Below are 52,910 nucleotides of genomic sequence, written 5' to 3'. Positions count from 1 at the left end.
GGAACGGCGCGACGACATCCACGAAGCTTTCCTTGGCCTCGCCACCTGTCTCATCACCCACCGCCACGTCCAACGCCTTTGTTAGGACCTCTAAGCGCCCCCCTGCTGGCCCTGGTGACCGGTGTCGCCTTCGGCCCCGTAGGACTCGACGTCATCGGCCTGCCCACCGTGGTGGACGGGCACAAGGAGCTGCACGAGGCCTGCCGCCTGCTCCTGGCCGTCTCAGTGATGGCCGTGGCCCTGCGTTACCGGTTCCGCGATGTGCGGGCACGAGCGAAACCCGTGGCACTCCTGCTGATCGTCGCGATGGCCGGGATGGCGCTGGTGACCACAGCGGTGTCGGCCGCCGCTCTTGGGGCCGGGCTGGGCGCGGCGGCGTTGTTGGGCGCGGCCCTGTGTCCCACGGATCCGGTACTGGCCTCCAGCGTCGTCACCGGAGGGCCCGCAGAAAAGACCATCACGGCGCGCACCCGGCAACTGCTCTCCCTGGAGTCGGGCGCCAACGACGGCCTCGCCCTGCCCCTGGTGCTTGCCGCGATCGCGATCGCCGGACCTCTGAGCGGTGGCGAGGCAGTGCTGGAGTCCCTCTGGCAGGTCGCAGGCGCCACGCTGCTGGGAGCGGCGACCGGCTGGCTGGGCGGCACAGTGCTGCGGGGCGCCGAAAAGCACCGCACCATGCAGCCGGGCCCGCTGCTCCTCTACACCCTGATGCTCGCCCTGCTGACGCTGGGCCTGTCAGGGCTGCTGCATGTCGACGGTGTGCTGGCCGTCTTCGTCGCCGGTCTGGTCTTCAACGCGACCAGCTCGATCGACGAACGAACGGCCGAGAACAAGATCGATGAGGCGATCAACCGGTTCGCCGTCCTGCCGCTGTTCGTGGTGTTCGGCGCCATGATCCCGTGGCGGGAGTGGGGCGACCTGGGATGGTGGCGCGGTCTGCTGCTGGTGCTGGGCGCGCTGCTGCTGCGCCGTATGCCGGTCGTGCTCGCCCTGAAGCGCCCGCTGTCCCTGACGTGGCGTGACGCGCTCTTCCTGGGCTGGTTCGGGCCCATCGGAGTCTCAGCCCTGTTCTACCTGACGATGGAGGCCCACCGGCTCGGCGCCGGTCCGCAGGTACTGGCCGCCGGGACACTGGTCATCGCCGCCAGCACCGTGGTACACGGCGTCACCACCACACCAGGACTGAAGGCCTACCGTACAGCGGACCAGCGGACGAAGGCCTCCGAAAGCGGCGCAGGGTGAGTTTGCCGCTGATGGTTCCAGGCCGCGTCCGGCCGGACACGACGGCGGTATGGCCGTATGCAGCCCGGCAGGATGTGCCGATACGCGCGAGCAGGGGCGCCGTGCGTACCACCGGGGACAGGGGATTCATCGACCCGCTCCTCGGACTCCTCTTCGGCGTAGCCCTGCCGCTGCTGGTGCACGGGCTGCCTTCCAGGGCCTCGAGCGCGTACTGCTCTACGGGAGACACCGGACCTCGAAGGCACAGACGCGGCTTGAGCTCCGCGTCCGTTTCCGGCCTGGACCGGCTTGGATCCTCGTCGGCATGCCTGAGCGTCACAGCCACTCGCCTGCCCGGACATGCTTGTATGCCGTACGGCCCCGTGGCTCTTACGCGTTGGGATCGGCCGCGCTGATGTTACCCAGCGCGGAGTCGGGGTCGCGTTCCTCGGCGAGGTCATCCAAGGCGATGATGCCGACCGGCTGCCCATTGTCGACGACCGGGAGCCTGTGCAGCGCTTCGGAACGCATCAGCTGCACCGCTCGGTCGATGTCGTCGTCGGGAGCTACGGTGACCAGTTCACTGCTGCACGCCTCACCCACGGTCCGGCCCGTCACGTCGCCGCCGTCGGCGAGGATGCGCATGGTCAGGTCCCGGTCGGTGCCCAGACCCCGCAGTCGGCCGTTGTCGATCACCAGTGCGGCACCGATGCTCTCATCCCGCATCACAGCGGCTACCTGCTGCACCCCAGTGCCGGGGCCCACTGCCAGGGGGCGGATGGTCATGACGTCACGCGCCTGCTGAGCCACCGCTTCTCCTTCTCCTGCAGTGCATCAGGAACGGGGCCTGGCCGGGCCCCGTTCTCACCGCATACCACCAGGTATGCGCAGCCTGCGCACATCGCGGGATTCTTCGCTCGCCCGGTCGCGTGCTGCCTGACCCGGCGCATCACATGACCATGCAAGGGAAAGCCGTCTTTCGTATTATTTGTACTTGTTTCACCCGTGCAGCGGGTGGGACGTGCACTGCGGCAAACAAGGTTCCGTCTCACCGGCAAGGCCGGTGCCTCCCTCTGCCAGGGCTGCGAGCGCTCTCCCGTTCACGCCTGCACTCCGGCGCCGCGTTATAGGGGGATCTGCCCGGTGATATCACCGTCAGGGCCGTCCAGGAGAGCGATGCGGGCGGTGATGCGTTTGCCGACCGGCTCCCGCTGGGCCTCGAATCCCTGAGCGACGGCCATCACGATCTCCAGCCCGTGCTGCCCCACCCGTCCGGCATCGGCCGCCCGCGCCACCGGCAGTACTGGATCGGAGTCCCACACCACCACCTCGACCAGGCCGCCGGCGCCGGTGATGCGCAAGTCCAGCAGCACCGGGCCGGGCGCGTACTTGCGGGCATTGGTGACCAGCTCACTGACCACCAGCTGGGTCAGGTCCATGGCTCGCTGAGAGACCGGCAGGCCGTGCTCGGCCTGTACACGGGTGAGGAAGCCCGCAGCCAGGTGGCGGGCCTGGGCGATGTCCGTGCCGTCACCGTCCAAAGCCACCGTGGTCTGTATGTCCTGCGCCTCCGGCGTGGTGCCGTCCTCATCCAAAGGCACTGATTCCATCCCCGCCACCTTCACTGCCCCGTTCACCCCCCCCGGCGCATACCCGCACCCCCGCGGTACACGCCCACACTCCTGCGCCGGTTCCGCACCAACGCACGAGCATCACCCGCATCGTGCAGGGCAGCACTCCCGGGTGAAGGTTTTGATGTGCAAGTATCACTCATATGTCTGAAGGGCAGAAGCAAATGACAGACGCCGGACAAGCCGAACAGTCGGGCTGGCTGTCAGTCGTGGCCGCCGCCACGGACGGTATCCGTGTGCTGACCCTGGCCGGGGAGCTCGACCACCACACCGGGGACCAGCTCAGGCAGGCCCTGGACGTCACCGGTACCGCCCGGCCCCGCATCGTGATCGATCTGGGTCAAGTCACCTTCATGGACTCCAGCGGCATCAACGTCCTCATAGCCGCCTACCAGAACGTCACACAGGCGGGCGGCTGGCTGCGTCTGGCCGCACCCACCGACTCCGTACTGCGGGTCCTGCAGCTCGTCGGCGTCGATGACCTCGTCGAGTGCCACCCCACCCTCCGCCAGGCCCTCACCCCCTGACCACTCGCGTTCCCTCGCTTCGCCCCAGACGGGGCAAGGCTGCCTGCACCATGCCGGCCTTTCCGGCCACTCGGGTCAGCGCGGTGGAGAGAGGCGCAGGCCTGCGGTGACGAGCTTGCGGACGGCGATCACGGTGGCGGCCGTCACGATGGCGTCCCAGCTCGGCTCACCCGCCAGCCGCAGCAGCCCTGCGGCGATGAGGAAGTCCAGCAGAACGGCCAAGCCGATCATCAGCCGTCTCGCCGCCACGAGCACCACCGCAGAGGCGACGAGCCCGAAGGCGGTGGCGGCGAGGGCGGCCAGGTGCAGAAGGGCGGTCACGCCGGCCCCGCCGGAGGACTGAAGTCGTCTGCCTCCTTGCGGCGCTCGCGCTCGATCTCGGCACGCTCATTGGCGATCTCCCGGCTGAGGAAGTAGTTCAGGGCCGTCCGGATCGCGGCGATCGCGGCGAGCTGTCCGATCTCGGTGAAACTCGGCGCGATAGCGGTGCGCAGCACATCCCCGGCCAGCTGGAACTCCAGGCCCAGTGCCAGGAACCGGCCCAGGGAGAGCCGGATCTTGTTGAACTCGCGGCCCACGCCGCCGCCGCGGATCCCTGCCAGGAGGAAGCGGCCGAACGCCCAGACGGCTCCCAGGAAGATGATCAGGGCCCCGGCCGCCTCCACCAGTCTCACCAGCAGGTCCACCACATCACGGAGCATGGACTCGGGCAGTACTTCCACCGACAGGGAAACGTTCATGGTCGGCCGGGTACCCCACCTGATCTAGCCGGCACGGCGGGCGGAATCGCCGAAGGCAATCGGCCACATCACCCCACAACCAAAAGGGCCTGAAGAGGAGCGGCGTCCTGCGCAGAGCGCCGGCGTATCTGACCGCAGCCACATACCACAGAGTTGCTGTGTAAATCCGCCTCCCTCCGAACGGGTAGGAACAGCGGGTCCACATCACAAAAACACCCGGCATCGAGAACCGGGAGTACACCAGCGTGCTCTTCTTCGGAAGGGAACGGATCCGTCCGGGGACGGCGCGAGTCGGTGTGGTTGGGCCACTCCGGAGAACCTGCGGTGCATGGCTCACGGACCGCGTGAACGCAGGTCCGTCGGCTGCTGCCACCATGCCTGTCCTGGGCAGCCGGATGGACGAAAAGCCGCGGCTCTTGAAAGCTTCCGCAGGCCACCGATCGGCGGCAGAGAAGTCGGAACGGTTCAGTGCTGAATAATAAAATGATCGTGTCGCTGCTTAAACCGTACCCAGTGGGCCAGGACACTGGTCACGCATGGCGGTCCGAACCCAGCCCCTCGTGCAGGTCGGACCGCGCCTCTCATCCGGCAAATCCGCCGGTACACCGGTGGCCCTGGGACGTCACGGCTCGATAGGGACCAGGGCCGCCGTTGTGTCCTACGGCTGGATGTTGAAGGTGACTGGCCCCGCCTTCTCGAATTCCATGGTGAACTTCACGAAGTCGCCGTCCCTGATCAGCTGGCGCACGTCCCGCAGCACCATGCGGGCCTTGCCCGGCTCGCGCTCCAGAGCTTGTTCGTCGGCAGGTCCACCCCGTCGGAAAGTACCTTGCCGCCGGAGTCGACGATGTTCACCGGGGCCGCGTTCGGCGCGCTGGCACCCACGAGCCTGTCGGCGTCGCCGCCCTTGTCGTGGAGCCACACGTAGGCGGGGACGTTGTCTCCTGGCTGCCATGGCTCGCCTCGCGGCTCAGCCACATGCGCGTACCGGATCATGGTGCCGCCGATGCGAGCGATGTTCCACCGAGGGCATGGCCTCGCGATGGGCCGCGCCGTAGGAGCGGAGCCTGCCGGCGACGATCACCCGCGGCACCGCACCGATCTTCTCCATCAACCTGCGGAAGAAGTGCCTGGCCGCGGCCCTGTCCCGGCAGTTCTGCACCAGGATGTCCAGCACGCAGCCGTTCTGGTCAACGGCTCGCCGCAGGCACCGTTGCTCACCGTTGATCTTGACGAAGGCCCTCTCCAGATGCCGCTTGTCACCAGGGCGGAGCTGCCGACGGCGCAGCGCGCTTGCGTACCGCTGCCCGAACGTGGCACACCAGCGGCGCACCGTCTCGTGGGAGACGACGATCCCACGCTCGAGCATCAGCTCCTCCACCTCGCGGAACGACAGCGGGAGGCGGAAGCACAGCCACACGCAAGGGGAGATGGCCTCGACCAGGTACCGGTGCCCTTGTACGACAGCGACGCGCTCCCCACGAACGATCCCTCCCGGCCCGGTCGACCAAAGATCATTCCACCGGCCGGCCAACGTGACAGCGCCTCTCCGGGCGTTCCCGGCGATGAACGGCTCACCCAGTGCCAAGGCCCGCCACCGCAGGCGCCGAGACGAGCACGGAGACTGGCACGCAGCCGCCCAAAGGAACCTGTTCGACCGCATGACCGGCCAGCTCTACCAGTGCCTCCAGCACCGCGCGCTTTTCGACGAGCACACGGCCTTCCCTCCACAAGTCGCCATGGTCGCTTGACGAGTCAAAGCCGTGAGATGTCCACCGCGAACTCAAGCACGGCCTGGGCCTGGACCACTTCGAGGCCGGTCCTGGCCCGGCCGGCACCACCACGTCACCCTCGTGACCGCCGCCCACGCGTTTCTCACCGAACAGCGTCTGGCCCCAGAAGCACCTGGACCGCACCCACCCCCTACCAGATCCTCGGCGCCCTCCAGAACATCTTGAGGTGCCGGACCGGCATCTGCGCCACCTGCGACCAGCCCCTGCCCAGCAGACCGCACACGACATCAAGACAAACCTGACGGAGTCCCATTAGGCTCCCGTGCCCATGGGGACGGGGGAGTCGGACAACGGTCGGCGGCCGCGGCGCGAGCGGCTGGGCAGGCGTCGTGGAGCCGTGGGGTTGCTGGCCGGAGCGGTGGGCCTGGTGGTTCTGGGAACCGTGTTCGTCGTTCTGCCGGGCGTCGTGGTCGACCACGATCTCGCCGGGGCGAGCGTCGCCCCGCAGGACCGATTGAAGGCGGTGAACGATGTCCGGACGGCTCTTCTGCAGGTGATCGGCGGCTTGGTGGTGCTCGTCGGCGCGTACGCCACCTGGCGGCAGCTGCGGATCAGCCAGGACAACCTGCGCCTCACCCAGGAGGGGTACATCACCGACCGGTTCAGCCGGGCGGTCGACCAGCTCGGCAGCGACAAGCTGGATGTGCGCATCGGCGGGTTCCACGCACTGTGGCGGATCGCGGAGCAGTCGGCCCGCGACCGCGAAGCCGTCATCTCCATCCAGGCCGCGTACCTGCGCACGCACCTGCCCTGGCCGCCCCGCGGGCCGGAGCAGCCGGCGGAGGACATGCCCATCAACGACATCGCGCCGCTGGAGGCCCGTGCCCCCGATGCCCAGGTGGCGCTGACCGGCCTCGGTGTGCTGTGCCAGCACCGCGAGCAGCGCTGGGTCAACCTCAGCGCCACCGACCTGCGTCGGGCCGACTGCGACGGGCTGTGGCTACCCGAGGTCAACCTCGACCGCGTCTGCATGGAGGCGGCAGGCCTCTACCACGCCAATCTGACCCAGACCTCCCTCGTCTCGGCCAACCTGCGGCACGCCGACCTGACGACCGCAATCCTGCGCCGGGGCCGCTGCGTCCTGACCGACCTGCGGGGTGCTCGACTCGTCGAAACCGACCTACGGAACGCTGACTTCACCGACGCCGACCTGCGCGAGGCGAACCTGCGCAAGGCCGACGCCGAGGGCACCGTCTTCCGCCGCGCCGACCTGCGCCTGGCCGACCTGCGCGGCACCGACCTGAGCACGGCCGACCTCGACCAGGCACAGCTGACCGGCGCCCTGGCCAGTCAACTCACCCGCTGGCCCGTCAGCTTCGACCACGCGGCTGCGGGAGTCGTCGTCACCGAGGACCCCGGCCCGGAGGTCCCGCCCCTGCTCCAGCCACCGGGGATAACGACACAGCACCCGCCCTTGCGGTCCATGCCGTGATCAGGGCGGTTCGGTGAGGACCCCGCTGTCTTCGAGAAACGGATCCTGGCCCGAGTTCTGCGGGGCGGCCACGCTGGGCACGCCAAGGACACGAGGAACGGGCCGTCTTTGAGCGTGCTCAGTTGAACTACACCGGTCGCCACTGCACTTGGCGGGTGTGATGGTCCCGTCGGTCGACGATTCCGGGCCTGCGGTGCTTGTCCGTGCGCGTACGCGGTCGTGTGTTCCCACGGCCTGCACCGGCTGCGGGATGCTGAGCGGGCGGTGCCACAGCCGTTACGTCAGAGGACTCGCCCATGCGTCGTCGGGTGACCGTCCGGTGTTGATCGAGCTGAGCGCGCGCCGTCTGTTCTGCGAGAACACCGCGTGCGTGAAGGCGACGTCCGCCGAGCGGGTGCCGGGGCTGACGGCGCACTCCCAGCGGCGCGCCCCTGCTCCGGCGGGTGGTCGAAGCTGTGGGGGCTGGTGGCGGGCCGGGGATGCCGCAGATCCTGAACGTCGCGTTCTCGCGGTGCACCGTCCCCTCGCAGCTGATGCGGATACCGCTGCCTGCCCCTCGTAGACCCCGGGCGCTGGGAGTGGACGGCTTCGCCCTCTGCGGCGACATCTACGGAGCCCTGTTGGCCGACGCCGCTACCCGGCCCCTGTTCACGCCGTGGGAGGGGCGGGACGCCGAACAGCTCAGCCGCTGGCTCTGTGAGCATCCCGGTGTCGGGCTCGTCTGCCGCGACGGCTCGCTGGCCCACCGGCAGGGAATCACCGACGGAGTCCCTGTGGCCGTGCAGGTCAGTGACCGCTTCCACCAGGGGTAGGGTCTGTCCCGCCGGGTCCGGGACATCGCCACCACCCACCGGGCATGGGTCTGACAGCCACCTCCCGACGAGTCGGCGATGGTGGGCGAGGACTGCGGCGAAGCCGGGGATGTGCTCAGGCCTTTGCCCGTGACACCGGGGCGCACGGCGGCAGCCCGACCACCGGGAGACAGCCCTCTCGATCACCCACCGGTATCGACCATGCTGGTGTGAGACCAAAGTGGCTCACCTGTGTCGTTGCAGGCTGAGCATTGTCGTCGAAGGCCGGCGGCCAGTAGGTTCATGCCACCGAGTCTGAGCGGAGGGCTGCTGGATGCTCACCTTGACGGCGGTCGCCGAGGACCCCCTTGTCCTGACCCGGCACTTGAGTCTGGACGACGGTTCGGAGGTCGTCTTCCGCCCGCTCACGTCCGCTGACGCGGCTCATCTGGCAGCCTTCTTGGAAGGGTTGTCCGCCGAATCGAGGCGGCTGAGTACGTTCGACGGATACGACCTCGGGGCTGCCCGGGAGCTGTGTGACGCGATCGCCCGTTACGACAAGCTCAGGCTGGTGCTCGAGGAGGTGCCGTCCGGCAGGGTCGTCGGCCTCCTGGAACTCAGCCTCGATCTCCACCCGTCGGACATCGCCCGCTACCGAAGAGCAGGCATCCAGCTGACGGCGACGGACTGTCGATTCGGCCCGACTCTCGCTGACGACTATCAGGGCAGGGGAGTGGGGACACAGGTCTTCCCCCTCGTCGCGGACGTCGCACGACGTTTCGGCAAAAAGAGAATCATCCTGTGGGGTGGTGTTCTCACCGACAACCCACGCGCCATTCGATACTACGAGAAACAGGCATTCCGAACCGTCGGCTCCTTCACCGGCGCGGACGGCACACAGGCACTCGACATGATCCTCGACCTCCATCCGCCACAGGGGCGGCATCAGTAGGACTCCGCCAGGTCTTTCCGCCGGTCTCGTCCGGGGCATGGCGGATGTGCGGACACGCACGAAGTGAACCGCGTACGGGCGAAGTCGGCGTTGTACGTGGCTGATGTGTCCGCATCGGCGCCGCGCAGGACCGGCGGGCTGAGGACGACCGCTCCCTGCGGGTACTGATGCTGGACTGCCGCCGCGAGCCGGTCCAGGCCATGGCTTCACGATTACCGGACGGCAACGAACAGAACCTGCGGCAGCTCGTGAACCGGTCCGCCCGGGGTCCCGTGCCGGTGCGGCGGTGGATCTGCGAGCGCATGCTGCCGCTCCTCGCTCCGACGGCCTGGCGGGATCGACGACGTGTCGGTGCCCGAGGAAGGGAGAGCGCCAGCCGCCGGGGTCCGCAGTACTGCGGAGCCCCGGGCGAACGCGCCAACTACCAGCTCGCGGTCAGCGTCCGTAACCGGCCGTTCGGCCGTCCGCGACGCCTACGGCCGCAGCAGGGTGACCAGCCGCCGACGGCCAGCCTTGCGAATCTGGGCCGGTGACCCGAACCGTTCCCGCAAAGCCGACACCGCCGGGTGCTGCAACCGCGGTCCAGAACCCGTTCCGGTGACGAGCGGATCGGGATGAGCAGGCCGTGAAGCCGACGCTCAAGCCCTTCATCACCGGGTCCGTCGATGATTCCGGGCCTGGTGGCACCCCCTCCGGATCATGAACAACAAGGGAGAAGCCATGCCGCACCCGAAGACCGGAGGATCCGTTGCGGAGCCACGAAGAAGGCAATGGGGGAGGGCCGCAACCGATTCAGTGGATGGGCAGGAAGTAACGCCGCTTCTCCTTCGCTTGAGCGCCCAGCCGGTCGTAGAACCTGATCGCGTCCTTGTTCCAAGGGGGAGTCTGCCACTGCACTTGGTCAAGTCCGAGTGCACGTGCTTCGTCCAGCACGGCATCCACCAGCATCCGGCCGACCCCCAGGCCCCGGTAGTGCTCCCGCAGGAAGAGGCAGTCCATGTGGAGGTACTCCGCACCGTCCCAAGTGGACACCTCAGGCGCGCACGAGGCGTACCCGATGATCTCGCCGTCGCCCAGCTCCGCGACGAAGCAGCGCAGCCGCCCAGCCGCGGAACCGAAGAGCAGCGCATCCAGCCGCCGGGACAGATCGGCAGGCGGCTGCCCCGCGTTCTCGTACGCCGCATGCTCAGCAGCCAGCAGGGCGATGTGCGAGAGATCGACGGGCCGTGCGTGCCGCACCCGCGGCATCCCGACAGCCGTCATCGAACCTCGCCTTCGAGTACGTCACCGCGCCACACGTCCAGCCGCTCCTCAAGCGCGCCGTCTCCGTCCAGCACGTGCCGGCTGAACGCGTCCCGCTCGTGAGCCAGTACCGCCGCTTCCCAGACGCACGGAGCAAGACCCGACCGGCCAGGCCGCAGCCGGCTGACATCACCCACCGGCCCGGTGAAGACAGCAAGGTCGGACATGTAACCCTCGATCCACGTGTGCACCAGAACGTAATCACCGTCACCACCGGCGTGCACCAGCAGCACAGCCAACCCGAGCGAGCCCCGCAGGTACGCCGACGACAGGTGATCGGCCGCGATCCGCACCGCTGCTTGTGCATCCTGGTCCGTCACGGTCCGGCCGGGCGCCTCGATCGCGTAAGACTTCACCGCGTGCCTGGCAACCTCGGAGCAACCCAGGGCGCGCACAGTCCGGGCATGGTGGCCATCGGCCAGCGCGCGCAACGCGTCGGTGCTGCCAGGTGCCGGAGACCGTCCAGATCGGACTTCAGTAAGATCCGTCATACGGTCATGATGCATGCTCGCCCACAGCAGCCACCATGGGCGGACGATCCGCACTGCCGCCTGGCCCGCGACTGCGAGACCCGCTGCCACCACTCGAAGTCCATGACTCAAGTCACGGTGGTCAATCCCATGGGCCGCGGACTCAGCCGCTGATCCACCCGGAACGGAAGAAGCGGCCTCCCCTCGGCATGTCAACGGGAATCGGCCTGCCGGTGACTGAGGATGATCCTTTGGTGTGGAAACCCTGACGATGGATCTTGATGGTTCAGGGAGGGATGCCCAGGTGGAAGGCAAGCCTCCGTATCCGGAGGGGTTCAGGAAGGAGGCCGTCGCGCTCTGCCGCGCTGCGGCCGGCAAGCGGACGTACGCGGCGGTGGCCGCGGACCTCGGCATCACCGCGGAGTCGCCGCGGACGTGGGTTCGCAAGGACGACTCACAGGCCGTGCCCGGAGGCCGCGACGACGGCTGCGATCTCTCGGTTTCGTGACAGTGGGGTTTGTGTGTTGGTGCTGGTCAGTGGCTGTTTCGGTGGGTGGGGTCACTGTCTTGAGGTGAGAGATCAGAGATGTCTTCACTGTCACTGAGCGGTAAATGTCCAGGTCGTGTACTGACACGAGGGCGGGAGATCGCGGTTGAGCTCACGCCTCGAACGAACAGGCGGCGGCTGTCGTACGGTGACCACTCCGGCGCGCACCGTGCATCCAGGCCGTTCCAGTGACAGCTCGTGCGAACGGGTGTACGTGGCTGTCACCGTAGGACGCCTCCAGCAGATTCTTGCTGCCGTGGCGGCGGGAGGCCGGGCTGGCTGCTGCGTTGCGGCGGTGTTGTGCTCCCCGCAGGTCGCTTCGCTCTTCAGCGGTGGAGACGGCGTGGCCGACAGGAGAGGACCGGGCTTGCAGGCTCTGGCATCGTCCCGGCCGGGTCCCGGAATCGGATGTGCGACCAGGGGCCATCCCTTGCTGCCGATCGGTGCATGCCGCCGTGGAGGGGGTACTTGCGGGATGATTGAGGGAAAAAGGGCAAAGGGCACAGACGTGGTCGTGAGGCCGCGAAGCGGCGCGCCGTTCAGGGCCTTGTATGTCCGCCCGGCGAGGGGATCCAGGACCGTGACGGAGAGTAGTGCGGTGTCGCTGGTGCGGTTGATGCAGGCCAGTCATACGATCACGCTCGAGCAGCTTCCGCAGTTGGTCGCCGACCATGCCGCCTCGGCGGGCATGCACGACACGGCTGTTTTCCTGGTGGACGTCCAGGAGACGGTACTGCGCGAACTCACCGGTTGGGGGCTGGACGCAGGGGAGGGCGGGCAGGAGTTCACCGTGTCGGGCAGCCTGCCCGGCCAGGCCTACCAGCGTGTGGAAGTGATCCCCGAGTCCACACGGGCCCGGGTGGGTGACGGTGCGCGGCGGCGGTGGTGGGTGGCCATCACCGACGGTGTGGAGCGTCTGGGGGTGCTGCGGGCTGACACCGACACCGACACGGAACCCGTCCGCCAGGCCTTGAAGGACCTGGCGTCGATGGTGGCCCTGCTGCTGCTGAGCAAACGGTCCTTCAGCGACTCCTACGCCCGCCTGGTGCGCACCGAGCCGATGAACGTGGCCGCGGAGATGCAGTGGAACCTGACCCCGCCGCCCGCCTACGCCGGGCACGCCACCACCGTCGGCGCGGTGATGGAACCCGCCTACCAGGTCGGCGGGGACGCCTTCGACTACGCCGTGGCCGGCCACACCCTCCATCTGGGCGTCTTCGATGCCATGGGCCACGACACCACCGCCGGCATCACCGCCAACGTCGCCGTGGCCGCCTGCCGAAACGCCCGCCGACAGGGCGCCACGCTCGCGGAGACCAGCCAGGCAGTGGAGCGCGCCCTGATCGAGCAGTTCAACGCCCACCGCTACGTCACTGCGATCCTGGCAGACCTGGACATGGAAAGCGGCAGACTGACGTGGATCAACCGCGGTCACCATCTGCCGATCCTGATCCGCGACAGCCGCTGGACCAGCGAACTCGCCTGCCCCCCGGCCGGGCCCATGGGTACCGGCCTGGGCCTGCCCATCATCATGGCCACCGAGCAGCTGGAACCCGGGGACCGCCTGCTGCTGTACACCGACGGAATCGTCGAGGCCCGCGACGCCCGCGGAGTCGAGTTCGGCCGGGACCGCTTCGTCGACTTCATCCGCCGCCACCACTCCGGCCGGCACACCCTGCACGAAACCCTGCGTCGGCTGATGACCGCCGTCATGGAACACCACGACGGCAAGCTCGACGACGACGCCGCCGTCCTGCTCACCGAGTGGCGCGGCGGCCACCAGCAGGAGCTGATCCCATGACCCGCCCCCACGCGCGCAAAGACACGGCGACAAGCACCAACCAGCCGCCCACCCTGGACGATCAGCAGCACGTCCCGCACGTTGACGTCCGCCGGACAAGCACCGACCGCCACCTGGTCACGGTCCGAGGCGCCCTCGACCTGCACACCGCCCACCGACTCGCCGACACCCTGCAGCCACTGCTGCTCACCGACGGCCACAGCGTTCTCCTGGACCTGTCCGGGGTCACGTTCCTGGACTCCACCGGCCTGACCTGCCTGATCACGGCCTACCGCACCGCCAGAACCAACGGCGTCCGCCTTGCGTTGATCGCACCCAGCGAACGCGTACGCCACATGCTGGCCGTGACCGGCGTGGACCAGGTACTGCGCAGCTATCCCACCGCCGACTCGGTGCCCGACTGACCGGCCAAGAACCCCGACAGACGGCCGCAGCGCGCCCGCGGCCGACAGGCTGTAACGTGCCGCGGCCCGATGGGCCGACGAGGCGGTCAGCTTCCCGGCCAGCGGTGGACCGGAGCACCGTGGTCGCCGGCTGTGGCATGCACGGAAGCGCGGGGCGGTGCTGGGCAGGCTCGTCTCCAGTGCGGCTGGCCTGCTTGAGCGGAGCCGAGTCCACTGCCCGGCCATGAGGTCCTCCAGCATCGGATCAGCGAGCTGAAGGAACAGATCCGTCAGCTGCATGAGGCCCTGACCGCGCATGCGGTGGTCGATCAGGCGATCGGTGCGGTCATCGCTTGGGCGGACTGGATCCGGACCAAGGGCTGCGCGCTGTTGTGGAGGTCTTCCAGCGCACCAACATCAAGTTGCGGCGGGTGGCCGAGCACATCGTCGTCTGGGCCCGCACACGGGACCTGCCCTGTGCCATCCGTCAATCCCTGGACACCGCGCTCGCTGAACACCACGGTTGCTGTAACGGGGTGGGGAGCCCTGCAGCCTGCCGGGCTGAACGGATGGACCGTGATGACGAGCAGCTGCCACGCCGCCGGGTCCACGGAGCCGACCACGACCACCCCGGCCCGCGAGCCGACCGGCGCTACGCCGAACTGATCGGCGGCCCAGTGGACGGCCTGCTGCTCGACATCACCGGATTCACGCCCGACGAGGTCGACACCGGCGTCGCGCTGGCCACCGGGCTGGGGCGTTCGGCGCCGGCGGCCGGGCCCTGTACGACCCGCGCCCCGGCGACCCGGACCGCTGGGAGCGGATCAGCGACACGCCCGGACTATCAGCCCGACCACAGCCATCCCACCGGAGCTCCTTCCAACCCCGACCACATCACCAACCAGACCCGACCTCGCCGGCCGCCTCAACCTCCTGCACAAGTACATCAACCAAGGCCGTGCGGCCGCCGGCGGAGTATCAGGCCTCGGGGTCCAGCATCGCCGCCGCGGTGGCCAGGTCGGTATCGGCGCCGGTGGTCAGCGCGTACAGGGCGTACCCGATCGGGGAGGCGTCCCACAGGTGCTTCGTCTGGGCTGCCAGGCCGGGGTGGACGCGCCCGCCCGCCTGCTCGTACGCGGTGAGGGTGGCCTGCAGCATCTCTTCGCCCGCGGCGCCGTACTGGGCGGACAGGTCACGGGCGGGGTCGTCCACGCGGGCGGTGGTCCAGTCCAGGACCCCGGTGATCGTGCCCTCCTCGTCGAACAGCACGTGCGCGGGGTAGATCTCGCCGTGGGTCATCACGGTCTGCTCGGGCCAGCAGGTGTCGTCCTCGAGCCAGGCCTGCCAGGCTTCGGTCAGGGCGGGGAGGACGGTGAAGGCCTCGCTCACGCGGGCGATGTCGTCCTGCCACGCCTGACGCACCTGGGCCGGGGTGCGGACCTCGACGCCTGCGGCTTCGGCCTGCTCCGGGGTGATGGAGTGCAGACGGGCCAGCAGGCGCCCCAGGCGCTCGGCGTAGTCCGGGCTGGCGGGGTCCATGTGCCAGTCGGGCTCCCCGGTGTCGGTCAGGGTCAGACCCGGAGCGCCGGGCAGGGCCGGGTAGGCGATCAGCTCGGGGGAGCGGATCTGCCAGTCGGGGACCGCGACACCGTCCTCGGCCAGGACAGGAGCGACCAGGTCGAGGACGCGCGTCTCGGCGGCCATACCCTCGGAGACGTCGACGCGGCGCGGTATGCGCAGCACCCACCTCTGACCGGTCGCGTCGGAGGCCATGACGACGCGGTAGTCCAGGCCCGCCTCGTTCACGGTGGCGCTCTGCGCGGACAGGCGCGGGCCGTGGGCGGCGGCCAGGGCGATGACGTCATCGATCATGCTCATGGGACCACGCTCTCACCTGCGCCTGCACCACTTCCAGCTTTTTCCCCTCACCAGCCATGTCGGCGGCGCAGTTGTCCACTGCTGCGGCGGCCGACCGGATCGCGGCGGCCGCCTCGTGGGGCGGACCGGCGATCCAGCTCGGCCTGAACGGGGACCAGGTCGTGGAAGGGCGCTGTCACGTTGTCGGGCGCCTGGGCGGGCGTCCTGAAGGAAGGCGAGCGCGGTCTCGGTCACGCTCAGCCCGTGCCCGACCCACAGCCGTACCGCGGTGTGGTCGGTCATGGTCTTCGAGGTCGCCGCCCCTGTCCTCGGGCGCGCCGGCTCAGGGCCGTGCGAAGGCGTGGCTGTCTGGTGGCGAGTCCTCCGGGGCGTGCGCTCGGAGGACTCGGCGGGGCTGCTTCCCAACCCCGCTCTGGGCAGGTAACCACCGCCTACGGCTCGTAATCGGGGGAGTGAGCGGGCAAAATGTAGCGGTTTTGTGTCGCGGGGGTGCGGGGTGGGGGTCAGCTGGCCAGGGCCTGTTCAAGGGTGGGGTGGCAGGCGATGACGGCGTCGATGCCGAGGACCTGCAGGATCCGCAGGACTGGAGGCCGGGCGCCGGCGATGCGCAGCCAGCCCTCAGTGTCGCGGGTGGTCCGGTAAAGAGCGAGCAGGACGTTGACGCCGCTGGAGTCCATGAAGGGCACACCGCTGAGGTCCACCACGGTCCGCGTCGGCCCCGTCGTGTCGTCGAGGGCCAGCGCCTGGCTGAAGGTGTCCCGGACGTCGTGATCGATCTCGCCTCGCACGGTCACGACACGGATGCCGTCGACCTCACGGTGCGCGATCAAAAGCCGGTCCGGCCGGTGGGTGTGCGCTGCGTCGGCCACCGTCTCCTCGATTCCTCGTCCCCTCCAGTGCGCTCAGGCTCGTTCCGGGGGGTGGGGGCGTATGTGCACGAGTCTGCCCCCTGGACGTGGCGGGATGCATCGCGGCGGCCGTGCCGGACCCCGGCTCCTTGCGGCATGCACAGCCACGAGACGGGATACCCCCGCCGGGATGAAGGCGCAGGAGAGTGGCGATGCCGGTGGAATCTCAAGCGGACGGGGACGGCTGCAGGCCGCCGGACGCGGACGGCGGCTGCATCGCCGACGCCCGCCACCACGCCGCCATCTTCCTTGTCCGGCGCGAGCCGCCCGGCAAGCGCATCACCCTCACCGACACCCCAAGCGACGCCGTCACCGGGCACGACTCCGTCGCCGAGGACCGTCCCGCGCAGCCCGGTGGATGCGCACTGCGTAGTCGGCGGCTGTGCCGGGCGCGGGAGGGCCCGGCGCTTGAACCCTGATCACTTCAGTATGCGGCTGCGCAGGTGTTGCGCGATGGTCCGCGCATGGCGTTGACCTGTTGGGTAGGCCTCATGGTCGGGGTCCTGGTCGCTGCGGTCGGGTCCTCACAATGCCTGATTGCGCGGACCCGGCATAGTCGGTTACGGGTGTCGGGTGTGCATCCAGCCGGTCCTGTGGTCGGGTTCCTGGATGGGCCGCCAGACGGGCGCGGTAGGACCGTGGCGGAGCAGGTCGGTCATCGGTGTGGTCAGGACAGGCACGTCGCGCAGGAAGCCGGCCGGCGCGACATCGCGGGCTGCTGCCCGTAGAGCGTGGATGCGGACTTCGACGCCTGTGGGGCCGGTGCCGTCGAGGATGAACAGGAGGCGGGGGAAGAGGGGGTAACGCCGTCGCCGGCTTTCTTGGATCGGTTCGGGGAAGGGTTGTTGCCGCTGCCGGGTCACGGGTGCGGGCGTGTAACTGCGGAGGCGTGCGTAGCTGCTGAGTTTGGTGGCGAGGCGTTCGGGGCCCATGGTGGCGCGGTCGACTTCGATGAACGCCCGCAGCATCACCCCACCCCTGACATCGTTCCCGTCCCCGTTGCCGTCGTCCGTGCCGTTCATGCGGTTCGCACCGTCCGTACGGTCCGCGTGGTGGCGTCGGTAGTGGAGCAGGGCGTCGGGGGACGACGGCTTCGCAGCCCCCGAGGGGGTGGTGAACTTCGGGATCCAGTCCAGGGACCGGCACACGTCGCTGCGGCGGCGGGCGTCCTGCAGGAATGCCAGCGCGGTCCCGGTCACCGTCAGTCCGTGTCCGACTTCCAACCGCACCGCCGTCCGGTCCCCCGCGCTCCGCGGGGGTCGCCGGCCCCGTAGCTCGGGCCATTCACTGGCGATCTGCGCCCCGTGCTGGGTGGGGGCCATACCCCTTCGTCCATGAAGGCGGACAGTGCTTCGAGACCGATCCGGAGACACGAGGCGTTCGGGACCGGGACGGGATGTTCACGGGTTCCGGCAGTGCTCTGCATTCTCGGGGGCCGGCTGGGGCGTTGGTGGTGTGCTGCCGTATGTTCGCGTCATGACGCGCGCCACGAGATCCTGCCCGGACGCCGGATGAGCGGCTGGTGGGCCTATCTGGAGGAACGGACCCGCCGGGAGGTCGACGCGTGTGTGCTGCGTGATCGCTACTTGATGGCGGTCAAGACCGCGTGGGAGGCCTTGCGGCCGTTGGGGCTGGGTCTGCACGAGGCTGAGCAGGTGGTCCACGCGCGCTACGAGGCCCTCGGCGACCGTGTGCAGCATAGGCCGCCCGATCCGCTCGACCTCCCCTCACTCACAGCCCGCGCCGCGGCACTCCCGGGCCAGGTGGCCGCGGTGGAGGCTCTGTGGGACGGCGACACCGTCCATGACTGGTTCGTGGTACTGGTCGCGGTCCTGGACCCGGCTGGGGAAAGCCATCTGGCGACTGTCCACCACCGCCCTGGCGGACACCCGCCGGGCCTTGTCGCCGCAGCGGCGGGCCGTGCCCTGGCCGACTCCCTCGGGGTGCCGTTCCACTTCGCCTCCCCGGACGCCCCCGACGACCAGGCCCCGCGCTGGCGAACAGTCTGATGTCTGTCCGAAGGTCCACGGTCGGAAGGATCGCCGCAACGTCCGGGAGCAGGACGAGCTGCCAGGTGCCTCCCGTTCCCATCAGCACCGGCCCTGAACCGGTTCGGCTGCCTCCCGAGACGGTCAACAACCACTGCTGGAACTTGTAGCCGACCCAAGGGCCGGGGCAGTGAGGTGACCTGTGGCGCCTTGCGCGTCGGCGAGTCCTCCGCATTCCGCATCGAGCGGGCCGCCGTAGCGAAGCGGGACACGCGCATGCGATACCTACAGCCGACTACGTCGACGCAGTCTCGACCACCAACCGCGCCCCGCTCGTACGGCTGACGAGGTGGCGGGCGAGGTTCAGGATCGGCCGGACGTGACCGGTGAGTGGGGTCGCGGCGAGCACGACGGGGGTGGCTGTCATGGGGGGCTTCCTCGGGGTCGACGGAGGTCGGCCCGCAGGGGCGGCCGACCCGATGAACCCGATCCTGGCCCCCTCGCTTGGGGGGAGACCACCGGACATCGACCGGACAGCGCCGGTACGGGCGGACGGCCGGGCTCAGTCCCGCCCGGAAACGGTCTCGGCACGCCGGACAAGTTCCCGGAACCGTTCGTCGAGTTGGGCGGAGTCCGGGGCTGGTTCCGAGCCTGCCACTCCCTCCCACCATTGCGCTGATGCCACGTCACCGAGGTCGGCGGCCACGGCTGCGGCCACGCCCGCCAAGTGTGTCCGCAGCCGCTCGTCCTGCTGGGGGGAGAGTTCGGCGGCGGCGGCGAGCATCACGGCGGCGTCATCCAGGCGTCCTTCGCTGCGGGCGGCCTGCGCGCACTCCGCGAGGACCGCTGGGACCGAGAACTCACTGCCCAGCTTTTGCGCCGTGTCCGCGGCGGCCCGCCAGTGCCGCGCCGCCGCGGCCCGGTCGCCGCGCAACAGCGCACCGTCGCCGTAGCCGATCGGCACGTGCACGGCCGCCCACACGTCGCGCTCCACATCAAGGCGCTTCTTCATCAGGACCTCTGCCCTGGCCAGCAGAGTCCGTGAACCGTCGAAGTCCTCCAGGCGCAGCGCCGCCGCCGACGCGAAGATCGCTGCTTCCGCGGCCAGCGAGGCGTCGTCGATCCGCTCGGCAAGGCACATTGCCCGCTCCGCGGTGGTGAACAGATCCGCGGCGACGCGATTGGACCCGGCGCGCGCCACCAGCCAGCGGGCCCGCCCATGCTCGCTCAGGTTGTTCTCGTGCAGGCGGTTGGTCCAGGCGAGGGCTTCGTGGGTGTGCCCGGTCATCCACAGCGGCAGCCACACCGACCACAGCAGCTCGGCGGCGTCGTCGTACTGGCCGGTGTCGACGAGGTGGTCGAAGCCGAGCCGCAGCACATGGCGGTCGGTCTCGACCTGCTCGACCGCCGTCATGTCGCCGCGGCCCCGGATCCGCGCACCGTGTTCGCGTCCCGCCCGCAGGGCCCATCGGGCCACGCCCCGACGGACGTGTTCCCGGTCGGCCGGTTCGAGGGTCTCGACGGCGTGCCGGCGGACCGGTTCCAGCAGCCGGTACCGCGTGACCGGCCCCGTGTCGTCGGCGCGAGCCACCAGGGAGTGTTCGATCAGCTCGGCGAGTGCCCCCACCGCATCCGCCGTGTCCGGCGCGGCGATCGCGTCGACGGTGTCGAGGGAGAAGCTGCCCGGCACCATGGAGAGCCGGGGGAGCAGGCGCTGGGCCGCGGGGCCGAGCATCTGGCGGCTCCACTCGATGGTGGCCGCCATGGTGCGTTGCCGCGCCGGCAGGTCCTGTGGGCCGGCCACGGGCAGTTCCCTGAGTGCGTCGATTCGTTCGAGCAGTGCCCGCGGCCCCAGCCGGGCCGCTGTGGCGGCCAGAAGTTCGATGGCCAGGGGCAGCCCGTCGGCCTGTCGGCACAGCTGCGCGACGGCACTGTCGTCTGCCCTCCCCATGGGCGGTGCCCCGGCGGCGGCCAGCCGCTCGCCGAAGAGCCGCTCCGCCGCGCTCGGACCGAGCGGGGCGATACGCACCTCACGTTCCCGGCGTACGCGCAGCGGGACGCGGCTGGTGGCCAGGATCACCGTGTCGGGGGAGGCGGTGAGCAGCTCGGCCAGGTGGGGCCCGCAGGCCGTGACGCGCTCCAGGTTGTCGAGTACGAGCAGGGCCGACGTCCCGGCGAGATGCTCCGCGAGTCCGGTCACGGTGTCGGCGGCGCAGGCCGCCGCGTGGGCCACGGCCGCGAGGGCGTCGTCGGGTTCGGTGACGTCGGTGAGGTCGGCGAAGTACACGGCGCCCGGGCGCTCGGCGGCCATCACATCAGCGGCTACGAGGGCGACGGTGGTCTTGCCCACCCCGCCCGGACCGGTGAGCGTCACCAGCCGGCCCGGCGTGGTGCCCAGGGCGGCGACGATCTCCGCGACCTCGTCGTCACGCCCGACCACCTCGACGCTCGGCGGCGACGGCGTGCGGGGCGTCAGCTTGCGGGACGGCATTTCGAGCGCCGCGTCCCCGGCCCGGCCCAGGGTGGACAGCAGCGCCATGCGGTCGGCGTCGCGGAGCTGCAGCGCCGTGGCCAGTGCCCGCACGGTGTGCGGCTGGGGCTGGGTCCGTCGCCCGCGTTCCAGCGCGCTGACCGCGTCGACGGACACCCCGGCGGCGGCGGCCAGCTCCTGCTGGGTCAGCGACCTGGCCTCCCGTAAGTCCCGCAAGAGCGCCGCGAAGCTGATCGTCTTCCGTGCCGGTCCCGCAGAATCGTTCACGATGTCGATTATGCCCGCCGGGTCCGGACGGCTGTCCGGGCGGTGTCCCGGCAGTGTCCGGTTGTCGGGCAGCACCTCCGATGTTCATGATCGACATGACAGGACGAACCACCGTTAGGAGATTCACGCCATGCTCCCCCAGGCCCTTCGATCACTGCGCGACGCGATCAACTCCCACGTCCCGGAACGGATCGCCGGCTGTTTCACCGAGGACTACGTCGCCGAACGACCGCTGCGACCGGCCGAAGGGTTCATCGGTTCCGGCGAGGTCGCCGCGAACTGGACGAAGATCCTGGCCGGGCTGCCCGACCTCCACGTCGAGATCCTGCGCCACGCCCGGAACGGCGACGAATTGTGGTCGGAGTGGGAGTATCGAGGCACCGCCCCGACCGGGGCGACGGTCCTGCTGCGCGGCCCGGTCATCCTCACCACCCGCGACGGACGGATCGCCTGGGCCCGGTTCTACCCCGACCCGGTCACCATGGAGGGCCCGACCCACACCACCGTCTCCCAGGTACTGAACGCACCGGCCGAACGGATCTTCGCCGTCCTCCGCGACCCCCGCCGCCACCCCGAACTCGACGCCACCGGCCGACTGCGGCACGCCGAGACCTCCCAGCCGCTCGCCGCCGTCGGCGACACCTTCATCATGGCCATGCACAGCGAGGAGCACGGCGACTACCGGATCGAGAACCGCGTCGTCGCCTTCACCGAGAACCAGGTCATCGGCTGGGCCCCCGGACAGCCCGGACAGCGCCCGTTCGGGCACCGCTTCACCTGGAAGCTCACCCCGACCGACGACGGCCGCACCGAGGTGACCCAGACCTACGACTGGGCGGCGGTCACACACCCGGCACACCTGGTGCGACTGCCGGTCGTCGCCGCCGACGAACTCGACGCATCGCTGACCCACCTGGCCGCGGCGCTGGCCTAGCTGTTCTCTCCACAAGCTCGGTGACAGCGATCACTGACCTGTGATCTTGAAATGGGTGAGGGCCCCCGGCTCGGTGTGGATTGCAGGATCTGCACCGGCGACCAGAAAGGCCCTTGGGCCCCACCTGCGCCCCTGGCCGAGACCGGACGTCCACGTCCTGTGCCTCAGATTGGCTGGGACACGGCAATCCGCCGGGCGGATGACCCAGCCTGCGGGGCGGCCTGTCGCGCCGCCACATAATCGGACCAGTTCCCGCCAGCGAGGGTGGCCCAGCGTTCGGCTGTCCTGGGGTGGATGCCGAACAGGTCTGCGATGACCACGGGCGGCAGGTCTGCCAGCGCGTCCATCATGGCGGTGTTCCGTGCTGCCCGGACGGGCAGACCGTGCTGCCTCAGGGTGTCGGCGAGGCCGAGAGGGGTGCGCGGACGCCCAGGACTGTGACCGGGCAGAAGGTACCTGCACCCGGCCGTGTCGCTGTGCCGGGGGCTGTGCTGGAGCTGTTCGTCGATGAGGCGGGCGAGCTTCGGCGGCAGCACGAGGGGGTGGCGGTTGACCGTCAGGTAGGTATGCCCCTGGTCGTGGCGAAGGTGGTCGTCGGTGAGCTCGACGATGCGGGTCAGGGGGAGGGCGTAGAGGCGGACGAGAGCAGCCACGACGCGGACCTCCACGGGCAATGCCGTGTCGTGGAAGCAGCGCAGCAGCTGTGTTCGGTGCTTTTCCTCGGCTTGGAAGTGCCCTGGGAGTTGGGCGGCTGAGTGCTCGATGACCAGATCGGGCGGGCAGAGGCGTCGTGCAGTGCTCCAGCGGAGGAAGGGGATGAAACGGGAGCGCAGGGTTGGCCGGTCGATCGCCCAGGTGTCCAGATGCCGCTGTTGGAGCTGGGGGAGACTCAGGTGCTGGGTGTCGAGCCAGTTCAGGAAGCTGATGGCGGCGAGGACGTTGCCGCAGTCACCCTTGTGTGCGGCATAGGTGTAACGGCCGCGCGACGAGCGTCGGTGGGCGTCGCGGATGATGTGCCATGCGGCGAACGGACGGACGAGATCGGCGTGCCGTGGTGGCAGTTCGGCCACGGTCCGCGCGACCCGGTTGGTGAGGAGGGCGAGATTCTCATCGCGTGGCGGCAGGATGCCGGCGGTGACGAGCAGCCCACGCACGTAGGCGGTGGCAGTCCGTCGCGGCAGCACGTCGAGGGATTTGTGGTCCAGTGCTTCGGGATCGAGGGCCAGGCGTCCCAGGAGGCGGGCGGCAGGGCTTCGGCGCAGCCACTGCAGGACGCGGTAGGGGTTGTCCGCGCCGGTCAGTACGGCGGCGAGGGGGTGGAGCGCGCAGACAGCGCAGGTCGAGGTCCTCGTCGAGGCCGGCGTCCTGGCGTGCCGTCACGAACGCCTCGTTGATCGAGCGGGGAGACATCCGTCCGACCCGCTCGGTCACCCACAAGGCCGGGTGCCGGTCCGGCGAGAGCCGCGGGCGAATCTCGTGCACCCACTCGTCGAGGATATCGACCACCCAGTCCATCTCAGGGACCAGAAGCACGGTCCGTCGCTTCGGCGGTGTCCCCTTGGAGGACTTGCCGTACCGGACAGTCATGCTGCCAGCCTGCCCGAACTGCGGCGCCTTCCCGTGCCGTCGCGGATCCACCAGGTCGACCTTCGAGGACTCGGTCCGCCGCGTGCCGTAGGCGTAGATCGTCTTGAGCGCGGCAGCATCGCGTAGTGCGGTGAGCGTGCCCTTCCGGCCCTGCCCGTGAATGCGTCGGGGCCGGGCATCGGCGGCGTCGAACAGCGCTTGGACCTCGTCGTAAGTCAGGGGCCGGCGCCGGGGATCACCCTCCTGCTCCACCGAGTGCAGGACAGAGTTGCCCTCGTGAAAGATCACCTGCGGTGACAGGTCGAACCGTTCCCGGCACGTCTCAACCCACCCGTACCGGCGGTCCAGCAAGTACTCCACGAACAGCTCGATCACCACCTCGTAGGACCGAGCCGTGGACAACTGGACCGGCTTGGCCCCGCTGCGAAGGTGGACGATGAACGCCTCGCCATCGGCGGGAGTCCGCTGCCACGGGTACAACCCCGTGAAACCTTCGAACCGTTGGATCAGACGCAGCCGGGGCTGGATCGTCGAAGCCTGGAGAAACCGCGCGGACTGCTGCCGAGCCCATCCCTCCTTCATCGCAGAGGGAACCGCTGGCTCCGGGTTCAGAAGGACGACGTTCGGGGCCGGGGCAAGACGCACCGAACCGGGTGTCTCAGCGACCATGTCCACCGTTGTGTCAAACGCATCATCGTTGCGGCCAGGGCGAGTAGGGCTGGCCAACCACCGAAGGAGGCTCAAGACGTCCCTGAGGCAGGGTCTCTGATCAGCGGGAACGTTCGAGGCAGAGCTCTACGAACTGTTGCAGCCAATGCAATGCGTTCTGTTTCGGACCTTGACCCAGGCCCGTTTGCCCGGCAAGCAGAGCTGCTCAAGGGCCTTGACCATCGTGCCCTCGACGCCGGCTGCGCCCCATGCAGGGTCCAGCCGCTCGTGGGCGGGCATGACCAGCTCGCCGTCCAAGACCACCCTCCGGACTTCCCGGATCCCACTTCTCCCCCCGAATCCCTGTGTCCTGTCCCCGCTTACCGGGGAGCCTGTTCACGAAGTGACGGTTCAGGGGGAGCCATGGATCCGGCCAGTATCAGTACGACCGCGCGCGTCGCCTCCTCGGTGGCGCGCCCGATCATCGCCAGGCTCTTCGCCCGGGAGGGCCAGGGCGCGGGACTCGTCGACAAGCCCGTCCGACTGTCGGGATGGGTGCGGTGGGGCGGTGAGAAGCAGAGCCTCGGCAAACTCGACATGTGGAAGATCGCCAGGGAACTGGTGAAGGCGGCCACCGAGGCGAACCCGTACGAACCACCGGTCGGCTCCGATGAGCGCGAAGCGCTCGCCGACGCCCTCGCGGAGACGCTCGCCGCCCTCGGCGACCTCGAGATGGACGACGTACAGGCCGTGCGCCTCGGGCACCGGGAGCTTGCGCGCCGCCTCGCCGCCGCCCGTCCGGACGCCACCCGCGACCTGTCGGGTGACGCGACCACCCTGTACGACAGTCTCCTGGAACTCAGCTGTCTGCACATCCTGCACTTCTTCACCCAGCGCTCCACCTTCGTCGCCCACGCCCAGGTCGCGCAGACCCGGCTGCTCGACGAGACCCTGCGCCTGCTGGACGCCCTGGTGGACCGCATCCCGCGTCCGGGCAGCGCGGACGAGGCGTTCGAGACGCGCTACCTCGCCCACATCGAGCGCAAGTACGGCAAGCTCAACATCTTCGGCCTCGACCTGAGCGGCCCCGGCCAGGCCCGCTGGCCCCTGGACGCCGCCTACCTGAACCTCGAACTGGCCTCGCACCGCGACGGAGGCTCTCCGTCCGCCAACCGCCGGCGCGCGGAGGAGGCGCTGTCCGGCTGCAACCGGGCCGTGCTGCGTGGCCTGGCGGGCTCGGGCAAGACGACGCTGATGCAGTGGCTGGCCGTCTGCGCCGCGCAGAACTCCTTCGGCGACGAACTGGCCGGCCTGCGCGGCCGTGTGCCGTTCATGCTGCCCCTGCGGGCCATGGCCAAGGAACCGGGACTGCCCGGCCCCGAGCGGTTCCTCGGCGCGGTCGGCAACATGCTGCACGGACTGCAGCCCGACCACTGGGCCGACCGCGTGCTCACCAGCGGCCGGGGCATGCTGCTGATCGACGGTGTGGACGAGGTGTCCGAGAGCGAACGCCCCGTCGTCAGACGCTGGCTGCTGGACCTCGTCCACCTCTATCCGGAGGCCTTCTTCCTGGTCACCACCCGGCCGTCGGCCGTGGAGACCCACTGGCTGGCCGAGGTGGACTTCGCGGAGTTCAACCTCCTGCCGATGAACCGTCACGACGTCGACCGCTTCGTGCACCGCTGGCACGACGCCGTCCTGACCGCCATGGACGACCCCGAGGAGCGGGTGGCCGTCGAGCGGTGCCGGGACGCCCTGCGCACCACCCTCCGGCAGAAGCACGACCTGTACCGGCTGGCCACCAACCCCCTGATGTGCGCGCTCATCTGCGCCCTGCACCGGGACCGGCTGACCCATCTGCCGGAGCGGCGCATGGAGCTGTACGCCGCGGCGCTGAGCATGCTCCTCGTCCGCCGTGACAAGGAGCGCGAGATCCCGGTACCGAAGGGCCTGCTGCCCACCGAGGAAGCACAGATCCAGCTGCTCCAGCGGATCGCGTACTGGCTGATCCGCAACGGCCGGTCGGAGGCCGCCCAGACCACCGCCGTACGGATCATCCGGGAGAAGCTCCCGGCCATGCCGGCGCTCGCCTCACCCGGCCGTGCCGAGGACGTCTTCCGCTACCTGCTGCTGCGCAGCGGACTGCTGCGCGAGCCGTCCGCCGGCATGGTGGACTTCATCCACCGCACCTTCCAGGACTACCTCGGCGCCAAGGCCGCAGTGGAAACCGAGGACCTCGGCCTGCTGGCCGAGTCAGGCCGCGACGACCAGTGGGACGACGTCATCCGGCTGGCGATCGGACACGCCCGGGACGGCGAACGCGCCTACCTATTACGCCGGTTGATGGAGCTGGGCGACCAGGCCGTCGACCCGCAGCTGCGCCGCCGCTACCACCTTCTGGCAGCCGCCGCCCTCGAGCACGCCACCACCCTCGACCCGGCCGTACGCGCTGCGGTGTCCTTGCGCGCGTCGGCCCTGATTCCCCCCGACACCCCCGCGGACGCCGAACAGCTCGCGACGGCCGGTGACATCGTCCTCGACCTGCTGCCCAGCCCCGCGGACCTGAACGCCGAGCAGGCGCGGGCGACGGTGATGACGATCGCGCGGATCGGCGGCGAGGCGGCCCTGCACCACCTGGCCGCCTTCCAGCGGGTGCCCGACCGCGACGTACGGCAGGAAGTGGCCCTGTCATGGCCGTACTTCGACGCCCGGTCCTTCGTCGAGGAGGTCCTGTCCGGACTCCCGGCGGACGACATCGTGCTCTACCTCTCCAGCCAGGAGCAGGCGGCCGGCGTCCGCCTCCTCCACCGCGCCCCGCACCTGTCCCTGCGGGGCCAGCTGCTGACGTCCGGCCTGGTCGCGGCGCTGGCCGGCCTGGAGGTCAGCTCCCTGGTGGTCGAGGCGTCCAGCGCGGTGCCCATCAGCCTGCCCTCCCTCGCCCCGCTGGGATCGTTGCGCCGCCTCGTCGTCGAGTCGTGCGACGTCGTCACCAACCCGGAGGCCCTGGCCGAGTGCCGGGCCGAAGAGCTCGTCCTGCACCGGCTGCCCCAGCCCGCCGACCTCACGTTCCTCGAACGCGCTCCGAACCTGAGGTCGCTGACCTTGTCCTCCGGGTACGGTGTACCGCTGCCCGCCGTACCCCTGCCGCGGATCGGGGCGCTCGAGGTGGACGGGGTGCTGACGGGCGAATCGCTCCCGGACCTCGCTGCCGCGTTCCCCCACCTGTCCTTGCTGAAGCTGCGCCTGACCTGCCAGAGCTACCAGTCCGCCGTTGACCTGTCCCCGCTGGCCGCGGCACGGCGGGGGCGGATCGAGGTGACGCTGGTGGGCGCGGGCAAGGTCCACGGTCTGGACTGCCTGCCCGCCGACCGGGTCACGGTGCGGCACGAAGGGCGCACGGGGCCTCACGGCCGAGCCCGGCTGGGCCTGTTGCGCCGGCGGCGGGCCTGAGCCCGCCCAGTGGTCGAACCCGGACAACCGGGCGGAGAACAGCCACCAGCCCACACGGCAGCGGGAACGCACAATGAAGGGCTTTCCGGCCGGTCGGCGCCGCACAGCGGTTCCTGTCCGCGTTCAGCGGCATCGCACCCTGCTTCCGGCCCCACCGCCACCTGATGACTACCTGTGGCTACCGATCCGAGATCACCATCCGGTTCGCCGTCTGGGACCAGATCACCGGCACCGCCGACCGGCCCGCCACGGCCTGAACACAGACCCCGACCGCACGCCCACCAAGCCCTGACACACCGTCAGGAACCCGCCAGTTCAACAACGTGACAACGCCCTCGCGGTGGAAGGGGAGGAACAGGCCGCACCGCGGCGACCGGCAACGGGTCATGGCGTGGGGTCCGGAGCAGATCGCGAACCGGCTGAAGGCCGACCTCCCCGATGATGGGTCCATGCGGATCAGCCATGAGGCGACCCACCAGGCCCTGCTCATCGAGGGCCGCGGAGCGCTCAAGCGTGAGCTCGTTGCCCGCCTGCGCACCGGCAGGGCCCTGCGGGTGCCTCGTGCCCGGTCCAAGCGAAAGGCGTGGGCCCACGTCACGCCCGAGGTGCTGACCGGCGAACGGCCGGCGGAAGCCGACGACCGCGCCGTACCGGGCCACTGGGAGGACGACCTCCTGATCGGACTTGAGCGATCGGCGACCGGCACGCTGGTCGAGCGCGCGACCCGGTACACGGTGCTTGTCCACCTGCCCCGCCAGGACGGCTACGGCGTCGTTCCCCGTACCAAGAAAGGGCCGCCGTCTGGTTCCCCGGAAGGTGCCTCCTCCCGCAGGAATCCGGTACCGTCCGGGCGTCGGTACGGCTGTAGGGGGGCGCGTGAAGGACGCAGGCGCAGTGACCGAGAGGCCCGAGTCGAGCTGTCTGGTCGGCAGCTGGCTGGTCAAGGGCACGAACCCGATGCAAGCAGTGATGAGCGAAACCCTGGCTCTCGCCGAGGACGGCTACGTGCGGGCGACAGCGTATGAGGACGGCTATGTGCTGTCCCCCGGCACGCGGACCAGGGCCGAGCTGCCCCCCGACCGGGCTGCCCTGCTCGACATGATCCTCGGCACGGAGGGCGAGCTGCGGTTGCGACGGGAACCGGCTCCGCCGGGCGCGCTCCGCGGCACCAGGATCAGTCTGGCGCGGATCCAGAAGGGCGTCACCGAGGCCGCTCTTGAGCGCGGCTACTTGGCCCGGCCGTATGTCGAGTTTCTCGGCACGGTGATCGCCGTGCTGGTCGCTGCCCTTCTCATGTGGCGGAAGGAAACGGTGACGGCCCTCCTGCTGTGCATGGGAGCGGCCCTGCTGGGCACATGGTCGCTCGGGAAGTCCCGGCTCAGCAGGGCCGGTGCCGCCGAACAACGACGTCTCCTTGCGCTGCGGGACGGCCTCCGGCGTTCGAGCCGGCCCGCGCATCCGCGGACCGCGCCCGCCTCCGTCTACCGTCTGCTGCCCTGGGCCGTACTCCTGCTCGATGGCGAGGATTTCGGACGGTGGTACGCCGACACCTTCCTCCACGCAGAGTTGCCCTCGTGGTGGACGCAGGAACCGAACGGCCAGGACCCGACCCTTCGGTTCGTCTCCCAGGAAGGAATGAAAGGGCTCCTGCACTCTCTGCTGCACCACGTCGGCCCCTGACTGTCCCGCGTGATGAGGCGTTGTCGAGCTCGGCATGGGGGGTACGCGGAGCCGGATCCTCCCGGGCGGGCCGTGGGAGATCGCGAAGCCGCTGATTCCGCCGTCGAGAGCGCGGCCGCAGGGCTGCGGAACGCTCGCTTCTGCCGCTTGACCGGCCCGCCCTTCTCCTTCTTCGCTGCGGCTCCGCCAGATGCCGATCCCTGCCGGGATGGCGGTGAGCGCTTTCCCACTGATTGTGTCGGTGAGAGAGCAACGCCTGACGGTGAGTTCTGGGAACGCTTGAGCGTGCTCGAGTACAGAAACGTCGGCGAGTTTCAGCAACATCGTGGATCGGTCGGGCTGCGCGAACCGGGTGTCCGCCGCGGATTCGCTGCGGCTTCGGCACCCGCCGATCAGCGACCTCGTTGCCCGATACCGGTGAGGAGTGGTGCGAAGTACCCGCCGTTCCCCTCGGCGAAGGCCGTGAGCATGGCAGTGGCATTGGCGCGGTCGGTCTCGTCGGGTTCGTCTGCAGCCAGCTCGTTCTCCAGCACCCACATCTCGAGCATGATGGAGTAGCCGACGAGCACGTCGGGGCCGCCCGCCGTGTCCAGCGCTGATGCGGCAATGCGACGGACCACGGCCTGCAGCGGTGCGCGTTCGTCGGGGTCGCCGGGGCCGAAGGCCATCTTGATGATCTCGTTGAGGTCGATCGCGATGGGCGCGACGACGGCGAACTCGAAGTCGAGCAGCGCGACGACTTGGCCCTCGTGCCAAAGAGTGTTCGGCGTGCAGAAGTCGCCGTGGTTCAGTGCCGGGGCTGCCTTGGGCAGGGCGGCCCAGAAGCGGTCGAGCGTCCAGCCAAGTCCCCTGGCCTGGGTCGTGGTGAGTTCTCCTGCCGTGACGAGCCGTTCGAGGCCGGCCGCCGCTTCCGCCGGGTTCTGGGGGAAGAACGGCGATCGAGGGCGGGCGTGCGGTGCGGCAGCGGCCACGTCGACACGGTGGATGTGACGGGCTCGTTCCCACATCTGCTCGATGGCGCGTGACCGGGCCGTGGGGTCCAGCGAGGGCCAGACCTCTTCCAGGTTCTGCCCGGTCACCCGCCGGGTCAGAACCCACTCATGACCTTCCCGGACGCCCGAGTCGATGATGGACGGACAGCCCACTTCCGCGGGAAGAAGCCTCACCAGCTGTTCCTCACGGAGCAAGTCCGTCGTTCCCGGCCGGGTGGCAACACGCACGACAAGCTCATCGGTCAACCACGTGGCATTGGTCCAGCCCCGGCCGCGCTCAGCGCTGCCGAGGTCTGCTCCGTGTTCGCGCAGGATCGCCTTGGCCACGCGCTCAGGATCAGGGGTGCGGAAGCTGCCGTGTGCCACAGCAGCACGCTAACAAGATTCCGAATCGGTGGACGAACCATTATCTGAGCCCGCCGAAGAGCCCGTTCCGCGGCGCTTCCGCAGGCTCGACACGTCTCCACTTCTCCGGACTGGGAACGTACTCAAGGTGTGGCGGCTGCTCGGCCTCGGCCCTGCGCTGGGCGAGGCGGTAGGAGTCGGTGCCGATTTCGACGATCGTGCCGTTGAAGGTGAGCCGGTCGACGACGGCCGTGCAGAGGCGGGGGTCGGTGAAGGTCTCGGTCCATCCACCGAAGGCTTCGCTGGAGGTGACAGTGGCGCTGTTCTTCCCCTCACGCTCCGCCAGGACCTGGAACGGCAGTTCGGCGCCGTGCTTGTCGAGCTCCATGGAGCCGAGTTCGTCGATGCGCAAAGGATCGACACGGCCGTAGCGGGCGATGGTCTTGGTCAGCTGCTTCTCGTCCGCGGCCTCGACCAGCTCGTTGACGAGCTTCGTCGCCAGCGTGCACTTCACCCGGAACCCGGCCGTCGCGGCCTCGGTGCCCAGCGCAATCAGCAGGTGGGACTTGCCGACGCCGGAGTGGCCGATCAGGCAGGGCGGCTGCCCCTTCTTCACCCACTCGCAGGTCGCGAGGGTGTGCACGACGGCCGCTACCGTCTTGCGATCCTGCGGCCGATCAGCGGGGGAACGATCTTCAGGCCCCACTCGTCGTCCGGCAGGGAAACAGTGAAGGAGGAGTTGAGCAGGCGCTCCTTGATCTCCGGACCGGCGCGCGGAGTCGTCATCAGGTGCTCCTCCGGCCGGACGAAGGTCGGGTGCGCGCGGAAGATGAAGAGGCGGCGGCCGGTCGTCGCCAGATACATGGGGGTCGGTGCCGGGCCCATGGCCGTTTCGCCACCGCTCATGATCGTCGAAGCGGCCGCGAACGCGGCGGTGTGGCGCACCGAGACCGAACTCAGGTTCACGACGGCCGTCACCTGGACCTGTTCCCGGGCTCGAGCAGGGGATCGATGGCCGCCAGCAGCAATCGGCGGCGCTTTTTGTTCACGGGCGTACTCCCGCGGGGTTCTGCCGGAGCCGGGCGGGGACGTCTCCCCTCCCGGCGAGCAGCGGTCCGGTACACGGGCACCGGCGTGGGACGCCGTGGCCCGGGGAGCGACCGCGGAGTGGACTCCCTCGCGCGACGCGGCAGGCGTGAGCTGTCGGCCTGCCCCGCCACACGCGATCCCGGCCCCTTCGGGGGGGAGAGACTCACTCCTCATGGCCGGTGCTGTCGCCCGAGCCGACTTGACCTCAACCCTGGTTCAGGTTCGAGGCTGCCTGTGCGGCGTCGGCCGCGAGCAGGGACGCGTTCCAGAACCGACCGCTCCGATCAAGGAGGTGCGACCATGACCGAGACGGTGGCCCGGTGGATCGGGCGCCACGCCCACCCCCTCACCGCGCTCGATCCCGAAGCCCCGTTGACCGATCTCTCGCCGCTGGCCGACATCGTGCGCGATGCCGAGGTCGTGGCCGTCGGCGCCTCGACCCGCCAGGCCCACGAACTGTCCGCCCTCTCGCACAGGGTCCTCCGAGTGCTGGTCGAGGAATGGGGATTCCGTTCACTTGCGCTGGAAGGAGACGACGCGTCGAGAGTCGGACTCGACGCGTACGTCAGGGCCGGGACGGGCGATCCGCGAGCACTGCTGGCCGGGGCCCGGTCCTTCTGGCAGACCGAGGAGATCCTCGCCGTCATCCGCTGGATGCGCTCCTACAATCGTCGGCACCCGGATGATCCGGTCCGGTTCGCCGGGACGGGCCACTCCCACGGGGGACGGGCCTTCGAGCCCGACGACCTGGCCGGCATCGAGCTGAGTCTGGCCGAGGACACCATCCGGTGGCATGAGCGCACCGCCGAAAAGATCGTTTACTGGGGCGGCATCGCGCACACCGCGAACGGCAACCCGCGGACCGTCTCCCCCTCCTCCCCGCCGTTGACGCACCGCAACGCGGGCAGTTACCTCCGCGAGCACTTCGGAGCCGGTTATGTGTCCATCGGCCTGACGTTCCACCACGGCATGGCTCCCCACCGCGTCCCGGCCCCACCGGCCGAGTTCGCCGACGCGGTCCTGGGACGCACCGGATTGGACGCCTACCTCCTGAACCTGCGCGCCGATGCCCCTGTTCCCGTGCGGACCTGGCTCGACGCGCCGACCAGGACACGCCTGATCGGTCCTCACTACGACCCCGACGACGACGCCGCTCACCACCTTTCCGGTGGATCGCTCGCGGACTGGTTCGACGTCATCCTCCATGTCCAGGTGGTCACCCCGGTGGGTTTCCTCTCCCGGGCAAAGGGCTGACTCCCGGGAAAACGGGGCCTCACGCTTCAGCACGTCAGGGGCGGCGCGGGTACGGGCACGGCCACCGTTGGCCGTCGGGTGCGGCAAGGCGGACGAGGAGCGGGTGGTGGCCGCAGGCCGGAACGCAGGCCCCGCCCGGACTGTTGCACGGCCTGTTCCATCGGTGGTGCCGCCCGCACCGGTGTGACCGGGACTGTGGGCGGCACTGCACGGCGCAACCACTCGATCGGGACGGACACGTTGATCGACCACGACGGTGAAGCGCGGGACTACGACGCTTCCCGCGGGGGCGAACCGAGAGCGGGGACGGCTGCGGAAGCGCTGGAACGGCTTCTGCCCCCAGGCCGGTGCACCGTCCTCGACGTGGCCTGCGGCACCGGCATCGTGACCAGGAGGCTGCCCGGACCGCAGCGGACCGTGCTGGGCGTGGACCACTCACCCGGCATGCTGCGGCTCGCGGAGGAGCGGGTACCGGGCTCAGCGGTGTGCGGCGGCGCGGCTGCCCGTTCCGTCGGCCAGCGTGGACGCCGTCGTGACCGTCTGGCTGCTGCACCTGCTGCCGGACCCGGTGCCCGTACTGGCAGAGGCAACCCGGGTGCCGCACCCCGGCGGGACGCTGGTGACCACCGTCGACAGGGACGACGCGTATGGGGACAAGCGCGTCGGCCTCGCGGCGGTGAAGGCACTGTACGGCGGCACGTACGCCTCCTTCGCCTCCGGCGAGGTCGCCGAGGAACTGGCGGGCTCACCGAGCGGCACCATCCTGCCCTTCTCCTTCGACGAGCGCCTGGACCTGTTCGTCGACCCGGGCCTGCTGGTCCACCCCGAGTTCCGCTTCGACGCGGCCCGGCTCGACCGTTCGATCGCCCTCTCCAGCGACGGCTACCTGGACATCGCCGAACCGCGCGTCGTGCAGGTGTCGGCCGACTGAGAGGTCCTAACAAAGCCGTTGGACGTGGTGGTGGGTGATGAGGCAGGTGGCGAGGCCGAGGAAGGCCTCGTGAATGTCGCCGCGCCGTTCCCGGCGGATACGCAGGCGGCGGAAGCCGTGGAGCCAGGAGATCGTTCGCTCGACGATCCGGCGGAAGGTGCCCAGGCCGGAGCCGTGCGGCTGGCCGCGTTCGGCGATCACGGACCGGATGCCGCGTTCCCACGGCGGTCGTCGGTACTTGTCATGGTCGTGGCCTCGGTCCGCGAAGAGCATGTCCGGTCGTCTGCGTGGTCGCCCGACGACGCCGGATACCGCAGGAACCTTGTCCAGCAGGGGCAGGAACTGGGTGACGTCGCCCGCGGTCGCCGCCGGTCAGCGACACCGCGAGCGGGATGCCCTGGCCGTCGGTTCCAAAGCCCAGTTCCTCGGGCAGGTACTCCCACTGGATGCCCGTATGCAGCACGAGCAGGGTCCCGCACAGGGCCTGCCGGTCCGCCACCTCCTCGACGACCAGCGCCGAGAGCCCCGAAAGCACCACGCTCGCAAGCTCGTTGACGTCTCACACACCACATCAACGATGGCCATCACCCTCCGTCACCACCGAATACGGGACAGAGCCGCTCGTTTGACAGACCCCCGGGGGGGCGGCCCGCCCGGTCAGTCTCGGCTGACGGCCGGGCGGCCCCCCCCCCCCGCGTGTGGACCCCGTTCAGCCCGGGACGACCTGCCCGGCCCGGCGTGTGAGGTGAGCCACAGGATCCGCGCGTGGGCCCGAAGCGGGCAGGAAACGGAGCGCGGACGGGGCCGAACAGGCACGACCGGCCCGCGGTGCGCGCACCCCTGGATGCGAAGTGTGGGGCACCAGTGACTCCAGGGTCAGATGTCGCGGTCGCGAATTGCCGGCCGCGATGGCAGGTGGCGGGGGTGTCAGGTATTCACGGCGGCATATGCGCGGGCGGGTTCGCGGCGTCTGGTGACGCGCTCCGGGGGCCGGCGGAGATGTGTGTTTCCGCTTTGTGAACCACAGAAAAGGCGTCTGGTGCGGGCTGTACCCGCTCCGATACTGTGGGGCCCGGCGCAGGCTTGGCCCTCCGCATAGGCCCGGTGTTCGCACGGGAATGCGTAAGAGAGGGATAAGCGTCGGCCGGCCGTGGCGCGGGTCACCGTACTCGTGGGCGTACCGCATCGGCTGCCGTAAGGAGAAGGACGGACCGAGCTGTCTCCGCGTCACGAATGTGAGTCGCCGTTTTCTTCAACGGCTTGTCCTGTTCTCCGGCAATCGGCTGATGCGTCATGAACTCCGGCCGTTACGATAGGCGATCCAGGCCGGCAACGCGTCGAGAACATGTCAGACGCGAGGCGTTTTCCCCGTGCCCCGCCGACGGTATTCACGTCGGCCCCCCATCGCCGTACCCCACTGTTCGGCCAAACAGCGCCTTGAACGGTGCGGCAGGGGCAGGCCCCCGGCACGTCGCCCCGCCCTGCCCCGGCCTGCCTGCGCGCCTGGTCCGCCGCCGGGCGTACCGGACCTCCGCAGTCGACGAGCCCGCCTCGACGCTTTGTTAATTCCGTGTTGCGGAACGGCGATGCGTAAGTGCTGGAAGGTTGACGGAATTCGTATGGCCGGAAGTAGAACCCGTATGGCCGGAATGCGTCGGATCATGGCTGAAGAACGCCGCATGGACCATCACCCGCATACCGGCTACGGGTCGTGCGGCGCTGCTGCGCGACGGGGCAAGGACAGGTGCACGAGGGCGCAAGATCCGACGGTGCGGGGCGGGAGGCCGGCTTGACACCCCATGTTCGCGCCAATGGCTTCAGGTTAATCATGGACGTCCATACGGTTAATCGTGTATGGCGCAGCGACTCTGACTTGCCTTTACGCACGCCTTACGATCGTTTTCCGCCTGTCGTGGACCGAAAATAGTTCACAGTTGACAATTCCTGGATAGCTGGTTTTGACTTGCGATTGCCGTCGTGGAAGTGGCCGAGAAAGCAACGAGGCGATTCAGGCCAGCCATGCGTGTATCCGGTTCCCAGTAGATGACTGACGAAGGCAGAGGCTGCCATGCGCTTATCAGAAGGGGTGCACACCGGCACTGTCGCCGTCGTCGGGGTCGCGACCGCGGTACCGGTGCGGGCGGAGCGCGATCACGGTGTGCTGGCCGAGCTGACCGGTGTGCCGCTGCCCGCGGGCCGGGCGGACGAACTGGAGTCGGCGTGGAGGGCCTGCGAGGACGCCGGCATCGGCGCGGACGACCGGGCGGGCGTCGGTGTCTATCTGTCGGCCGGGGCCGGGACTGAGGTGCGGGCTGGGACCGAAGCGGGGGCTTCGGCCGAACGGCCAGAACAAGCCGCCGGGTTGGCGCGCGCACTGCGTCTGAGCGGCCCCTGCCGAACCGGACAGGCGCCCCTCGCCGATGCCGTCTCCGCCGTGCTCTCCGGCGAGTGCGACCTGGCGCTCGTCGGAACGGACGGCGCCTTCGCCGTGCTCACGCGCCAGGACGACGCGCGGGCCGCGACCTTCGCCTATCGGCTCGGCACCGACCACGCGTGGCCCGACGGTGTCCCCGCGTTGGTCGAGGCCGCGCTCGCCGCGGGCCGCCCCCGGCCCGGCCGCGACGCGGCGGACGGCCCCGCCGTCCCGATCGCCCTGTCGGCGCACAGCGACGACGCGCTGCGGGCCCGCGCCGCCGACCTGCACGCGCTGCTGGCGGCCGAGCCGGACCTGCCGCTCGCCGACCTCGCCTTCTCCCTCGCCACCACCCGGCCCGCCCTCGCCCGACGCGCCGTCCTGGTCGGCCGGGACCGCGCGCGGCTCGCCGGGGAACTGCTCGCCCTCAGCGAGGGGCGCGTACCGGTGCCGGGGCCCGCGGCCGGCGGACCCGCAGCGGGTGACATCGCCTTCGTGTTCCCCGGCCACGGCCCGCAGTGGCTCGGCATGGCCGACCAACTCCTCGACGCTTCACCGGTGTTCGCCGAGCAACTGCACGCCTGCGCCGACGCCCTCACCCCGTTCGTGGAGTGGCCCGTGCTCGACGTGCTGCGGGGCACGACGGACACGTACTCCCTCGACCGGCCGGACGTCGGACAGCCCGCGCTCTGGGCGATGATGGTGTCCCTGTCCGCGTTGTGGCGCTCCTGGGGCGTACCGCCCGGTGCCGTGGTCGGCTCCAGCGCCGGCGAGATCCCGGCGGCGACCGTCGCGGGCGCGCTGTCCGTCGAGGACGGTGCGCGTGCCGTCGCCCTGTTCAGCCAGGCGCAGGTGCACCTCCTCGAACAGGGCGTGATGCTCTCCGTACTGGCGTCGGCCGACGAGGTGCGCGAGCGGCTCGCCCGCTACGAGGGGCTCGACCTGGCCGCCGTGCACGCCCCCACCTCGGTCCTCGTGTCGGGAACCGAGGACGAGGCCACCGCGTTCCTCGCCGAACTGACCGCCGACGGTGTCAGGGCCAAGAGCATCGCCATCCGCATCGCGGCCCACGGCCGTCAGGTCGACTCCGTACTCGGCATGGTGCGCGAGGTCCTCGCCCCGATCACCCCCCGCCCGACGGACGTACCGATCTACACGGCGACCACGGGCGGGCGCGTCGACCCGCGCACGCTCACCGCGGACCACTGGTGCCGCAACATGCGCGGCACTGCCGACTTCCGGAGCGCCACGCGCGCCGCCCTGGCAGCGGGCCACCGCCTGCTGCTCGAACCGAGCCCCCACCCCGTGCTGACCCGGGCCGTGCAGGAGACCGCCGAGGAAGCCGCCGTGGACGCCGCGGTCGTCGGCACGCTGCGCCGGGGACGGGGCGGCGCGGACGAGGTGACCGCCGCGCTCGGCGAACTGCACACCCACGGCGTGCTCCCCGACTGGCGGGCGGTGTTCGCCGGCCGCGACGCGCGCGCGGTGCCGCTGCCCGCCTACCCGCTGCGCCCGGCGCCCGGGGCCGCCCCCGCCCCGTCCCTCGCCGACCGGCTCGCCGAGGTCCCCGACCGCACGGCGTACCTGCTCGACCTGGTCCGCGCGCAGGTGGCCGCCGTCGTCGACGGCACCCGGGACGACGTGGACGCGGCCGACGCGGACGCGCCGCTGCTCGAACTGGGCGTCGACTCGGCGGGCGCGGTGCGCCTGCGCAACCTGCTGAACGCGGCCACCGGTCTGACCCTGCCCGTGTCGGCGATCTTCGACAACCCGACGTGCCGCGGCCTCGTCCGGTACGTCGACCGGGTCCTGCTCGGCGCCCTCGCCGAGGACGACGAGCCGGTGACCGGGGCGGCCGCCGGCGACGACGAGCCGATCGCGATCGTGGCGATGAGCTGCCGGCTGCCCGGTGGCGTGCACAGCCCCGAGGACCTGTGGGAGCTGCTCACCACGGGCGGCGACGGCGTCACCGCCTTCCCCACCGACCGGGGCTGGGACCTGGAAGGACGCTACGACGAGGACGCCGAGCGGCCCGGCCGCTACTACCAGCGCGAAGCCGGGTTCCTGCACGACGCCGGCCAGTTCGACCCCGAGTTCTTCGGGATATCGCCCCGCGAGGCCCTGGCGATGGACCCCCAGCAGCGACTGCTCCTGGAGATCGCCTGGGAGGCCGTCGAGCGCGCGGGCATCGACCCCACCGGCCTGCGCGGCAGCCGGACGGGCGTGTTCGTGGGCGCGATGACGATGGACTACGGGCCCCGGCTGTACGAGGCGCCCGCGGAGCTGGAGGGCCACCTTCTCACCGGCAACACCGCGAGCGTCGCCTCCGGCAGGCTCTCGTACTCCTTCGGCTTCGCCGGGCCCGCCGTCACCCTCGACACGGCGTGCTCCTCGTCGCTGGCCGCCCTGCACCTGGCCGTGCAGTCGCTGCGGCGCGGCGAGTGCCCCCTCGCGCTCGCGGGCGGCGTCACCGTCATGCCGTCGCAGGGCCTGTTCGTGGAATTCAGCAGACAGCGCGCGCTGGCCCCCGACGGACGCTGCAAGGCGTTCTCGGCGAGCGCCGACGGCTTCGGCCTCGCCGAAGGCGCCACCATGGTGCTCCTCGAACGACTGTCCGACGCGCGCCGCAACGGCCACCCCGTCCTCGCCCTGATCAAGGGCACCGCCATCAACCAGGACGGCGCCTCCAACGGCCTCACCGCCCCCAGCGGCCCCGCCCAGCGCAAGGTGATCCGGCAGGCGCTCGCAGACGCGGGCGTCCCGGCCGCCGAGGTCGACGCTGTCGAGGCGCACGGCACCGGCACCCGCCTGGGCGACCCGATCGAGGCGGACGCCCTCCTCGCCACCTACGGCCGCGAACACCCCGCCGACCGGCCGCTGCTGCTCGGCTCGGTGAAGTCCAACATCGGCCACACCCAGGCGGCCTCCGGCGTGGCCGGTCTGATCAAGATGGTGCTCGCGCTGCGGCACGGCGTGCTGCCGCCGAGCCTGCACATCACGGAGCCCACCCCGCACGTGGACTGGACGTCCGGCGCGGTGTCGCTCGTCACCGAGACCACGCCGTGGCCGCAGACCGGACGCCCCCGCCGGGCCGGTGTGTCCTCCTTCGGCATCAGCGGAACCAACGCCCACGCCATCCTCGAACAGGCACCCGAGGAGACCCCGGCCGAGCCGCCGTCGCCCTCGGGCCCGGTCCCGCTGGTGTTCTCCGCGCGGACCGAGGACGCCCTGCGCGCCCACGCCGCCCGGCTCGCCGCCGCCGCAGAGGCAAGCGCGCCCGCCGACCTGGCGGACGCCCTGCTGTCGCGGTCGGTGTTCGAGCACCGGGCCGTGGTGGTGGCCGGCGGCGCGAACGCGTTGTCGGCGGTGGCCACCGGCACCGAGTCGGCCCGCGTGGCCGTGGGAGTGGCGCGACCCACGGGGCAGGTGGCGTTCGTGTTCCCCGGGCAGGGCTCGCAGTGGCTGGGGATGGGGGCGGAGCTGGCGGAGTCCTCGCCGGTCTTCCGCGCCTCCCTCGACGCCTGCGCCGAGGCACTGGCACCGCACGTGGACTGGTCCCTGCACGAGGCGCTGGGCGATGCCGAGCGGTTGGAACGGGTGGACGTGGTCCAGCCCGCCCTGTTCGCGGTGATGGTGTCGCTGGCCGCGCTGTGGCGCTCGTACGGTGTGGAGCCGGACGCCGTGGTGGGGCACAGCCAGGGCGAGATCGCCGCCGCGCACGTCGCGGGAGCGCTCTCCCTGGAGGACGCCGCCCGGGTCGTCGCCCTGCGCAGCAAGGCGATCCTGGCGCTGTCGGGCCGAGGCGGCATGGTGTCGCTGGCGGTGACCGTCGACCAGGCGCGGGAGCGGTTGGCGCGATGGGACGGACGTATCTCCGTCGCCGCCGTCAACGGACCCGGCTCGGTGGTCGTGGCCGGTGACGCCGACGCCCTGGACGAGCTGATGGAGTCCTGCGCGGCCGACGGGGTGCGCGCCCGGCGGGTACCGGTGGACTACGCCTCGCACTCCCCGCACGTGGAGCGCATCCAGGACGCGCTGGCCGAGGCGCTGGCCGGCATCGCACCGCGGCCCGCGAGCGTGCCGATGCTGTCCACGGTCACGGGGGAGTGGCTGACCGGCACCGAGACCGGCGCGGAGTACTGGTACCGGAACCTGCGCAACACGGTGCGGTTCGAGGAGGCCACCCGCGGTCTGCTCGACCACGGCATCGGCGTGTTCGTGGAGTGCAGCCCGCACCCCGTGCTCACCATCGGCGTGCGCGAGACGGTGGAGGCCGCCGGGCGCGACGCGATCGTGGTCGGCACGCTGCGCCGGACCGACGGGGACCTGGACCGGTTCCTGCTCTCCGCCGCCGAGGCGTACGTCGAGGGCCTGCCGTTCGACTGGCGTCGCGTGGTGCCCCCCGGGCGGCCGGTCGACCTGCCCACCTACCCCTTCCAGCGCAGGCGGTTCTGGCTCGACGACACCTCCCGCCCCACCGACGCCGCCGACCCCGCCTTCGAGGAGTTCTGGGCCGCGGTGGAACGGGGCGACCTCGCCACCACGCTGGACGTGCCCGCCGACGCGCCGCTCACCGACGTCCTGACCAGCCTGACCGACTGGCGCCGCCGCAGCCGGGAGCGGTCCGCCGTCGACTCCTGGCGCCACCGGATCACCTGGCGTCCCCTCGGCACCGCCACCCCGCCCGCCCTGCACGGCACCTGGCTCGTGGTGGGCTCCGCGTCCCAGGCGGACCACCCCTGGCGGGCGGCGGCCGTCGACGCGCTGCGCGCCCACGGCGCCGACGTCCTGGAGACCGACGGCTCGGCCGAGTCCCTGCGCGCCGCCGGGGTCGTACCCAGCGGCGTACTGTCCCTGCTGGCCCTCGACGAACGCCCCGACCCCGCTGCACCGAGCGTGCCCCAGGGCCTGTCCGCCACCCTCGCGCTGGTGAGGGCACTGGGTGCGGCCGGGATCGGCGCACCGCTGTGGCTGGCCACGACGGGCGCGGTGTCCGTGGGACGGTCCGACCCGCTGACGCACCCGGCACAGAGCCAGGCCTGGGGCCTCGGCCTGGCCGTCGGCCTGGAGCACCCCGAACGCTGGGGCGGTCTCGTCGACCTGCCCGTCGCCCCCGACCCGAGGACCGCCACGCGCCTCGCCGCCGTCCTCGCCGGGCGGACGGACGAGGACCAGCTCGCCATCCGCGCCTCCGGAGTCTCCGTACGCCGGCTGACGCCCGCCCCCGCCCCGGCCCAGACGTCCGCCTGGCGTGCCGCCGGCACCGTACTGATCACCGGCGGCACCGGGGCCATCGGCGGCCACGTCGCCCGCTGGCTGGCCGGCAACGGTGCCGAGCACCTCGTGCTGACCAGCCGCCGGGGCCCGGACGCGCCCGGCGCGGCCGAACTGCGGGACGAGCTGAGCGGTCTCGGCGTCCGCGTCACCGTCGCCGCCTGCGACGCCGCCGACCGCACCGCCCTCGGCGACCTGTTCGCCCGGCTCGACGCCGAGGGCACCCCGGTCCGCTCCGTCTTCCACGCGGCGGGCACCGTCCCCACCCTGCCGCTGACCGAGACCGGCACCGCCGACCTCGCCCACGCCCTGGCGGCCAAGGCCGGCGGCGCCGCCCACCTGGACGAGCTGTGCGTCGGACGCGACCTGGACGCGTTCGTGCTGTTCTCCTCCGGATCCGCGGTCTGGGGCAGCGGCGAACTGGGCGCGTACGGCGCGGCCAACGCCTTCCTCGACGCCCTCGCGCAGCGCCGCCGCGCCGACGGACTGCCCGCCACCTCGGTCTCCTGGGGCATGTGGGCGGGCGGCGGCATGGTGACCGGCGAACTCGACGACCATCTGCGCCGCCGCGGCCTGCGCCCCATGCGGCCGGACCTCGCCGTCGGCGCGCTCGCCACCGCCCTGGCGGCCGGCGAGACGACCCTGACGGTCGCGGACATCGACTGGGCCCGCTTCGCCCCCGGCTTCACCGCGGCCCGCTCCCGGCCGCTGATCAGCGAGATACCCGACGTCATCGCGCTCGCCGCCCAGGACACGCCGCAGCAGCCGGCCGCGGGCGGCGCCCTGGCAGACCGCCTCGCCGGGCTCAACGACGCCGACCAGCACCGGCTCCTGCTCGACCTGGTCCGCGGTCACGCGGCGGCGGTGCTCGGACACGAGGGACCCGACGCCATCACCCACGACCGGGCCTTCCGCGAGCTGGGCTTCGACTCCCTCACCGCCATCGAGCTGCGCAAACGCCTCAACACCGCCACCGGCGCGCACCTGCCCGCCACCGCCGTATTCGACCACCCGACACCCGAGGCACTGACCCGCCACCTGCACACCGCGGTGCTCGGCGAGCGGCGCACCGCCACACCCGCCGACAGCGCGCCCCGCCCCACCGACGAGCCGATCGCCGTGGTCGCCATGAGCTGCCGCTACCCCGGCGGCGTACAAAGCCCCGAGGACCTGTGGACGCTCGTCCTCGAAGGACGCGACGCCATCGGGCCCTTCCCCGACGACCGGGGCTGGGACACCGACCGGCTCTACCCGGCCGACGCGGAGGCCCAGGGCCGCAGCCGCACCCTGGAAGGCGCCTTCGTCGACGACGCGGGCGGCTTCGACGCGGGCTTCTTCGGCATCGCCCCGCGCGAGGCCCTGGCGATGGACCCCCAGCAGCGGCAGGTGCTCGAACTGGCCTGGGAGCTCTTCGAGCGGGCCGGCATCGACCCGACCTCCGTACGCGACAGCCTCACCGGCGTGTACGTCGGTGCCTCCCCGCAGAGCTACGCGGGCACCCTGGAGCAGGCGGCACCCGAGATGGACGGCTACCGGCTCACCGGCGACGCGCTCAGCGTCGTCTCCGGCCGCGTCGCCTACACCCTCGGCCTGCGCGGGCCCGCCGTCACCGTGGACACCGCCTGCTCGTCCTCGCTGGTCGCCCTGCACCTCGCGGTACAGGCGCTGCGGTCGGGGGAGTGCTCGATGGCCCTGGCGGGCGGCACGGCGATCATGGTGACGCCGACGCCGTTCGCCGAGTTCAGCCTCCAGGGCGGCCTGGCCCCCGACGGCCGATGCAAGCCCTTCGCCGACGCCGCCGACGGCGTCGGCTGGGGCGAGGGCGCGGGCCTGATCCTCCTCGAACGGCTCTCCGACGCACAGGCCAACGGCCACCAGGTCCTCGCCGTCGTCCGGGGCTCGGCCACCAACCAGGACGGCGCGTCGAACGGCCTGTCCGCGCCGAGCGGCCCCGCGCAGCAGCGGGTCATCCGCGCCGCCCTCGCCAACGCGGGCCTGTCCGCCACGGACGTGGACGCCGTCGAGGGCCACGGCACCGGCACCCGGCTCGGCGACCCCATCGAGGCACAGGCACTGCTCGCCACCTACGGCCAGGACCGCCCCGCCGACCGGCCGCTGTTCCTCGGCGCCCTGAAGTCCAACATCGGCCACACCCAGGCCGCCTCGGGCATCGCGGGCGTCATCAAGATGGTGCAGGCGATGCGGCACGGTGTACTGCCCCGCACCCTGCACCTGGACCGCCCGTCCCAGCACGTGGACTGGACGACGGGCGCCGTGGAACTGCTCCCCGAACAGCGGCCGTGGCCCGAGACCGGCCGGCCCCGGCGCGCGGCCGTCTCCGCGTTCGGCGTCAGCGGCACCAACGGCCACGTCATCCTCGAACAGGCCGCGCCCGCCCCCGCGGCCCCCGTCCCGGCCGACGTCCCCGACGACCGCCCCCTGGCCTGGGCGCTGTCCGCCCGCGACACCGCCGCGCTGCGCGAGCAGGCCGCCCGCCTGGCGGCCACCGTCGACGCCCGGCCGGACCTTGGGCCGCTGGACATCGCCGCCACCCTCGCCGGCGGGCGGGCCGCGCTCGACCACCGCGCGGTCGTCCTCGGCACCGGCACGCCCGCACTGCGCGCGGGACTCGACGCGCTGGCCCAGGACGCCGCCACCGCCGACGTGGTACGCGGCACCCCCGACGGCGGCCGGCTCGCCGTCCTCTTCTCCGGCCAGGGCTCCCAGCGCGCCGGCATGGGCCGGGACCTGTACGCGGCCCACCCCGCGTTCGCCGACGCGCTCGACGAGGTGTGCGCCCACTTCGACCCGCTCCTGGACCTGCCGCTGCGCGAGGTGGTCTTCGGCGACGACCAGACCGTCCTGGACCGCACCGAGTACACCCAGCCCGCGCTGTTCGCCGTCGAGGTCGCCCTGTACCGCCTGTGGGAGTCCTGGGGGCTGCGGCCCGACGCGCTCGCGGGTCACTCGATCGGTGAACTGGCCGCCGCGCACGTGGCGGGCGTCTTCTCCCTGGCCGACGCCTGCGCGATCGTCGCCGCGCGCGGCGCGCTCATGCAGGCCCTGCCCGCGGGCGGCGTCATGGTCGCGGTGCGGGCCACCGAGGGCGAGATCGCACCGGAGTGCTCCGACAACATCGGCATCGCCGCCGTCAACGGCCCCGACTCGCTCGTCCTGTCCGGCAGCGAACTCGAAGTGCTCGGCCTCGCCGACCGGCTCAAGGCACAGGGCCGCAAGGTCACCCGACTGCGGGTCAGCCACGCCTTCCACTCACCGCTGATGGAACCCATGCTCGACGCGTTCCGCCGCGTCGTGGCGGGCGCCACCGCCCACCCGCCCACGCTGCCGATCGTCTCCACCCTCACCGGCGCACCCGTCGGCGCCGAGGAACTGACGTCACCGGACCACTGGGTCCAGCACGTACGCCAACCGGTACGGTTCGCCGACGGCGTCACGAGCCTGGCCGCCCAGGGCGTGACGACCATGGTGGAGGTCGGACCCGGCAGCGCCCTCACCACCATGGGCCCGGACAACGCCCCCGACGCCGTGTTCGTGCCGACGCTGCGCTCCGACCGGCCCGAGCCGCACGCGGCGATCCTCGCCGCCGCGCGGCTGCACGTCCGGGGCGTCCACCTCGACCTGGCGGCCGTGCTCGGCGGCCACGGCTCCCGCGTCGACCTGCCCACCTACCCCTTCCAGCACGACCGCTACTGGCTGACCGCGGCGGTGGCGCCCGCGGGCGACGGCGCGACGGCGGCCCTCGGACTCACCACCGGCGACCACCCGCTGCTGCGCGCCGCGGTGGCGTTGCCCGACTCCGAAGGCGTCGTCCTCACCGGCAGGCTCTCCACGAGGACCCAGCCCTGGCTCGCCGACCACGCCGTCGGCGACCGGGTCCTGTTCCCCGGCACCGGCTTCCTCGACCTCGCCCTGCACGCCGCCGGCCACTGCGGCCTCGACACCGTCGAGGAACTGACCCTGCACGCCCCCCTGGTGCTGCCCGAGCGCGGCGGCCGGGCCCTGCGCGTGACGGTCGGCGCCGACAGCGACGGCACACGGAGCATCCGGGTGCACTCGCGGGCCGAGGACGCCGACCGGGACGCGCCGTGGACCGAGCACGCGACCGGCACGCTCACCACGGGCGACGCCCCCGCGACCGAGCTGTCCGCGTGGCCGCCGCAGGACGCGGCACCCATGGACGTCGACGACGTCTACGACCGCCTCACCGAACTCGGCTACGACTACGGCCCCGTCTTCCGTGCCCTGCGCGCGGCCTGGCGCCTCGGCTCCGACGTGTACGTCGAGGTGTCCCTGCCCGAGGGAACCGGCGGCGAGGGCTTCGGCGTGCACCCGGCCCTGCTCGACGCCGCCCTGCACGCGCCGGTGCTGCACGCCCTCGAAGAGACCGGCGGCGGCCCCCGGCTGCCGTTCAGCTTCTCGGGCGTACGACTGCACGCCGCCGGCGCCTCGACGCTGCGGGTGCGCTGGTCGCCCACCGGGCAGGACCAGATGTCACTGGCCGTCGCCGACCCGGCCGGCCGGCCCGTCGCGAGCATCGAGTCACTGGTCATGCGGCCGGTCGAGCTGCACAGGACCACGTCGCCGGCCACCGACGCCCTGTTCCGCCTGGAGTGGACGGGCCTCGGCACGGAGACCGAGGAGACCACGGCGACCGGGCTCGCGGTGCTCGACGCCGACCGGCCCGGCGCCGACGACCTCGGCCTCGACGTGCCGTCCGTGTCCGGCTTCGACGCCCTCGACGGTGTCGGCGACCTGCTCGCGCCGTGCCCCCGGCCGTCCGCCGGGGACGGGACGCACGGGACGGACGAGTCGTACGCCTCCTACGCCTCGTACGCCTCGGACGAGAAGGCGGCGATCCGTGCGACGGTGACCTGGGCGCTGACGCTGGCCCAGGACTGGCTCGCCGACGAGCGCACGGCGGACACCCGCCTGGTCTTCGTCACCCGTGGCGCGGTCGACACCCCGGCCCCGGACCCGGCCCAGGCCGCCGTATGGGGACTCGTACGCTCGGCCCAGACCGAGAACCCGGGACGCTTCGTCCTGCTCGACCTGGACGACAGCGCCGAGTCCGCCCGCGCCGTCCCGGCCGCGCTGGCCTCCGGCGAACCCCAGGCGGCCGTGCGCGACGGCCGGGTGACCGTGCCCCGGCTCACCCGCGCCACCCCGGACGGCCCGCTCACCGCGCCCGACGCCCGCCGCGCACCCGAGGCGCCGGCCCCTCCCGGCCGGGAGCCGCACACCGCCGACACCGGCCTGACCGTGCCCGGCGTGCTCGACCCCGAGCGTTCGGTCCTCGTCACCGGCGGCCTCGGCACCCTCGGCGCGCTGGTCGCCCGGCACCTGGTCACCGACCGGGGCGTACGCCACCTCGTCCTCGCCGGACGCAACGGCCTCGCGACCGAGGGCGCCCCGACGCTGCGCGACGAACTCACGGCCCTCGGCGCCGAGGTGACCGTGGCGGCCTGCGACGTCGCCGACCGCGACGCGGTGGCCGCGCTCCTCGCCTCCCTCGACCGGCCGCTCGGCGCGGTCGTGCACGCCGCGGGCGTCGTCGACGACGGCGTCGTCGAGTCGCTGACCCCCGAACGGGTCGACCGCGTCCTCGGCCCCAAGGTCGACGGCCTGCTCCACCTGGAGGAACTCACCCGGGAGACCGACCTCTCCGCGTTCGTCGTGTTCTCCTCCGCAGCCGGCGTCCTCGGCAGCGCCGGCCAGGCGGGATACGCCGCCGCCAACGCGGCGCTCGACGCCCTGGTGCGGCGCCGCCACGCACTCGGCCTGCCCGGCGTCTCCCTGGCCTGGGGCATGTGGGCGGCGGCGAGCGGCATGACCGCCGGTCTCGACGCGGACGACCGGGCCCGCCTCGGCCGCTCCGGCGTCCTCGAACTGCCCACCCAGGACGCCCTGGCGCTGTTCGACGCCGCGACGCGGGACGACCGCCCCGTCCTCGTACCGGTCCGCCTCGACACCGCGACGCTGCGCGGCCTGGCGGCCGACGGCACCCTGCCCCCGGTGCTGCGGGGCCTGGTCCGCGCCCCCGTCCGCCGTGCCGCGACGACGGCCCCCGCCGACGGCCCGACGTTCACCGAGACCATCGCCGGACAGTCCGCGGCGGACCGTGAACAGACGGTCCTGGACCTGGTCGGCGCACAGGCCGCGGCCGTCCTCGGCCACCCGGCCGGCACCCCCATCGACCCGGGCAGGTCCCTGCAGGACCTCGGCTTCGACTCGCTGACCTCGGTGGAGCTGCGCAACCGGCTCACCGCGGCCACCGGCATCCGGCTGCCCTCGACGCTCGTGTTCGACCACCCGTCGGCCGCCGCGATCACCCGGCACGTGCTCACCCTGCTCCCGCGCACCGAGGCCGAACCGGACACCGGGGTGCTGGACCAGCTCGACCGCCTGGAGCGCGCGCTGTTCGACCTCGCCGACGACGGCACCGCCACCAAGGTCGACCTGCGGCTGCGGGCCCTGCTCGCCAAGTGGAGCGACACCCGGGCGGACGCAACCGACGAGGAAGCCGACTCCGGCGACCTCTCCGCGGCGACCGACGACGAACTCTTCGACTACCTCGACAACGAACTCGAAACCTCGTGACCGGTACGGACCGCAACGATCTCCCCCGCATCGCCGTAAGGAGCACGCGCCAGATGCAGAACGAGGACAAGCTCCGCGACTACCTCAAGCGGGCCACCACCGATCTGCGCACCGCACGCAGGCGCCTGCGCGAGGTCGAGGAACGGGAGAACGAGCCCATCGCCATCATCGGGATGAGCTGCCGCTACCCCGGGGGCGTCACCTCACCGGAAGACCTCTGGCAGTTGGTGGCCGAGGGCCGGGACGCGGTGGTCGAGTTCCCCTCCGACCGAGGCTGGGACGTCGACTCCCTCTACCACCCCGACCCGGACCACGCGGGCACCTCGATCACCCGGCACGGCGGCTTCCTCCAGGGCGCCACCGACTTCGACCCGGCCTTCTTCGGGATCAGCCCGCGCGAGGCACTCGCCATGGACCCCCAGCAGCGGCTGCTCCTGGAGACGTCCTGGGAGGCGTTCGAACGCGCCGGCATCGACCCCGCGCAGGCCAGGGACACCAAGACCGGTGTCTTCGCGGGCATCATGTACAACGACTACGCCACGCGCCTGCCGCAGGCCCCCGAAGGGTTCGAGGGCTTCCTCGCCAACGGCAGCGCGGGCAGCATCGCCTCGGGCCGGATCGCCTACACGCTCGGCCTCGTCGGCCCCGCCGTCACCGTCGACACGGCGTGCTCGTCCTCGCTGGTCGCCCTGCACCTGGCGATGGTGGCGCTGCGCCGCGACGAGTGCTCGCTCGCCCTCGCGGGCGGCGCCACCTTCATGTCCACACCGCGCACCTTCGTCGAGTACAGCAGGCAACGCGCCCTGTCGGTGGACGGCCGCTGCAAGGCGTTCTCCGACAGCGCCGACGGCACCGGCTGGGGCGAGGGCGTCGGCATGCTCCTGGTCGAGCGCCTGTCCGACGCCCGGCGCAACGGCCACCCCGTCCTCGCCGTCATCCGCGGCTCCGCCGTGAACCAGGACGGCGCGTCCCACGGCCTGACCGCACCCAACGGCCCCGCGCAGCAGGCGGTGATCAACCAGGCCCTGGCCGGCGCACGGCTCACCCCCGCGCAGGTCGACGCGGTCGAGGCGCACGGCACCGGCACCACCCTCGGCGACCCGATCGAGGCCCAGGCCCTCATCGCCACCTACGGCGCGGAACGCACGGCGGACCGCCCCCTGTGGCTGGGCTCGCTGAAGTCGAACATCGGCCACTCCCAGGCGGCGGCCGGAGCCGGCGGCATCATCAAGATGGTCATGGCGATGCGGCACGGCGTGCTGCCCAGGACCCTGCACGTCGACGAGCCCAGCAGCCACGTCGACTGGTCGGCGGGCACCGTGGCCCTGCTGACCGAGGACCGGCCGTGGCCGGAGACCGGCGAACCCCGCCGCGCCGGTGTGTCCTCCTTCGGCGTGAGCGGCACCAACGCCCACGTCATCCTGGAAGAGGCACCCGCGCCCGACCCGGACACCACGACCGACGGCGACACTCCGGCGCCCGCGCGGACCGCCGGCCGGCCGGCCCCCGCCGTCACCCCGTGGGTGCTGTCCGCCCGGACCCCCGACGCACTGCGCGCGCAGGCCGGCCAACTACTGTCCGCCGTGACCTCCTCCGCCGACTTCGACCCCGAGGGCGTCGGCTTCTCACTGGCCACCACACGCTCCCTCTTCGAACACCGCGCCGTGGTACTCGCCGAGGATCGAAGCACCACCACCGACCGGCTCACCGCCCTCACCGAAGGACGCGGCGGACCCGGCATCGTCCTGGGCGAGGCGACACCGCACAAGCTGGGTTTCCTGTTCTCGGGTCAGGGGTCGCAGCGGCTGGGGATGGGCCGTGAACTGGCGGATCGTTTCCCGGTGTTCGCCGAGGCGCTGGAGGAGACGCTGAGCGCGTTCGACCCGGCGGTGCGTGGGGTGTTGTTCGGCGATGACGCCGATGCGTTGAGCGAGACGGGGGTGACGCAGCCGGCGTTGTTCGCGGTCGAGGTGGCGCTCTTCCGGCTGCTGGAGTCGTGGGGTGTGCGGCCCGATGTGCTGGCGGGGCATTCGATCGGTGAGCTGGCCGCCGCGCATGTGGCGGGTGTGTGGTCGCTGGCGGACGCCGCGAGGGTGGTGTCGGCACGCGGTGCGTTGATGCAGGCGCTGCCGTCGGGTGGCGCGATGGTCGCGGTCCAGGCGTCGGAGGCCGAGGTCGCACCGGAGCTGCCGGAGACGGTGGGCGTCGCGGCGGTCAACGGCCCGTCGTCGGTGGTCATCTCGGGTGCCGTCGCCGGTGTGGAGGCGGTGGCGGAGCGCTGGCGTGCGGCGGGTCGGAAGGTGTCGCGTCTGAAGGTCAGCCACGCGTTCCACTCGCCGCTGATGGAGCCGATGCTGGACGACTTCCGGCGGGTGCTGGAGAGCGTGTCGTTCGAGGCGCCGGCGATCCCGATCGTGTCGACGCTGACCGGCGTCCGGGCCACGGCCGAGGAGTTGACCTCGGCGGAGTACTGGGTGCGGCACGTCCGCGAGTCCGTCCGCTTCCACGACGCGGTCGCGGGGCTGCGCGAACAGGGCGTCGACGTCTTCCTGGAGATCGGCCCCGGCGGCGTGCTCTCGGGCCTCGGGCAACTCAGCGCTCCGGAAGCCTCCTTCGTCCCCGCCCTGCGTGGCGACCGCCCCGAGCCGACCGCACTGCTCACCGCCATCGGCCGACTGCACGTCGACGGCGTCCCGGTGGACCTGGCAGCCCTCTTCGACGGCAGCGGGGCCCGGCGGGTCGACCTGCCGACGTACGCCTTCCAGCGTGAGCGGTACTGGCTGGACGCCCCGGCGGCCGAGGAGAGCGCCGGGGGGACGTCGCCGGAGGAGGCACGCTTCTGGGAGGCGGTGGAGGAGGGCGACCCCGCTGATCTCGCCCGCACGCTGGGCGTGTCGACCGACGATCCGTTGAGCGCGGTGCTGCCCCGCCTGTCCGCGTGGCGCAGGAAGCAGCGGGACCGGCTGACGGCCGACAACTGGCGCTACCGGGTCGACTGGCGTGCGCTGGCCGCCGGGCCGCACCGGCCCGCCGGTGCCTGGCTGGTCGTGGCGCCGGCCGGTGACGAGCGGGCCGAGTGGGTGCGGGCGTCGCTGCGGCGGAACGGTGCGGACGAGACGCACGTGCTGCCCGTGGATCCGGAGACGGCCGACTGGGCGGAGCGGCTGACGGGTCTGCCGCCGCTGAGCGGTGTGGTCTCGCTGCTGGGCCTCGCCGACGCGGGCGAGGCGGCCGCACCCGTGAGCCTCGCGGGTCAGGCGACCGCACCCGCGGGTCTCGCGAGCACGGTCGGGCTGCTGCGGGCGCTCGGTGATGTGGACGCCCCGCTGTGGTGCCTCACCTCGGGTGCCGTCTCGACGGGTGCCGACGACGCGGTCACCGGGCCCGAGCAGGCGATGCTGTGGGGCCTCGGCCGGGCCGCCGCGCTGGAACACCCCGGCCGCTGGGGCGGCTTGATCGACCTGCCCCCGGTGCGGGACGAGCGGACCGGGGACCTCCTCGCCGTCGCCGTCGCCACGCCCGGCGAGGACCAGGTCGCCCTGCGCGGCGACACCGTACTCGGCCGGAGGCTGGTGCCCGCCCCGGTGGGCGAGGTGTCCGAGGCGGGCTGGTCGCCGCACGGCACGGTCCTCGTCACCGGCGGCACCGGAGCCCTCGGCGGCCACGTGGCACGCTGGCTCGCGGCGCACGGAGCCGAGCACGTCGTGCTGGCCGCCCGCCGCGGCCGGACCGCCCGAGGGGCCGAGGACCTGGAGGCCGAACTCGTCGGTCTCGGCGCGCGGGTCACGTTCGCCACCTGCGACGTGGCCGACAGGGACGCCGTTGCGACGATGCTGGCGAGCCTGCCGCCGCTCACAGCCGTCTTCCACACGGCGGGCGTGGAACGTCCCACTGCCCTCGCCGACCTGGACCCGGACGACCTCACCGAGTTCGCCGACGTACTGGCGGCCAAGGCCGACGGTGCGCGGAACCTGCACGAACTGCTGGCCGACACGCCCCTGGACGCGTTCGTCCTGTTCTCCTCCATCGCCGGGGTCTGGGGCAGTGGCGGTCAGGCTGCCTACGGGGCCGCCAACGCGTATCTCGATGCGCTGGCCGAGCACCGCCGGGCGGCGGGACTGCCCGCCACGGCCGTCGCGTGGGGGCCGTGGGACGGCGGCGGCATGGTCGAGGACTCGGGGCAGGCCGCACACCTCAAGCGCCTCGGCCTGCTCACCATGGCCCCCGGCACGGCACTCGCGGGCCTCGGCTCCGCCCTCGCCCACGGCGACACGACGGTCACCGTCGCTGACGTCGACTGGCCCCGGTTCGCGGGCACCTTCACGGCGCAGCGCCCGAGCGCACTGCTGAGCGAACTGCCCGACGCACGCGACTTGCTCGACGCCACCCCGGCGGAGCAGGACGGCACGTCGGACCTCGCGCGGCGGCTGGCCGGGCTGGACGGGGCCGAGCAGGAGCGGCACCTCACCGAACTGGTTCGCTCCGAGGCCGCCGCCGTGCTCGGCCACGCGTCCGCCGACGCCCTCCCCGCGACCCGCGCGTTCAGGGAACTCGGCTTCGACTCCCTGACCGC

At 71.4% G+C, this 52,910-nt stretch carries 35 protein-coding genes and 11 pseudogenes; 25 read left to right on the top strand and 21 right to left on the bottom strand.

The features are described 5' to 3' along the window. Window positions 1–78: 78 nt before the first annotated feature. Window positions 79–1,242 (top strand): cation:proton antiporter domain-containing protein, encoded by a 1,164-nt coding sequence (locus FHS37_RS36830; RefSeq protein WP_245005783.1) that lies wholly within the window; start codon window positions 79–81, stop codon window positions 1,240–1,242. A gap of 369 nt (window positions 1,243–1,611) precedes the next feature. Here FHS37_RS36830 and FHS37_RS36825 read toward each other — a convergent pair whose 3' ends face one another. Then, window positions 1,612–2,031 carry a CBS domain-containing protein gene (locus tag FHS37_RS36825; RefSeq protein WP_184829355.1) on the bottom strand — a complete coding sequence of 140 codons (420 nt, stop codon included), beginning with the start codon at window positions 2,029–2,031 and terminating at the stop codon, window positions 1,612–1,614. Between the two features lie 314 nt (window positions 2,032–2,345). Continuing rightward, a complete protein-coding gene (locus tag FHS37_RS36820; protein ID WP_184829354.1) occupies window positions 2,346–2,831 on the bottom strand; it encodes an ATP-binding protein in 486 nt (161 codons plus the stop codon). A gap of 185 nt (window positions 2,832–3,016) precedes the next feature. On the opposite strand from FHS37_RS36820, the gene FHS37_RS36815 reads away from it, so the two are divergent. Further along, window positions 3,017–3,379 carry an STAS domain-containing protein gene (locus tag FHS37_RS36815; protein WP_184829353.1) on the top strand — a complete coding sequence of 121 codons (363 nt, stop codon included), beginning with the start codon at window positions 3,017–3,019 and terminating at the stop codon, window positions 3,377–3,379. Window positions 3,380–3,454: 75 nt separating this feature from the next. On the opposite strand, the gene FHS37_RS36810 is transcribed toward FHS37_RS36815, so the two are convergent. From FHS37_RS36810 to FHS37_RS41245, 5 genes and pseudogenes are all read right to left on the bottom strand, one after another. Beyond that, complete coding sequence (locus tag FHS37_RS36810) at window positions 3,455–3,700, bottom strand: DUF1622 domain-containing protein (protein ID WP_184829352.1); 246 nt, start codon at window positions 3,698–3,700, stop codon at window positions 3,455–3,457. Next, window positions 3,697–4,119 carry a DUF1622 domain-containing protein gene (locus FHS37_RS36805; protein ID WP_184829350.1) on the bottom strand — a complete coding sequence of 141 codons (423 nt, stop codon included), beginning with the start codon at window positions 4,117–4,119 and terminating at the stop codon, window positions 3,697–3,699. Before FHS37_RS36805 ends, FHS37_RS36810 begins: the two co-directional genes overlap by 4 nt. A 735-nt stretch (window positions 4,120–4,854) precedes the next feature. Beyond that, the gene (locus tag FHS37_RS36800) at window positions 4,855–5,097 is read right to left on the bottom strand and encodes a hypothetical protein (protein ID WP_245005782.1); all 243 of its coding nucleotides are present in this window, start codon (window positions 5,095–5,097) and stop codon (window positions 4,855–4,857) included. Window positions 5,098–5,101: 4 nt separating this feature from the next. After that, window positions 5,102–5,601, bottom strand: a pseudogene (locus FHS37_RS36795) (IS6 family transposase); the annotation flags it as partial. 92 nt (window positions 5,602–5,693) lie between these two features. Then, entirely contained in the window at window positions 5,694–5,834 is a 141-nt protein-coding gene (locus tag FHS37_RS41245) for a hypothetical protein (protein ID WP_184829348.1), read from the bottom strand. 58 nt (window positions 5,835–5,892) lie between these two features. Between FHS37_RS41245 and FHS37_RS36785 the strand changes: the two are divergent. From FHS37_RS36785 to FHS37_RS36760, 6 genes and pseudogenes are all read left to right on the top strand, one after another. After that, window positions 5,893–6,077 (top strand): annotated as a pseudogene (locus tag FHS37_RS36785) (IS701 family transposase); the annotation flags it as partial. A gap of 103 nt (window positions 6,078–6,180) precedes the next feature. Continuing rightward, entirely contained in the window at window positions 6,181–7,344 is a 1,164-nt protein-coding gene (locus FHS37_RS36780) for a pentapeptide repeat-containing protein (RefSeq protein WP_184829346.1), read from the top strand. 160 nt (window positions 7,345–7,504) lie between these two features. Then, window positions 7,505–7,906, top strand: coding sequence for a transposase family protein (locus FHS37_RS36775; RefSeq protein ID WP_311136982.1), 402 nt, complete (start codon window positions 7,505–7,507; stop codon window positions 7,904–7,906). Continuing rightward, window positions 7,824–8,156 carry a hypothetical protein gene (locus FHS37_RS36770; RefSeq protein WP_184829363.1) on the top strand — a complete coding sequence of 111 codons (333 nt, stop codon included), beginning with the start codon at window positions 7,824–7,826 and terminating at the stop codon, window positions 8,154–8,156. Before FHS37_RS36775 ends, FHS37_RS36770 begins: the two co-directional genes overlap by 83 nt. 313 nt (window positions 8,157–8,469) lie before the next feature. Beyond that, window positions 8,470–9,087, top strand: a complete 618-nt coding sequence (locus FHS37_RS36765) for a GNAT family N-acetyltransferase (RefSeq protein ID WP_184829342.1) — start codon at window positions 8,470–8,472, stop codon at window positions 9,085–9,087. Between the two features lie 167 nt (window positions 9,088–9,254). Further along, window positions 9,255–9,620, top strand: a complete 366-nt coding sequence (locus tag FHS37_RS36760) for a transposase (RefSeq protein ID WP_184829357.1) — start codon at window positions 9,255–9,257, stop codon at window positions 9,618–9,620. On the opposite strand, the pseudogene FHS37_RS41390 reads toward FHS37_RS36760, so the two are convergent. From FHS37_RS41390 to FHS37_RS36745, 3 genes and pseudogenes are all read right to left on the bottom strand, one after another. Beyond that, a pseudogene (locus tag FHS37_RS41390) lies at window positions 9,564–9,721 on the bottom strand (IS110 family transposase); the annotation flags it as partial. The gene FHS37_RS36760 and the pseudogene FHS37_RS41390 overlap by 57 nt on opposite strands. Window positions 9,722–9,879: 158 nt before the next feature. Next, on the bottom strand, window positions 9,880–10,350 hold the full coding sequence (locus FHS37_RS36750) for a GNAT family N-acetyltransferase (RefSeq protein WP_184829340.1): 471 nt from the start codon (window positions 10,348–10,350) through the stop codon (window positions 9,880–9,882). Then, window positions 10,347–10,880, bottom strand: a complete 534-nt coding sequence (locus tag FHS37_RS36745) for a hypothetical protein (protein WP_184829338.1) — start codon at window positions 10,878–10,880, stop codon at window positions 10,347–10,349. Before FHS37_RS36745 ends, FHS37_RS36750 begins: the two co-directional genes overlap by 4 nt. Before the next feature lie 250 nt (window positions 10,881–11,130). Here FHS37_RS36745 and FHS37_RS36740 point away from each other — a divergent pair. The 4 genes and pseudogenes from FHS37_RS36740 to FHS37_RS40345 form a co-directional block, all read left to right on the top strand. Beyond that, window positions 11,131–11,310, top strand: a pseudogene (locus FHS37_RS36740) (transposase); the annotation flags it as partial. A 712-nt stretch (window positions 11,311–12,022) separates the two neighbouring features. Then, window positions 12,023–13,207 (top strand): PP2C family protein-serine/threonine phosphatase, encoded by a 1,185-nt coding sequence (locus FHS37_RS36735; RefSeq protein WP_184829356.1) that lies wholly within the window; start codon window positions 12,023–12,025, stop codon window positions 13,205–13,207. Continuing rightward, window positions 13,204–13,611, top strand: a complete 408-nt coding sequence (locus FHS37_RS36730; protein WP_184829333.1) for an STAS domain-containing protein — start codon at window positions 13,204–13,206, stop codon at window positions 13,609–13,611. Before FHS37_RS36735 ends, FHS37_RS36730 begins: the two co-directional genes overlap by 4 nt. A gap of 548 nt (window positions 13,612–14,159) precedes the next feature. Continuing rightward, a pseudogene (locus FHS37_RS40345) lies at window positions 14,160–14,428 on the top strand (hypothetical protein); the annotation flags it as partial. Window positions 14,429–14,568: 140 nt separating this feature from the next. Here FHS37_RS40345 and FHS37_RS36725 read toward each other — a convergent pair. Both FHS37_RS36725 and FHS37_RS36720 read right to left on the bottom strand, forming a co-directional pair. Next, complete coding sequence (locus FHS37_RS36725) at window positions 14,569–15,468, bottom strand: macrolide 2'-phosphotransferase (RefSeq protein WP_184829331.1); 900 nt, start codon at window positions 15,466–15,468, stop codon at window positions 14,569–14,571. 503 nt (window positions 15,469–15,971) lie between these two features. Further along, window positions 15,972–16,337 carry an STAS domain-containing protein gene (locus FHS37_RS36720; RefSeq protein ID WP_184829330.1) on the bottom strand — a complete coding sequence of 122 codons (366 nt, stop codon included), beginning with the start codon at window positions 16,335–16,337 and terminating at the stop codon, window positions 15,972–15,974. Between the two features lie 191 nt (window positions 16,338–16,528). Between FHS37_RS36720 and FHS37_RS36715 the strand changes: the two genes are divergently transcribed. Beyond that, the gene (locus tag FHS37_RS36715; RefSeq protein WP_184829329.1) at window positions 16,529–16,795 is read left to right on the top strand and encodes a hypothetical protein; all 267 of its coding nucleotides are present in this window, start codon (window positions 16,529–16,531) and stop codon (window positions 16,793–16,795) included. A gap of 141 nt (window positions 16,796–16,936) precedes the next feature. Here the strand turns inward: FHS37_RS36715 and FHS37_RS36710 are convergent, their stop codons facing one another. Beyond that, window positions 16,937–17,698 carry a replication-relaxation family protein gene (locus FHS37_RS36710; protein ID WP_184829328.1) on the bottom strand — a complete coding sequence of 254 codons (762 nt, stop codon included), beginning with the start codon at window positions 17,696–17,698 and terminating at the stop codon, window positions 16,937–16,939. 189 nt (window positions 17,699–17,887) lie between these two features. Between FHS37_RS36710 and FHS37_RS36705 the strand changes: the two genes are divergently transcribed. Further along, a complete protein-coding gene (locus FHS37_RS36705; RefSeq protein WP_184829327.1) occupies window positions 17,888–18,385 on the top strand; it encodes a hypothetical protein in 498 nt (165 codons plus the stop codon). 274 nt (window positions 18,386–18,659) lie between these two features. Here FHS37_RS36705 and FHS37_RS40700 read toward each other — a convergent pair whose 3' ends face one another. Both FHS37_RS40700 and FHS37_RS36700 read right to left on the bottom strand, forming a co-directional pair. After that, entirely contained in the window at window positions 18,660–18,791 is a 132-nt protein-coding gene (locus FHS37_RS40700) for a hypothetical protein (protein WP_268254614.1), read from the bottom strand. A gap of 135 nt (window positions 18,792–18,926) precedes the next feature. Next, a complete protein-coding gene (locus FHS37_RS36700) occupies window positions 18,927–21,122 on the bottom strand; it encodes an ATP-binding protein (RefSeq protein WP_184829326.1) in 2,196 nt (731 codons plus the stop codon). 130 nt (window positions 21,123–21,252) lie between these two features. Between FHS37_RS36700 and FHS37_RS36695 the strand changes: the two genes are divergently transcribed. Then, on the top strand, window positions 21,253–22,056 hold the full coding sequence (locus FHS37_RS36695) for a nuclear transport factor 2 family protein (protein WP_184829325.1): 804 nt from the start codon (window positions 21,253–21,255) through the stop codon (window positions 22,054–22,056). A 164-nt stretch (window positions 22,057–22,220) separates the two neighbouring features. Here FHS37_RS36695 and FHS37_RS36690 read toward each other — a convergent pair whose 3' ends face one another. Beyond that, complete coding sequence (locus FHS37_RS36690; protein WP_184829323.1) at window positions 22,221–23,210, bottom strand: hypothetical protein; 990 nt, start codon at window positions 23,208–23,210, stop codon at window positions 22,221–22,223. After that, window positions 23,164–24,312, bottom strand: coding sequence for a tyrosine-type recombinase/integrase (locus FHS37_RS36685; RefSeq protein WP_229890230.1), 1,149 nt, complete (start codon window positions 24,310–24,312; stop codon window positions 23,164–23,166). Before FHS37_RS36685 ends, FHS37_RS36690 begins: the two co-directional genes overlap by 47 nt. 402 nt (window positions 24,313–24,714) lie before the next feature. On the opposite strand from FHS37_RS36685, the gene FHS37_RS36680 reads away from it, so the two are divergent. The 5 genes and pseudogenes from FHS37_RS36680 to FHS37_RS36660 all read left to right on the top strand — a co-directional run. Further along, the gene (locus FHS37_RS36680; protein WP_184829321.1) at window positions 24,715–27,741 is read left to right on the top strand and encodes an NACHT domain-containing protein; all 3,027 of its coding nucleotides are present in this window, start codon (window positions 24,715–24,717) and stop codon (window positions 27,739–27,741) included. A 22-nt stretch (window positions 27,742–27,763) separates the two neighbouring features. Next, a pseudogene (locus tag FHS37_RS36675) lies at window positions 27,764–27,998 on the top strand (IS6 family transposase); the annotation flags it as partial. An 84-nt stretch (window positions 27,999–28,082) separates the two neighbouring features. Beyond that, a pseudogene (locus FHS37_RS36670) lies at window positions 28,083–28,538 on the top strand (transposase); the annotation flags it as partial. Between the two features lie 97 nt (window positions 28,539–28,635). Further along, on the top strand, window positions 28,636–29,421 hold the full coding sequence (locus tag FHS37_RS36665; protein ID WP_184829361.1) for a DUF2207 domain-containing protein: 786 nt from the start codon (window positions 28,636–28,638) through the stop codon (window positions 29,419–29,421). A 34-nt stretch (window positions 29,422–29,455) separates the two neighbouring features. Continuing rightward, window positions 29,456–29,554, top strand: a pseudogene (locus FHS37_RS36660) (IS5/IS1182 family transposase); the annotation flags it as partial. A 259-nt stretch (window positions 29,555–29,813) separates the two neighbouring features. On the opposite strand, the gene FHS37_RS36655 reads toward FHS37_RS36660, so the two are convergent. The 3 genes and pseudogenes from FHS37_RS36655 to FHS37_RS36645 all read right to left on the bottom strand — a co-directional run bounded on the left by FHS37_RS36655 (window position 29,814) and on the right by FHS37_RS36645 (window position 31,724). Continuing rightward, window positions 29,814–30,740, bottom strand: a complete 927-nt coding sequence (locus FHS37_RS36655; RefSeq protein ID WP_184829319.1) for a phosphotransferase family protein — start codon at window positions 30,738–30,740, stop codon at window positions 29,814–29,816. Window positions 30,741–30,915: 175 nt separating this feature from the next. Continuing rightward, window positions 30,916–31,410, bottom strand: a pseudogene (locus tag FHS37_RS36650) (ATP-binding protein); the annotation flags it as partial. Beyond that, window positions 31,410–31,724: a hypothetical protein gene (locus FHS37_RS36645; protein WP_229890231.1), complete on the bottom strand. Its 315-nt coding sequence runs from the start codon at window positions 31,722–31,724 to the stop codon at window positions 31,410–31,412. The pseudogene FHS37_RS36650 and the gene FHS37_RS36645, both read right to left, overlap by 1 nt. A gap of 423 nt (window positions 31,725–32,147) precedes the next feature. On the opposite strand from FHS37_RS36645, the gene FHS37_RS36640 reads away from it, so the two are divergent. From FHS37_RS36640 to FHS37_RS40335, 3 genes and pseudogenes are all read left to right on the top strand, one after another. Then, a complete protein-coding gene (locus FHS37_RS36640) occupies window positions 32,148–33,101 on the top strand; it encodes an erythromycin esterase family protein (protein ID WP_184829317.1) in 954 nt (317 codons plus the stop codon). A 78-nt stretch (window positions 33,102–33,179) separates the two neighbouring features. Next, window positions 33,180–33,663: pseudogene (locus FHS37_RS40940) on the top strand (class I SAM-dependent methyltransferase); the annotation flags it as partial. A gap of 6 nt (window positions 33,664–33,669) precedes the next feature. Beyond that, the gene (locus tag FHS37_RS40335; protein WP_311136981.1) at window positions 33,670–34,032 is read left to right on the top strand and encodes a YbaK/EbsC family protein; all 363 of its coding nucleotides are present in this window, start codon (window positions 33,670–33,672) and stop codon (window positions 34,030–34,032) included. Window positions 34,033–34,038: 6 nt separating this feature from the next. Here FHS37_RS40335 and FHS37_RS40330 read toward each other — a convergent pair. Next, window positions 34,039–34,537, bottom strand: a pseudogene (locus FHS37_RS40330) (transposase); the annotation flags it as partial. A 1,563-nt stretch (window positions 34,538–36,100) separates the two neighbouring features. On the opposite strand from FHS37_RS40330, the gene FHS37_RS39010 reads away from it, so the two are divergent. Together FHS37_RS39010 and FHS37_RS36585 are read left to right on the top strand one after the other, a co-directional pair. After that, window positions 36,101–48,337, top strand: coding sequence for a type I polyketide synthase (locus FHS37_RS39010; protein WP_221500754.1), 12,237 nt, complete (start codon window positions 36,101–36,103; stop codon window positions 48,335–48,337). Window positions 48,338–48,390: 53 nt separating this feature from the next. Next, window positions 48,391–52,910: type I polyketide synthase (locus FHS37_RS36585; RefSeq protein ID WP_184829314.1), on the top strand; the 4,520-nt coding region annotated here is incomplete at its 3' end.

This window comes from Streptomyces griseomycini (genome assembly GCF_014203535.1).
GTDB lineage: Bacteria > Actinomycetota > Actinomycetes > Streptomycetales > Streptomycetaceae > Streptomyces > Streptomyces griseomycini.
Note: the sequence above shows the minus strand (reverse complement) of the source record. Positions and strands in the feature narration are given on the sequence as shown.

Coding starts and splice junctions, on each gene's coding strand:
- FHS37_RS36735 (WP_184829356.1), top strand. CDS start 12,023: ATGCAGGCCAGTCATACGATCACGCTCGAGCAGCTTCCGCAGTTGGTC.
- FHS37_RS39010 (WP_221500754.1), top strand. CDS start 36,101: ATGCGCTTATCAGAAGGGGTGCACACCGGCACTGTCGCCGTCGTCGGG.
- FHS37_RS36815 (WP_184829353.1), top strand. CDS start 3,017: ATGACAGACGCCGGACAAGCCGAACAGTCGGGCTGGCTGTCAGTCGTG.
- FHS37_RS36685 (WP_229890230.1), bottom strand. CDS start 24,312: ATGGTCGCTGAGACACCCGGTTCGGTGCGTCTTGCCCCGGCCCCGAAC.
- FHS37_RS36775 (WP_311136982.1), top strand. CDS start 7,505: ATGGTCCCGTCGGTCGACGATTCCGGGCCTGCGGTGCTTGTCCGTGCG.
- FHS37_RS36680 (WP_184829321.1), top strand. CDS start 24,715: ATGGATCCGGCCAGTATCAGTACGACCGCGCGCGTCGCCTCCTCGGTG.
- FHS37_RS36695 (WP_184829325.1), top strand. CDS start 21,253: ATGCTCCCCCAGGCCCTTCGATCACTGCGCGACGCGATCAACTCCCAC.
- FHS37_RS36710 (WP_184829328.1), bottom strand. CDS start 17,698: ATGGCCCCCACCCAGCACGGGGCGCAGATCGCCAGTGAATGGCCCGAG.
- FHS37_RS36760 (WP_184829357.1), top strand. CDS start 9,255: ATGCTGGACTGCCGCCGCGAGCCGGTCCAGGCCATGGCTTCACGATTA.
- FHS37_RS36705 (WP_184829327.1), top strand. CDS start 17,888: ATGAGCGGCTGGTGGGCCTATCTGGAGGAACGGACCCGCCGGGAGGTC.
- FHS37_RS36725 (WP_184829331.1), bottom strand. CDS start 15,468: ATGAGCATGATCGATGACGTCATCGCCCTGGCCGCCGCCCACGGCCCG.
- FHS37_RS36745 (WP_184829338.1), bottom strand. CDS start 10,880: ATGACGGATCTTACTGAAGTCCGATCTGGACGGTCTCCGGCACCTGGC.
- FHS37_RS36730 (WP_184829333.1), top strand. CDS start 13,204: ATGACCCGCCCCCACGCGCGCAAAGACACGGCGACAAGCACCAACCAG.
- FHS37_RS36770 (WP_184829363.1), top strand. CDS start 7,824: ATGCCGCAGATCCTGAACGTCGCGTTCTCGCGGTGCACCGTCCCCTCG.
- FHS37_RS36805 (WP_184829350.1), bottom strand. CDS start 4,119: ATGAACGTTTCCCTGTCGGTGGAAGTACTGCCCGAGTCCATGCTCCGT.
- FHS37_RS36780 (WP_184829346.1), top strand. CDS start 6,181: ATGGGGACGGGGGAGTCGGACAACGGTCGGCGGCCGCGGCGCGAGCGG.
- FHS37_RS36715 (WP_184829329.1), top strand. CDS start 16,529: ATGCCGGTGGAATCTCAAGCGGACGGGGACGGCTGCAGGCCGCCGGAC.
- FHS37_RS36820 (WP_184829354.1), bottom strand. CDS start 2,831: ATGGAATCAGTGCCTTTGGATGAGGACGGCACCACGCCGGAGGCGCAG.
- FHS37_RS40700 (WP_268254614.1), bottom strand. CDS start 18,791: ATGACAGCCACCCCCGTCGTGCTCGCCGCGACCCCACTCACCGGTCAC.
- FHS37_RS36750 (WP_184829340.1), bottom strand. CDS start 10,350: ATGACGGCTGTCGGGATGCCGCGGGTGCGGCACGCACGGCCCGTCGAT.
- FHS37_RS36765 (WP_184829342.1), top strand. CDS start 8,470: ATGCTCACCTTGACGGCGGTCGCCGAGGACCCCCTTGTCCTGACCCGG.
- FHS37_RS36640 (WP_184829317.1), top strand. CDS start 32,148: ATGACCGAGACGGTGGCCCGGTGGATCGGGCGCCACGCCCACCCCCTC.